The following is a 56,753-nucleotide window of genomic DNA, read 5'->3' as shown; positions in this document are numbered from 1 at the left end:
TGCACGACGTCCTTGCCGAGGACGCCACCTGCGGCGTTGATGTCCTTGACGGCGAGGTCGACGCCCGCGAACTCCGGCGGGCCGAGGAAGGCGAGGTCACCCGTCGAGGGCAACAGGGTGCCCACCGTCAGGGTGCCGTCACCCTTGGCGACCTTGTCGCCACCATCTCCACCCTTGTCGCCACCGTCGCTGTCGCTGCCACAGGCGGCGAGCACAAGTGCACCTGCTGCGGCTACGGCAGCGAGGCGCAAGGTCTTGGTACTGCGCTTCATCTGTCCTCCGGATGTTCGGTCGATCGGCCCAGGCCGGGCCGAGGAACAATAGGTTTGAACGTAGTCTTTCCAGGGGTCAGATGGGGCACGCTCGCCAGCATCATCGGCTTCGTAGCCGATTTGTAACCAAGCCCGTCAGGCGAGGTTCGGGCCCTCCTCGAGGACCTTCCTGGCGACCTGGTGCATGGAGATCCGCAGGTCCATCGCGGTGCGCTGGATCCAGCCGAACGCGTCGGGCTCGGACAGCCCGAGCGACTCCTGCAGGACGGTCTTGGCCCGCTCGATCGCCTTGCGCGCCTCCAGCCGCTCGGTGAGGTCGCCGACCTCCTGCTCGAGCGCCGCGATCTCCCGGAAGCGGCTCATCGCCATCTCGATGGCGGGCACGAGGTCATCGATCGTGAACGGCTTCACCAGGTAGGCCATCGCGCCGGAGTCGCGTGCCCGCTCGACGAGCTCCCGCTGGCTGAACGCGGTCAGCATCACGACCGGCGCGATCCGTTCCCGCGCGATCTGCGAGGCGGCCTCGATCCCGTCGAGGCGCGGCATCTTCACGTCCATCACGACGAGGTCAGGCCGGTGCTCGGTGGTGAGCGCCACGGCCTGTTCGCCGTCGCCCGCCTGCGCCACGACGTCGTACCCCGCCTCGACCAGCATCTCGGCCAGGTCCAGCCGGATCAGCGCCTCGTCCTCGGCGATCACGACGCGGGGTCGGACTGCTGCGCTGGACGGTTCGCTCACGTGAGAAGGTTATCGGCGACGCATCCAGGCCGGGATGGCGGAATCGGCAGACGCGATGGTCTCAAAAACCATTGTCCGAAAGGGCGTGCGGGTTCAAGTCCCGCTCCCGGCACCCTCGAGCGCAATCTGTGACGCCCCGGGCGTCATGAGCGCGGTTTGACGCCTTGGGCGTCACATTTCGCGTCGAACCGGGCGGCAGAGTCAGGACCGCGGGATGGCGTTGCCGAGCATGTCGTCCTCGTCCAGCTCGGGGTCGTGGTACGCCGGCGCGACCTTGTTGATCGCGTCGCCCATGTTGTGGATGCGCAGCGCGTTCGTGGAGCCGCGGATGCCGGGAGGGCTGCCGGCGACGATGACGACCTGCTGACCCTCGTCGCACCGGCCGATCTGCAGCAGAGCCTTGTCGACCTGCAGCACCATGTCGTCGGTGTGCTTGACGTACGGCACGTGGAACGCCTCGACGCCCCAGCTCAGCGCCATCTGCGAGCGGACGACCGGGTCGGGCGTGAACGCGATGACCGGGATGTGCGAGCGGTAGCGCGTCATGCGTCGGGCGGAGTCGCCGGACGTCGTGAACGCCACCAGGAAGCGCGCGTCGATCGCCTCCGCGACGTCGGCCGCGGCCCGGCAGATGACGCCGCTCTTGGTCTTGGGCTTCCAGGTGAACGCCGCCATGCGGGGCAGGCCGTGGTCCTCGGTGGACTCGATGATCCGGGCCATCGTGCGGGCCGTGACGATCGGGTACGCTCCCACGCTCGTCTCGCCGGAGAGCATGACGGCGTCGGCCCCGTCGAGGACCGCGTTGGCGACGTCGGACGCCTCGGCGCGCGTGGGCCGGGGCGCGGAGATCATCGACTCGAGCATCTGCGTGGCCACGATGACCGGCTTGGCGTTGCGCCGCGCCTTCTCGATGATCAGCTTCTGGACGATCGGCACCTCTTCGAGCGGCAGCTCCACGCCGAGGTCGCCGCGCGCGACCATGACGCCGTCGAAGGCGTCCATGATCTCGTCGAGGTTCTCCACCGCCTGCGGCTTCTCGATCTTGGCGATCACGGGTCGGAGGACGTCCAGCTCGCGCATGATGTCGCGGACGTCCTCGACGTCGGCGGCCGACCGCACGAACGACAGCGCGACGAAGTCGACGCCCTGGCGCAGGGCCCAGCGGAGGTCCTCGCCGTCCTTCTCGGTCATCGCGGGAACGCTGACGTGGACGCCGGGCAGGTTGAGGCCCTTGTGGTTGCTCACCGTGCCGCCGACCTCGACCTTGGTGGTGACGTCGGGGCCGTCGACGGAGACGGTGCGCAGGCGGACCCGGCCGTCGTCGATGAGGATCTCGTCGCCGGGCCCGACGTCGCCGGGCAGGCCCGAGTACGTGGTGGAGCAGCGGTGGACGTCGCCGGGTGCGTCGTCGGTGGTGATGACGAACGTCGCACCCTCGACCAGCTCGACGGGACCGTCGGCGAACGTGCCGAGCCGGATCTTGGGGCCCTGAAGGTCGGCGAGGATCGCGATGGCCTTGCCGGAGACCTCGGACGCCCGCCGGACGTTGGCGTAGGACTTCTCGTGATCGGCGTGCGTGCCGTGGCTCAGGTTGAGCCGCGCGCAGTTCATCCCGGCTTCGGCCAGCTCCCTGATCCGTTCGAAGGTGTCAGTGGCCGGCCCCAGGGTGCAGACGATCTTGGCTCTACGCACTACTCAACCCTAGCGACGCACACCAGTTACCAGCGAGTCACGGAGTCGTCTGCCGCCCAGGGCCCGGCCCCCCTGCCGCCGTCCCGTCATACCGCGAGCGGTCGCGCGGTGGGCGGGATCGGTGCCGGCAGGTTCGTGGAGCCCGACAGGTACGCGTCGACGCCCGCCGCCGCGGACCGCCCCTCGGCGATCGCCCACACGATGAGCGACTGGCCACGCCCCGCGTCACCGGCGACGAAGACGCCGTCGACACTGGACATGTAGCTCTTGTCGCGCACGATGTTGCCGCGCTCGTCGAGCTCGACGCCGAGCTGCTCGACCAGGCCCTCCTGCTCCGGGCCGGTGAAGCCCATCGCGAAGAGCACCAGCTGGGCCGGGATGACCCGCTCGCTGCCGGGGACGTCGACGAACGAGCCGTCCTTCTGCTCCACCTCGACGATGCGCAGCCCGGAGACGTGGCCGTCCTCGCCGACGAACTCCTTCGTGGAGACGGCGTACACGCGGTCGCCGCCCTCCTCGTGGGCCGACGCGGTGCGGAAGATCATCGGGTAGGTGGGCCATGGCTGCGCCTCGGGCCGGTCCTCGCCGGGCTGCGGCATGATCTCCAGGCTGGTGATCGACCGGGCGCCCTGGCGGATGGCGGTGCCGAGGCAGTCCGCACCCGTGTCGCCGCCGCCGATGATGACGACGTCCTTGTCGGTGGCGAGGATCTGGTCCTCCACTTCCTCGCCGAGCGCGGCACGGTTGGCCTGGGGCAGGTAGTCCATGGCTTGGTGGATGCCGGCGAGCTCGCGGCCCGGGGCGGGCAGGTCGCGACGGACCGTGGCGCCGATGGCGAGCACGACGGCGTCGTAGCGGTCGCGCAGCTGCGGGCCGGTGATGGACTCGCCGACCTGCACGCCGGTGCGGAACACCGTGCCCTCGCGACGCATCTGGTCGATGCGGCGGTCGACCTGGATCTTCTCCATCTTGAACTCGGGGATGCCGTAGCGGAGCAGGCCGCCCGCCTTGTCGTCGCGCTCGTAGACCGCGACGGTGTGGCCGGCGCGGGTCAGCTGCTGCGCGGCGGCGAGGCCGGCCGGGCCGGACCCGACGACCGCGACGGTGCGCCCGGTGAGCCACTCCGGCGGCTCCGGCTTCACGTTGTGCCGCTCCCAGGCCATGTCAATGATCGAGACCTCGACGTTCTTGATGGTGACGGCGTCGCGGTTGATGCTCACGACGCAGGCGGGCTCGCACGGCGCCGGGCACAGCCGTCCGGTGAACTCCGGGAAGTTGTTGGTGGCGTGCAGGCGCTCGATCGCCTCGTCCCAGTCGTCGCGCCAGACCAGGTCGTTCCACTCCGGGATCAGGTTGCCCAGCGGGCAGCCCTGGTGGCAGAACGGGATGCCGCAGTCCATGCAGCGGCCGGCCTGCTCGTTGATGATCGGGAGCAGGGCCTTGCCCAGCCCGCCCGGGTAGACCTCGTTCCAGTCGTGGATGCGCTCCTCGACGGGACGGCGAGGCGCGACCTCGCGGGGGGTGGTGATGAATCCACGGGGATCAGCCACGAGCGGCCACCTCCATCATGCGTGCGGTCGTGTCGTCCTCGGACAACCCCTCGGCCTCGGCCTCAGCCTGCGCCTCGAGGATCTTGCGGTAGTTGACCGGCATGATCTCGGTGAAGCGGCCGAGGGCGCGCTCCCAGTCGCCGAGCAGCTGCTCGGCCACCGTCGATCCGGTCTCCTGGTGGTGCTTCTGCACGAGCTCGTGCAGCGCGGCGCGGGCCTCGTCGGTGACGTCGGGGCCGTCCACGGGTCGCAGCTCCACCATGTCGGGGTTCACCAGCGACGCGTCGAGGTCGAGCACGTACGCCGTGCCGCCGCTCATGCCGGCGGCGACGTTGCGGCCGGTGGGGCCGAGGATGACGACGCGGCCACCGGTCATGTACTCGCAGGCGTGGTCGCCCACACCCTCCGCGACGGCGTGGACGCCGGAGTTGCGGACGCAGAAGCGCTCGCCGACGCGACCGCGCAGGAAGATCTCCCCGCTCGTCGCACCGAAGCCGATGACGTTGCCGGCAACGATCTGCGCCTCGGGGGTGAACTGGGCCTCGCGCGGCGGCCGGACGATGACCCGTCCGCCGGACAGGCCCTTGCCGACGTAGTCGTTGCCGTCGCCCTCCAGCCGCAGCGTGATGCCGCGCGGGACGAACGCGCCGAACGACTGACCGGCCGAGCCGAGGAACGTCAAGTCGATCGTGTTCTCCGGCAGGCCCTCGCCGCGGTAGCGCTTGGTGACCTCGTGGCCGAGCATCGTGCCGACCGTGCGGTTGACGTTGCGGATCTCCAGCTGGGCCCGCACCGGCTCGCCGCGCTCGAGGGCGTCCTCGGACAGCGCGATGAGCTCGACGTCGAGCGCCTTGTCGAGCGCGTGGTCCTGCGTGGTGGTGCAGTGCCGCGGCGCGTCCCCGACGATCTCGGGCACGTAGAAGATCGGCGACAGGTCGAGCCCGTCGGCCTTCCAGTGGTCGACGGCCTTGCGGGTGTCGAGCATCTCGGCGTGGCCGATGGCCTCGTCGAGGCTGCGGAACCCGAGGGCCGCCAGGTGCTCACGGACCTCCTCGGCGATGAACTGGAAGAAGTTCACGACGTACTCGGCCTTGCCGGAGTACTTCTCGCGCAGCGCCTTGTTCTGCGTGGCGACGCCCACCGGGCACGTGTCGAGGTGGCAGACCCGCATCATGATGCAGCCGGACACCACCAGCGGCGCCGTGGCGAAGCCGTACTCGTCCGCACCGAGGAGCGCGGCGATGACGACGTCGCGGCCGGTCTTCAGCTGGCCGTCGGTCTGCACGACGATGCGGTCGCGCAGGCCGTTGAGCAGCAGCGTCTGCTGGGTCTCGGCGAGGCCGAGCTCCCACGGACCGCCGGCGTGCTTGAGCGACGTCAGCGGCGAGGCGCCGGTGCCGCCGTCATGACCGGAGATCAGGACGACGTCGGCCTTGGCCTTGGACACGCCCGCCGCGACCGTGCCGACGCCGATCTCGGCGACGAGCTTCACGTGAACGCGCGCCGACGGGTTGGCGTTCTTCAGGTCGTGGATGAGCTGCTTGAGGTCCTCGATCGAGTAGATGTCGTGGTGCGGCGGCGGCGAGATGAGGCCGACGCCGGGCGTGGAGTGCCGCGTCTTCGCGATCCACGGGTACACCTTGGGCCCGGGCAGCTGGCCGCCCTCGCCGGGCTTCGCGCCCTGCGCCATCTTGATCTGCAGGTCGTCGGCGTTGGTGAGGTACTCGCTGGTGACGCCGAAGCGTCCCGACGCGACCTGCTTGATCGCCGAGCGGCGCTCGGGGTCGTACAGGCGCTCGGGGTCCTCGCCACCCTCACCGGTGTTGGACTTGCCGCCCAGCCGGTTCATGGCGATGGCCAGGGTCTCGTGCGCCTCCTGGCTGATGGAGCCGTAGGACATCGCGCCGGTGGAGAACCGCTTGACGATCTCCGAGACCGGCTCGACCTCCTCGATCGGCACCGGCGGCCGCACGCCGTCCTTGAAGGCGAACAGGCCGCGCAGCGTCATCAGCCGCTCCGACTGCTCGTCGACGCGCTGCGTGTACTGCTTGAAGATGTCGTAGCGGCCCGAGCGGGTGGAGTGCTGCAGGCGGAAGACCGTCTCGGGGTCGAACAGGTGCTCCGGGCCCTGACGACGCCACTGGTACTCGCCGCCCACCTCGAGGTGGCGGCGGTCGCCGACGATGCCGTGCGTGGGGTACGCCTTGGCGTGGCGCGACGCGACCTCCTGGGCGATGACGTCGAGGCCGACGCCGCCGAGCTTGCTCGACGTGCCGGTGAAGTACGCGTCGATGAGCTCCTGGGACAGGCCGACGGCCTCGAAGATCTGCGCGCCGGTGTAGGACGCGACCGTGGACACGCCGATCTTGCTCATCACCTTGAGGACGCCCTTGCCGAGGCCGTACGCGAGGTTGCGCAGCGCCTGGCCCGGCTCGACGCCCTGCACGAAGTTGCCCTCGCGCGCGAGGTCCTCGGCGGACTCCAGCGCCAGGTACGGGTTGACCGCCGTGGCGCCGTAGCCGATGAGCAGCGCGACGTGGTGCACCTCGCGGACGTCACCAGCCTCGACGAGCAGGCCGGCCTGCGAGCGCAGCTTCTCACGCACCATGTGGTGGTGCACCGCGCCCGTCAGCAGCAGCGACGGGATGGGCGCGAGGTCGGCGTCGGAGTGCCGGTCGGACAGCACGATGATGCGCGCGCCGTCGGCGACGGCTCGCGACACGTCGGCGCAGATCTCGTCGATCTTCGCCTTCAGGGCCGCTCCCCCGCCGTGCACGTCGTACAGGCCGCGCACCACGTGGACCGCGAAGCCCGGCATGTCGCCGTCGCGGTTCATGTGCCGGATCTTGGCCAGCTCGTCGTTGGAGATGACCGGGAACGGCAGCTGGAGCATGCGGCACGACGCCGGGCTCGGGGCCAGCAGGTTGGTCTCCGGGCCCATCGTGCCGGCGAGCGACGTGACGACCTCCTCACGGATGGCGTCGAGCGGCGGGTTGGTGACCTGCGCGAACAGCTGGCTGAAGTAGTCGAACAGCAGGCGCGGCCGGTCCGAGAGCGCGGCAATGGGCGTGTCGGTGCCCATGGAGCCGATGGCCTCGGCGCCGGTGCGGGCGATCGGCGCGATGAGGATGCGCAGCTCCTCCTCGGTGTAGCCGAACACCTGCTGGCGCCGGGTGACCGAGGCGTGCGTGTGGACGATGTGCTCGAGGTCGGGCAGGTCCTCGAACCGGACGAGACCGGAGTACAGCCACTCGTCGTACGGGTGCTCCGCGGCGAGCTTGGCCTTGATCTCGGCGTCCTCGATGACGCGGTGCTCCGCGAGGTCGAGCAGGAACATCTTGCCCGGCTCCAGACGGCCCTTGCGGGTGATCGTCTTCGGGTCGATGTCGAGCACGCCGGCTTCCGACGCGAGCACGACGAGGCCGTCCTCGGTGATCCAGAACCGGCCCGGGCGCAGGCCGTTGCGGTCGAGGACCGCGCCGATCTGCGTGCCGTCGGTGAACGAGACGCACGCCGGGCCGTCCCACGGCTCCATCACGTTGGAGTGGAACTCGTAGAACGCCCGCTGCGCGGGGTCCATCGTCTCGTTGTTCTCCCACGCCTCCGGGATCATCATCATCACGGCGTGTGGGAGGTCGCGGCCGCCGAGGTGCAGCAGCTCCAGCACCTCGTCGAAGGACGCGGTGTCGCTGCCCTCCGGGTCGCAGATCGGGAACAGGCGCGTGAGGTCGCCCGGGATGAGGTCACTCTCGAGCGTCGCCTCGCGGGCGCGCATCCAGTTGCGGTTGCCCATCGCCGTGTTGATCTCGCCGTTGTGCGCGATGAACCGGAACGGGTGGGCCAGCGGCCAGTTGGGGAACGTGTTGGTGGAGAACCGGCTGTGCACGATCGCCAGCGCCGACTCCAGGCGCTCGTCGCGCAGGTCGGGGAAGAACGTGTCGAGCTGCTCGGGCGTGAGCATGCCCTTGTAGACGAGGGTGCGCGACGACAGCGACGGGAAGTACACGCCGGCCTCGTGCTCGGCGCGCTTGCGCATGCAGAACGCGAGGCGGTCCAACGCGATGCCGGAGCGCTCCTCCCCCGCAGCCGTGACGAAGAGCAGGGAGAACGACGGCATCGCACCACGCGACATGGAGCCGAGGATGTCCGGCTCGGTGGGGACCTCGCGCCAGCCGAGGATCCTCAGACCCTCCTCGCCGGCGATCCGCTCCACCGTGGTGCGGGCCTCGAGCGCCTCGTCGGGGTCGAGCGGCAGGAACGCCATGCCCGCCGCGTAGGTGCCGAGCTCGGGCAGCTCGACCGGCGAGACGCCGCGCAGGAACCGGTCCGGGACCTGCATGAGGATGCCGGCGCCGTCACCGCTGTTGGGCTCGCTGCCGACGGCACCGCGGTGGTCGAGGTTCCGTAGGGCGGCGAGGCCCTGCGTGATGATGTCGTTGCTCGGGACGCCGGTCAGGGTGGCGACCATCGCCACGCCGCACGAGTCGTGCTCGTGGCGCGGGTCGTACAGGCCCTGGGCGGGCGGCAAGGCGTTGAACTTGCGGGCTGAAGTCTGCACGCTGGCCCCTCACGGTGATGTCGGTGGAACGGAAACATCGAAACCGGGGACGTCGTTGGCCCTAGTCAGCTGCTCCAGACTACACGGCCGTGCCGACGACCTCGCCGATCAGGTAGGTCAGGCCGGCCGCGACGCCGCCGAGCAGGAGCTGGCGCGTCCCGCCGAACCACCAGGTGCGGCTCGTCAGGTTGGTGACCACGGCGCCGCACGCGAACAGCGCCGCGAGCGAGAGCACGACGGTCGGCCAGGGCGACTCGAAGCCGAGCAGCAGCGGGAGGAGCGGGACGAGAGCCCCCAGCGCGAACGCGACGAACGACGACACGGCGGCCAGCATCGGCGACGCCAGGTCGGTGCTGTCCACGCCGAACTCCTCGCGGGCGTGGACGTCGACGGCGTTGTCGACGTCGCGGTGGATCTGGGCGGCCACCTCGCGCGCGGTGTGCTCCTCGACGCCCTTCTCGACGTACATGGCGGCGAGCTCGGCCTGCTCGGCCGCACCGTTGCGGATGATCTCGCGGCGCTCGATCTCGATCTGGGCCAGTGCGAACTCCGACTGGCTGGCGACGGACGTGTACTCCCCCGCCGCCATGGAGAAGGCGCCGGCCGCGAGACCGGCGAGCCCGGCGATCAGGACGGGCTTGGTGTCGTCGCTGCCGCCGGTGACGCCCATGATGAGCGCGAAGTTCGAGACGAGCCCGTCCATGGCACCGAAGACGGCCGGGCGCAGCCAGCCGCCCGTGACGTCCGGGTGCTCGTGCTCGATCGTGCCTGTGTCGGGCAGGGGTTCGTCCATACCTCGAAAGTACTGGGGCGGTCCGGCCCCGTCATCGAAGGATTGGCTGCCCTACCCGCCGGGACAGTCGTTGCTCCCGCTGTAGCAGGGCGTGTACCCCGGATCGATCGGATACGTCGGCTCGTCCCGCGTGAAGCGGTCGTCCGGCACGGCGAACAGCACGCCCGCCACGACGGCGAGGACCAACCCGGCCACCGACCACCAGAACAGGCGCCGGCTCCGCACCAGCACCGCGGCCGCCCCGGCGACGAGCGGGCAGGCCAGGCAGATCGAGGCGGTGACGAGGTACCGCCGACCGTCGCCCGGCTCCGCCTCCCGGGTGTCGCCGAAGAACGACAGGTACACGTCGAGGAACTGCCACCAGAGCAGCAGGATCACCAACGGCTCCAGCACCAGGAGGCCGATGCCCGCGCCGCGTGCCAGCAAGACCCCCCGACCCCCGATCATCCGCCGAGGGTAGCCGAGGGTCAGTCGACCTCCGTCGGTTCCACGGGGTGCTCGTCGCCCAGCGTGTCGTCGGCCGACGACCGCCGTCGGGCACGCACGAAGTACGCGGTGGCCAGGGCGAACACCAGGAGGGAGGTCCAGACGTTCAGCCGGAACGGACCGATGTCGTTCGCCTCGTCGATGCGCAGCTGCTCGATCCAGAACCGGCCCGCGGTGTAGAGCATCGCGTAGAGCGCGAACGCCCGGCCGTTGGTGAGCTTGACCCGCCGGTCGATGGCCATCAGGAGGGCCGCCGCCGCGAGGTTCCAGAGGAGCTCGTACAGGAACGTGGGGTGGAACGTCTCGAACTGAAGGTAGCCGGCAGGCCGGTGCGACGGGTCGATCTCCAGGCCCCACGGCAGGTCGGTGGGCTTGCCGAACAGCTCCTGGTTGGCGTAGTTGCCGAGCCGGCCGACCGCCTGGGCGACGAGCAGGCCGGGCGCGAGCGCGTCGGCCACGGCGGAGAACTTCACGTCGTACCGGCGACAGGCGATGAGCGCGCCGACGGCTCCGCCGGCGATGGCGCCCCAGATGCCGAGTCCGCCCTTCCAGATCAGGAAGGCGTCCAGCGCGTTCTTGCCCTCGCCGAAGTAGAGCTCCGGGTCGGTGACCACGTGGTAGACGCGGGCGCCGACGATGCCGAACGGGATGGCCCAGACGGCCACGTCGCCGATCAGACCCGGCCGGCCGCCGCGCGCCCGGAAGCGGCGCTCGCCGATCCAGATCGCCAGCAGGGCGCCGATGATGATGCCGAACGCGTAGGCACGGATCGGGAACGGCCCGAGGTGCCAGACGCCCTCCGCGGGACTCGGGATGGACGTGATCAAGGTGTTCATCTCTCGACTCCCGCTCGAAGCTCGGCGGCCAGGGTGGCGACGCCGTCGATGCCGCCAGTGTGCAGAGCCTTCACCAACGCGGAGCCGACGATCACGGCGTCCGCGAAGGTGGCGACCTCGTGCGCCTGCTCGCCGTTGCTCACGCCGAGGCCCACGCCGACGGGCGTGCTGGTGACGGCGCGGACCCGCTCGACGAGCGTGGGCGCGAGGCTGCTGGTCTGCTCCCGGGCACCGGTGACGCCCATGACGGCCGCGGCGTAGATGAATCCGCTCGACGCGTCGGCGGTGAGGGCCAGGCGCGCGTCGGTGGAGGACGGCGCGACCAGAAAGACGCGGTCGAGACCGTGCTGCTCGGAGGCGGCGATCCACTCGGCGGCCTCGTCCGGGACGAGGTCGGGGGTGATGAGGCCCGCTCCCCCGGCGGCGGCGAGCTCGGCGGCGAACCGCTCCACCCCGAACCGCTCGACCGGGTTCCAGTAGGTCATCACGACGGTGGGGGCGCCGGTCGCTGCCGACGCGCGAGCGACCTCGAGCACGTCGGTGGTCCGGATGCCGTTGGACAGCGCCTGGTCCGCGGCCGCCTGGATGACCGGGCCGTCCATCACCGGGTCGCTGTACGGCAGGCCCACCTCGACCAGGTCGACGCCCGCGGAGACCATCGCCTCGATCGCGGCGATCGACGTCTTCACGTCGGGGAACCCGGCGGGCAGGTAGCCGACGAGCACCGCCCGGTTCTCGGCGCGGGTCTTCTCGAAGAGCTCGTCGATGGCGCTCATTCGGGTCATCACTCCTCCACGCCTTCGTCCAGGACGACCGGGCCGTCGATCAGGCCGAACCACTCGGCGGCGGTGTGGACGTCCTTGTCGCCGCGGCCGGACAGGTTGACCAGGATCGTGGCGTCCGGGCCGAGCTCCTTGGCCAGCGCCTGGGCGCCGGCGAGGGCGTGGGCGGACTCGATCGCCGGGATGATGCCCTCGGTCTTGCACAGCAGGTCGAACGCGGCCATCGCGTCGGCGTCGGTGGCCGGCACGTAGCGCGCCCGGCCGGTGGCGGCCAGGTGCGCGTGCTCGGGACCGACACCCGGGTAGTCGAGCCCAGCGGAGATGGAGTGCGACTCGATGGTCTGGCCGTCTTGGTCCTGCAGCAGGTACGAGCGGGCGCCGTGCAGGACGCCGACGTCGCCGGCCGTGATCGTGGCGGCGTGGCGGCCGGTGTCGAACCCGTCGCCGCCGGCCTCGACGCCCAGCAGCTGCACGTCGGCGTCGTCGACGAACGCGGTGAACAGGCCGATCGCGTTGGACCCGCCGCCGACGCACGCGACGGCGGCGTCGGGCAGAGACCCAGTGAGCTCGAGGACCTGGGCGCGGGCCTCGTCGCCGATGCCACGGGTCAGGTCGCGCACCATCGACGGGAACGGGTGCGGACCCGCCGCCGTGCCGAACAGGTACGACGTGTGGTCGACGCTGGCGACCCAGTCGCGCAGCGCCTCGTTGATGGCGTCCTTCAGGGTGCGGCTTCCCGTGGTGACGGGCACGACCTCGGCGCCGAGCATCCGCATGCGCGCGACGTTCAGGGCCTGCCGCTCGGTGTCCACCTCGCCCATGTAGACGGTGCACTCGAGGTCGAGGTACGCGCACGCGGTGGCCGACGCGACGCCGTGCTGGCCGGCACCGGTCTCCGCGATCGCCCGCGGCTTGCCGATCCGCTTGGCCAGCAGGGCCTGGCCGAGGACGTTGCGGATCTTGTGGGCGCCGGTGTGGTTGAGGTCCTCCCGCTTGAGCAGGATGCGCGCACCCACCGCCTCGGAGAACCGGGTCGCCTCGTACAGCGGGCTCGGGACGTTCGCGTATTCACGCAGCATGCGGTCGAGCTCGGCCGTGAAGACGGGGTCGGCCTTGGCCTCGGTCCACGCGCGATCGAGCTCGTCGAGCGGGGCGATCAGGGCCTCGGGCATGAAGCGGCCGCCGAAGCGGCCGAAGTGGCCGGTGGCGTCGGGCTGTTCGTAGGGCATCGCGGATCCTGCAGGGTCGGAAGGGAGGAGGGAGGAGGAAGGGCTTCCTACCATCGGTGCTGCAGGGCCGGGTGGACTCCGGCCGCCACGAGGTCGGCCACGCTGGCGCGCGGGTCGTCGCCCTTGACGAGGGACTCGCCCACCAGCACGACGTGCGCACCGGCCTTGGCGTACTCGATCACGTCGTGCGGACCGCGCACGCCGGACTCGGCGACCTTCACGACACCGTCCGGGATGAGCGGGGACAGCCGGCTGAACGTGCTGCGCTCGACCTCGAGCGTCTTGAGGTTCCGGGCGTTGACGCCGACGAGGTCGGCGCCGGCCTCGACGGCCCGCTCGACCTCCTCCTCGTCGTGCACCTCGACCAGCGGCGTGAGGCCGATGGACCGGGCACGCTCGACCAGGCTCTCCAGAGCGTTCTGCTCGAGCGCGGCGACGATGAGCAGGGCCATGTCGGCACCGGCCGCTCGGGCCTCCCAGAGCTGGTATGACGTGGTGATGAAGTCCTTGCGCAGCACGGGGACGTCGACCTGGCCGCGCACGGCACGCAGGTCGTCGAGGGTGCCACCGAAGCGCCGCTCCTCGGTGAGCACGCTGATGGCCGCGGCGCCACCGGCCGCGTAATCGGCGGCGAGGCCGGCCGGGTCCTTGATGGGCGCGAGGTCACCGCGGCTCGGGCTGGCGCGCTTGACCTCCGCGATCACCGACACGCCGTCGGCGCGGAACGCCGGCATCGGGTCCAGCGCGGGGTTCTGCCGGTCGGCCTGGGCCTTGAGGTCGTCGAGCGACGTGCGCGCCATGCGCTGCTCGAGATCGGCGGCCACGCCGGCGAGGATCTCGTCCAAGACGCTCATGTTCCCTCCTCCGACGGCCTCCGGGTATGCAGTCCAGCGTAGACCCGGCCGAGGCGGGCGATTCGCGGGGCTGTCCGAGCGGTGCTAGTCGTTGCGGATGACCGCGGTGCCGAGCACCTGGTCGTGCAGCGTCGGCCGCTCCTTGTCCCAGAGCGGGAGCAGGAGGTTCACGCCGAGCGTGACGACGGTCAGCACGACGAGCAGCACGAGGCGGGAGAAGCCGACCCAGAACCCCATGACCGCCCCGCTCGACCCGTGCACCGCGCGGAGCCCGAAGGCGGCCTTGCCCAAGGTGTAGCCGCGCAGGCCTTGCAGCACGACCGCGTTCAGCAGGACGGCCACGACCGGCACGACGTACGCCGCGATGAGGAAGACGTTGGCGAACGGGGACGGGTCGTCACCGAGGCAGACGAGGTTGTTGGCGTCGACCGTGCCTTCGCACGACGACAGGAAGATCGCCCAGCCGATGCCGGTCATGATGCCCGAGACCACGCCGTAGATGAGCAGGTCGACGAGAGCGGCACCGGCGCGTCGCGCCCAGCGTGCGTGTCGAGGCGCCGCCGGACCCGTGACGCCAGGAATCACCCGGCGGGGCCTCGCGGCCTTCTCGACCGGACGCGGCTCGACGCTCACGGCCATGCTCCCCTCCGAGAATCAGGAATCGATGCGCTGCACCCCGAGGCCCGCTGCCGCCATGACGCGGCCGATGAGGCCGGACGCCAGCGTGATCACGCAGCCCACGGTGAACAGCACCCAGTGCGGATCGGGGATCAGGGCGACCCCGGCCAGCGTGATGCCACCCAGGCAGACGAGCACTGCGGTCCAGGCGGCGGGCGACGATCCGTGCGACATGCGGTTTCTCCTCGGGACGAGTGGTGACGCCTCAGACTACTCGGTCGGATCGCGGCCCTCGTCCATAACCGTCCAGAGATCCGCCGGGGACTCCGGCGTCGAGGCCGGCGCCTGCGGTGCCTCGAAGCGGCGGCCCATCGTCGGCCATCGCCCGGCGAACCGCAGGACCAGGACGCCGCACGCCGCGGCGAGGGCGAACGCGACCCCGGCGACGAGGGGCCAGACGACCGCACGGTCGCCGGACGGCTCGTTGCTGCCGGTGAACGCGGTGGAGCTGCGCACCGCGTCGGCCAGGGCGTCGTCGAGCGCGCCGCCAGACACCGCGACGAGGACGGCCCCGCCGACGCCGAGGGCGACGAGCAGCACACCGACCACGCGGCGCACCCGGTGCGACGCGGCGAGCACGGCCAGGGCGGCCGTCACGACGACGAGCGCGAGCGCGGGCACGATCGGGTCGGCGTCGGTGCCGCTGACCGAGACCGGGTCGCTCGGCAGGCCCTGGACCCGGACGGTGGCGTGGATCCACGTGCGGGACGCGGCGAAGAACGCGACGCCGCCGAGCGCGAGCGTGGCCAGGACGATCGGGGCGTACAGGCGCTGAGGGTTCACAGCAGGCGGTCGGCGTCGAAGCACGTGCGGTCGCCGGTGTGGCAGGCCGGGCCGGTCTGGTCGACCACGACGAGCAGGGTGTCGCCGTCGCAGTCGAGGCGCACCTCGCGGACCTCCTGGATGTTGCCGGACGTCTCGCCCTTCACCCAGTAGTCCTGGCGGCTGCGGCTCCAGAACGTGGAGCGGCCGCTCGTGAGCGTGCGGTGCAGGGCCTCGTCGTCCATCCAGCCGACCATGAGGACGTCGCGGCTGTCGGCGTCCTGGACGACGGCGGCCACCAGGCCGTCGGCGTCGCGCTTGAGCCGTGCGGCGACGGCGGGATCGAGGGAGGTCACGGGTCCATCTTCTCTCAGTGATCCAGGCGGGACTGGGCCACCCAGCTGGCGTGGAGGCGGGCGTAGACCCCGCCGGCGTCGACCAGCTCGGCGTGCGTGCCGTCCTCGACCAGGCGGCCGGCGTCGAACACGAGCACGCGGTCGGAGTTCTCGGCCGTGGACAGCCGGTGCGCGATGGTGACGCTGGTGCGTCCCTCGAGCAGCCGCTCGAGAGCGCGGGTGGCGCGCAGCTCGGTCTGCGGGTCGACGGCGCTGGTGGCCTCGTCGAGCACCAGGAAGTCGGGATCGGCGAGTGCCGAGCGGAGCAGGGCGACGAGTTGGCGCTCCCCCGCCGACAGGGACTCGCCGCGCTGTCCCACGCGGGTGTCGAGGCCGCGCGGGAGCGTGGCGAACCAGTCGGAGAGCCCGAGACCGTCGACGACGGCGAGCAGGGCGGCGTCGTCGGCATCCGCCTTTCCGTACAGGAGGTTCTCGCGCAGCGTGGCGTCGAACAGGAAGCCCTCCTGCGGCACCATCAGCACGTGCCGGCGGAGCTCGTCGAACGACACCGTGGAGATGTCGGACCCGCCGAGCGAGACCGTGCCGGTGACGGGGTCCATCAACCGGGTGAGCAGCTTGGCGAACGTGGTCTTGCCGGACCCGGTCTCGCCGACCACCGCGACCCGCTGGCGCGGGGCGATCTCGACGTCGACGTCGCGGAGCACGTCCGGTCCGCCCGGGTAGGCGAACGTGACGTGGTCGAACCGGGCGCCGAGCACGCCGTCGGGCAGCGGCGGCGCCGACGAGCCGGGGTCGACGACGTCGGCCGGCGTGTCGAGCAGGTCGATCACGCGGCGCCACGACGCGATGGCGTTCTGCGCCTCGGTGAGCACCTGGGTGGCGATCTGGACCGGACCGACGAACAGGCCGACGAGGAATGCGAAGGCGATGACCGTGCCCATGGACAGGCCGCCGGCCACGCCGAGCGCGACGCCGGCGATGACGACGCCCGCGTTGGCGAGGCCGCCCGCGACGCCCGCGGACGCGAACGTGACGGCGACCAGCCGCTGGGCGCTGACGTTGGCCTGCAGGTTGGCGTCGATGCCGTGGTCGACCCGGCGCTGGGTGCGAGCCTCGATCGCGTGGGAGCGGACGACCGAGGCCCCGACGACCGGCTCGGCGATGACCGCCAGCATCTCGCCGACGGTGCGGCGGACGGTGTCGTAGGCCTGGCTCAGGCGCTCGGCGAACCACTTCATGCTGACCGCGAGCGGGAGGAAGCACACGAGCACGACGATCGTGAGCTGCCAGGAGTAGTACGCCATCACGATCGTGGCGACGATCATCTGCCCGACGCTGACGACGATCATGATCCCGGTGAACTGCAGGAACAGGGAGACCTGGTCGATGTCGGACGTCACGCGCGAGACGAGCACCCCACGACGCTCGGCGTTCTGCGTCAGCATCGAGAGGTCGTGGACGTGCCGGAACGCCTGGACGCGCATCTGGGTGAGCCCACGCTCGCTGGCGACGAACAGCCGCACGCGCATCGCGTAGGCGCACACCGCGGTGACGGCGATGAGCGCGAGCGCGATGCCGACCCAGAGGTGCACCTCGCCGCGGTCGGTGTGACCGCCCTCCCCCAGGCCGGCGTCGATGGCCACCTGGATGACGATCGGCACGACCGTGCCGCCCACGGTGCTCAGCATGGCGAGGAGCAGCGTGACGCCGATGCCGTCCTTGATGGCCGGCGACAGCGCCAGGCCGCGCTTGATGATCTCGAGGCCGGTGAGCCGTGCCGAGCGGGCCTCCTGCGCGTCGAGTGGATCGACGACTCGCTCCTCGGTCTTCGTCGTCACGCCAGGTCACCCGCTTCCCGAGCCTGGTCGTACGCGTCCACCAAGAGGCGATAGTCCGCCGAGCGGCCGATCAGCTCGGCGTGCGTGCCGCGGTCGGCGATCCGGCCGTCGTCCAGGAACACCACCTCGTCGGCCAGCGCGATGGTGGCCTTGCGGTACGCCACGACGAGCACGGACGGGCCGTCCTCGTCGGCCGTGTGCTCGGCGAGCGCGGCGAGGATGCGCTGCTCGACCTCGGGATCGACCGCGCTGGTGGCGTCGTCCATGACGAGCAGCCGTGGCCGACGGACCAGCGCACGCGCCAGGGCGAGGCGCTGCCGCTGGCCGCCGGACAGCGTGGTGCCGCGCTCCCCCAGCTGCGTGTCGAGGCCGCGTGGCAGCGCGGAGACGAAGCCGTCGGCCTGCACGGCGCGGAGGGCGGCCCAGACGCCGTCGTCGGGGACGTCGGCACCGAGCGTGACGTTCTCGCGCACGGAGTCGTCGAACAGGAACGTGGACTGCGGCACCACGGCGACGTGCTCGGCGAGCGAGCCGTGCGTGAGGTCGCGGACGTCGACCTCGTCGACCAGCACGCGCCCGGAGACCGGATCGACGAGCCGGGTCAGCAGCGAGGTCAGCGTGCTCTTGCCGGCTCCGGTGGCGCCGACGACGGCGACGACACGGCCCGGCTCGAGGTCGAGGTCGACGCCGCTGAGCACCTCCGTGCCCGCCTCGTACTCGAACCGGACGTCCTCGAGGCGCAGCCGCGCCGGACCGGCGCCGTCGAGCTCGCGCGAGCCGTACGGCATCTCACCGGTGGCGTCGAGGACGGTGCGCACGCGGTCCCAGCCGACGACGCTCCGTGGCAGCTCGCCGAGCACCCAGCCGATGGCCCGGACCGGGAACGCGACGACGGTGAAGAGGTAGGCCACCTGCACGACGTCGCCGGGTGCTGCGGCGCCGGACGCGACGCGGTCGATGCCGATCAGGATCACGGCCAGCACGGCGAGGTTGGGCAGGGCTTCCAGCAGCGGGTCGAAGATGCTGCGGATCCGGCCGACGGCGATGTTCGCGTCGCGCAGCGCCTCAGCGTGACGGGCGAAGCGCGCCGTCTCGTCGGCCTCGCGGCCGAGCGACTTGATGACCAGGGCGCCGTCGAACGACTCGTGCGCGACCGCGCTGACGTCGCCGCGCAGCGACTGCGCGTGCGAGACCTTGGGCGACAACCAGCGCTGGTAGAAGACGTTGATCCCGAACAGGGCCGGGAACACCACGAGGCCGACCACGGTGAGCACCACGTCGGCGAGCAGCATCGCGACCACGGCGGCGACGAGCATCGCGATGACGCCGATGGCCATCGGCAGCGGCATGAAGACCGCCCAGGCGGCCTCGACGTCGGCGTTGGCGTTGGACAGCAGCTGGCCGGTGGGGTGCTTGTGGTGCCACGACATCGGCAGCGCGAGGTAGCGGCGGGTGACGCGGCGTCGGTAGTCGGCGACGAGCCGGTAGTAGACGATGCCGCCGATGAGGCGTCGGGCGATGACGCCGAGCGCCCGCAGGATCGCCACCGTCATGAACAGCAGGACGGACACGGCGAGTGCGCCCTTGACCATCTCGCCCTTCTCGAAGGACGGCCGGATGACGTGGTCGGTGGCCCAGCCCAGCACCCAGGCGTCGGCCACGGTCATGGCGCCGTAGACGACGCTGCCGACGACCGAGATGGTGAACAAGAACCGCTGCTCGGACATGCCACGGCCGAGCAGGCGGAAGCCGCGCCCCATCACCTGGTCGGTGGAGGCGCTCAGGTTGTCGGTGGTGGCCGACGGGCTATCTGACATCGTGTCCGGCTGCGCGCAAGGTGTTCTTCACGTCTCCGATGGTCAGCTCGCCGAAGTGGAACACGCTCGCGGCGAGCACGGCATCGGCCCCGGCCTCCACGGCCTCGACGAAGTGCTCGGGCCGGCCGGCGCCGCCGCTCGCGACGAGCGGTACCTGGGTAACGTCGCGGACCGCCCGGATCATTTCCAGGTCGAAGCCGTTCTTCGTGCCGTCGGCGTCCATGGAGTTGAGCAGGACCTCGCCGACGCCGCGCTCGACGGCCTCCTTGACCCACGCGACGGCGTCGAGCCCAACCGACTGCCGCCCGCCGTGCGTGGTGACCTCGAAGCCGCTCGGCTGCTCGCTGCTGCGCCGTGCGTCGACGCTCAGCACGAGCACCTGGTTCCCGAACCGGTGGGTGATCTCGCTCAGCACCTCGGGGCGCCCGATGGCGGCGGTGTTGATGCCGACCTTGTCGGCGCCTGCGCGCAGCAGCCGGTCGACGTCGTCGGCCGTGCGCACGCCGCCGCCGACCGTGAGCGGGATGAAGACCTGCTCGGCCGTGCGGCTGACGACGTCGTACGTGGTGTCGCGTGCCGCGCTGGACGCGGTGATGTCGAGGAACGTGAGCTCGTCGGCGCCCTCGGCGTCGTAGACCGTGGCCATCTCGACGGGGTCGCCGGCGTCGCGGAGGTCGACGAAGTTGACGCCCTTGACCACCCGGCCGGCGTCGACGTCGAGGCACGGGATGACACGGACGGCGAGGCTCACGCAGTGACCCTATCCGCGCCGGCCGACACGACGGCCCGCACTACCGGACGGCGGCGAGGGCCTCGGGCAGCGTGAACGCCCCGGCGTAGAGCGCCTTGCCGACGATCGCGCCCTCGACCCCGACGTCCGTCAGCGTGGCGATGGCGCGGAGGTCGTCGAGGCTGGAGACGCCGCCGGAGGCCACGACCGGCTTGTCGGTGACCTCGCAGACCTGGCGCAGGAGGTCGAGGTTGGGGCCCTGGAGGGTGCCGTCCTTCGTGACGTCGGTGACGACGTAGCGGGCGCAGCCGTCGCGCTCGAGGCGCTCGAGCACCTCGAACAGGTCTCCACCCTCCTGGGTCCAGCCGCGGGCGGCCAGCGTGCGGCCGCGGACGTCGAGTCCGACCGCGATCTGGTCGCCGTGCTCGGCGACGACCTTGGCGCACCACTCCGGGTTCTCCAACGCGGCAGTGCCGAGGTTGACCCGGGTGCAGCCGGTGGCGAGGGCGGCCGCGAGCGAGGCGTCGTCGCGGATGCCGCCGGACAGCTCGACCTTCACGTCGAGACGCCCGACGACGTCAGCGAGCAGCTCGCGGTTGGAGCCCTTGCCGAAGGCGGCGTCGAGGTCGACGAGGTGGATCCACTCCGCGCCGTCGGCCTGCCACTGCAGCGCGGCGTCGAGCGGGGAGCCGTAGGCGGTCTCGCTGCCCAGCTCCCCCTGGACCAGGCGGACGGCCTGGCCATCGGCGACGTCGACGGCGGGCAGGAGCTCGAGAGTCACCGGGCGATCGTATCCGTCGGCGGTGATGGCTAGGTTCGGTGCATGGCCTCGTTCGTGCTGGTCCCCGGCTTCTGGCTCGACGCGTCGTCGTGGGACGAGGTGGTCCCGCTGCTCGAGGCGGCCGGCCACGACGTCACCGCGCTCACGCTGCCGGGCACGCAGTCGCGCGACGCCGACCGCTCCCAGGTGACGCTCTCCGACCACGTGGAGGCGGTCCTCGGCGCGATCGACGCCGCCGGCGGACCGGTCGTGCTGGTGGGCAGCAGCTTCGCCGGCACGCTCGTGACCATCGCCAGCGAGGAGCGCGCCGACCAGGTGACGCTCGCCGTCTACGTCGACGCCCTGCCCAAGGCCGTCACCGCGTCGGACCAGCCGGCGGGGGCAGACGTCGAGCTCACGTGGGACGAGCTGACGGAGACCGAGCAGCGCGACCTCTCGCCCGAGCTCCGCGCGCACATCGAGTCGGTCGCCGTGCCCTACCCCGCCCGCGTGGTCCGGGAGGGCTGGGACCTCTCGGGCGAGCGCCGGTTCGGGGTGCGCAGCCTCGTCGTCGCCACCGGCTTCGACCAGGCCCAGCTCGACGAGTGGCGGCGCGACTACCCCGACGACCTCGCCGACCTCGATCGGTTCACGGATCTCACTGTCGTCGAGCTGCCCACCAGCCACTGGCCCCAGCTCAGCAAGCCCGATGACCTGGTACGCATCATCCTCGACGTCCTTTCGACAAGCTCAAGGACCGGTGGTTGAGCCTGTCGAAACCACTCAAAGAGTGTCGAGCCAGTTCCGGAGCAGCGCGGCGCCGGCGTCGCCGGACTTCTCCGGGTGGAACTGCGTGGCCCACAGCGGGCCGTGCTCGACGGCGGACACGAACCGCTCCGGGCCGTACTCGGTCCAGGTGACGGCCGGCTGAGGGAACGGCGGCTCGCTGCGCATCACCCAGTCGCGCACGCCGTAGGAGTGCACGAAGTAGAACCGCTGGTCCTCGATGCCCGCGAACATCCGCGAGCTCTCGCCGGGCTCGACGGTGTTCCAGCCCATGTGCGGCACGATCGGCGCCTGCAGGCGCTCGACGATCCCGGGCCATTCACCGCAGCCCTGCGACCGCACGCCGTGCTCGATGCCCTCGGCGAACAGCACCTGCATGCCCACGCAGATGCCGAGCACCGGGCGCGACGCGATCAGCCGCCGCTCCACGACGCGCTCACCGCCGACGCCGAGCAGGCCCTCCATGCACGCCGCGAACGCCCCGACGCCGGGCACGACGAGGCCCGTCGCCTCCTCGGCCACCGACGGATCGGCCGTCAGGGTCACCTCCGCGCCGGCGCGCTCGACGGCGCGCACCACCGACCGGAGGTTGCCTGACCCGTAGTCGAGGACCGCGACGCGCGGTCCGCTCACAGGGCACCCTTCGTGCTCGGGATGCCCGACTCGCGCGGATCGATCGCCACGGCGTCGCGCAGCGCCCGGGCGACCGCCTTGTACTGGGCCTCGGCGATGTGGTGCGGGTCGCGGCCGTCGAGCAGGCGCACGTGCAGCGTGATGGCGGCGTGGTGCGCGATCGACTCCAGGACGTGCGACGTCAGCGAGCCTGAGTATTGGCCGCCGATGATCGCGGTGATCTGGCGGTCGGGCTCGCCGGTGTGCACGAAGTACGGACGCCCGGAGACGTCGACCACGGCCTGCGCGATGGCCTCGTCCAGCGGCACCAGGGCGTCGCCGTAGCGGCGGATGCCGACCTTGTCGCCGAGCGCCTCGCGCAGCGCCTCGCCGATGCAGATGGCGGTGTCCTCGACGGTGTGGTGGGCGTCGATGTGCAGGTCGCCCTCGGACTTCACGGTGAGGTCGATGAGCGAGTGCCGCGAGAACGCGGTGAGCATGTGGTCGTAGAAGCCGACGCCGGTGGAGATGTCGTGCTGCCCCGTGCCGTCGAGGTCGAGCTCGACGACGACGTGGGACTCCGACGTCTTTCGTTCGATGCGTGACGTGCGGGTCATCGTGGGTCAACCTCCTTCAGAGCGGTGCGGAACGTGGACATCTCGGCGGGCGTGCCGATCGACACGCGCAGCCATCCGTCGGGTCCAGTCTCCCGTATCAGCACGCCCCGGTCGACCAGGGCCTGCCAGACGGCGTGCCGGTCGGCGAAGCGGCCGAACAGGACGAAGTTCGCGTCGGACGCCGCGACCTCGTATCCCTGACCCGTCAACCAGGTGGCCGTCTCGTCGCGGGTGGCGCGCAGGTCGTCGACGCGCGCGAGCAGCTCGTCGGCGTGGCGCAGCGCCGCCAGCGCAGCCGCCTGGCTCACCGACGACAGGTGGTACGGCAGCCGGACGATGCGCAGCGCGTCGACGATCGCGGCATCGGCTGCGACGTAGCCGAGCCGTCCGCCGGCGAACGCGAACGCCTTGCTCATCGTGCGCGTGACGAGGAGTCGCGGGTGGTCAGGCAGCAGCTCCAGCGCCGTGGGCGTGCCGGCGCGGCGGAACTCCGCGTAGGCCTCGTCGACCACGACGACGCCGGGCGCGACGTCCAGCACCGCGCGCACCTGCTCCAGCGGCAGGGCCGTCCCGGTCGGGTTGTTCGGCGAGGTGAGGATGACGACCTCGGGCTGCTCCTGCGCGACGAGCGCGGTGGCGGCATCGAGGTCCAGCTCGAAGTCGTCGCGGCGCCGGCCGGTGACCCAGCGAGTGTGGGTGTTCCGGGCGTACTCCGGATACATCGAGTACGTCGGCGCGAACGAGACCGCGGTGCGACCTGGCCCGCCGAACGCCTGCAGCACCTGCTGCATCACCTCGTTGGAGCCGTTGGCCGCCCACACCTGGTCGGCGGTCAGCCCGTGCCCGAGGTACGCGGCGAGACCCTCGCGGAGCTCGCGCGCCTCCCGGTCCGGGTAGCGGTTCAGGTCGACGGCCGCCTCTCCCACCGCGCGGGCGATGTCGTCCGCAGTCTCGGCACTCGGGCCGTACGGGTTCTCGTTGGTGTTGAGCCGCACCGGCACGTCGATCTGCGGCGCGCCGTACGGCTCGGCGTCCCGCAGCTCGTCGCGCAGCGGGACCCAGTCCGGCCGGCTCACCGGTCGAGCCTCACCGAGACCGCAGCGCCGTGCGACGGGAGGTCCTCGGCTTCCGCGAGGGTCACGACCTTCGGCCCGACGTCCCGCAGCGCCTGGTCGGTGTACGTGACGAGGTGCATGTTCTTGCAGAACGCCCGGACGGACAGGCCGGACGAGTGGCACGCACACCCGGCGGTGGGCAGCACGTGGTTGGAGCCGGCGGCGTAGTCGCCGAGCGACACCGGCGTGTGGGGGCCGACGAAGATCGCGCCGGCGTTGACGATGCGGTCGGCGACCGATCCGGCGTCGGCCGTCTGGATCTCGAGGTGCTCTGCGGCGTACGCGTTGGCCACGTCGACCGCCTGGTCGACGTCACGGACCAGGGCGATCGCGGACTGCTGCCCGTCGAGCGCCGTGGTGATGCGCTCGGCGTGCTTGGCGGCCGGTACCTGGCGCTCCAGCTCCGCCTCCACGGCCTCAGCGAGGGCCTCGCTGTCGGTGATCAGCACGGCTGCGGCCATCGGGTCGTGCTCGGCCTGGCTGACCAGGTCGGCGGCGACGAACGCCGCGTCCGCGGTGTCGTCGGCGATGATCGCGATCTCCGTGGGGCCGGCCTCGCTGTCGATGGCGACCGTGCCCTGGAGGTACCGCTTCGCGGCGGCCACGTAGATGTTGCCGGGCCCGGTGATCAGGTCCACGGGCGCGACGGACCCGCCGGTGGAGGTGGTGCCGTAGGCGAGCATCGCGAGCGCCTGCGCTCCCCCGGCGGCGTAGACCTCGTCGATGCCGAGCAGGGCGCACGCGGCCAGGATCGTGGGGTGCGGCAGCCCGTCGTGGTCGGCCTGCGGCGGCGACGCCAGTGCGATCGACCCGACGCCGGCCACCTGGGCGGGCACGGCGTTCATCACGACCGTGCTGACCAGCGGCGCGAGGCCTCCGGGCACGTACAGGCCGACGCGGGACATCGGCACGATGCGGCGCTCGACGGTCGCGCCGTCGGCGACCTGCGTGACGACGGTGCTCTCCAGCTCGGCCTCGCAGGTGGCGCGCAGGCGAGTGATCGACTCGGTCAGACCCTCACGGACGGCGGGATCCAGCCCGTCGAGGGCGGCCGTGATCCGCGCGGGATCGACCCGCAGCGACGCGGGCCGCACACCGTCGAAGCGCTCGCCGTACTCGAGCACGGCGGCCTCGCCACGCTCACGCACGTCGTCGCACAGCGGCCCGACGACCTCCAGCGCGTGCTCCACGTCGAGCTGGGCGCGCGGCAGCACCACCTCGTCGGTGGAACGGAGGTCGAGTCGTCGGATCACCGGTCAAGTCTAGGGATGACCTGCACGCCCTACTCTGTGCCCATGCCGACGTGGACAGCGGACGTACCCGGGGTGGTCGTCCTGCCGGGCGGCACGGCGGTCCGGGGTCACGGGCGTCGGCACGGCGCACCGACGGGTCCGGCGGCTGACATCACGGTCCACCTGCTCACACGACGCCCCGAAGGGTCACGGACGTCGGACCTCTGGGTGGACTGGCCGGACTTCCGCGCGCCCAGGTCGACCCAGGACGCCGTCCAGACCCTGCGCGACGTGCTTGAACGCTCCGCAACCGAGCGCGTGCTGCTGCAGTGCCACGGCGGCGTCGGCCGCACCGGCACGGCGATCGCGGCCCTGGCCCTGCTCGACGGGCTCGACGAGGACCCGGTCCGCTGGGTGCGCTCGGCGTACCACCCGCGGGCGGTCGAGACCGTGTTCCAGCGCCGTTGGCTGAGGAAGGTCCGATGAGCAAGGCAGCGACGCCGGCGTTCGTGGCGCTCGACCGGGCCGGGGTCGCCTACGCCCCGCGCGCGTACGACCACGACCCGCGCGCGGAGTCCTACGGAGAGGAGGCGGCGCGTGAGCTCGGGGTCGACCCGGCCCGGGTGCTCAAGACGCTCCTCGCCGACGTGGACGGCGAGCTGTGCGTCGGCGTCGTCCCCGTCACCGGTCAGCTCGACCTCAAGGCGCTGGCCGCGGCCCTCGGCGGAAAGAAGGCCACGATGGCCGACCCCGCCCGGGCCGAGCGCGCCACCGGCTACGTCGTGGGCGGCATCTCGCCGCTCGGCCAGAAGCGCGCCCACCGCACCGTGGTCGACGTCAGCGCGGAGTCGTTCGACACCGTCCTGGTGTCGGCCGGCCGGCGTGGCCTCGACGTCGAGCTGGCACCGGCGGACCTGCTGGCGGTCACCCGCGGTGTGACGGCTCCGATTGCTCGCTGACCTCGGTGTCGGCGTCGTCGGGTCGCTGCAGCCAGCTGTCCCAGAGCAGCCCCAGCAGGGCGAAGACGGGCCATGCCAGGAACGGCGTCACGGCGTCGATCTTGAGCTGCGACGCCAGGTGGTCGCCGATCGCCGGGTCGGTTGCGTGCTCGGGTCCGGACGGACCGAGCCAGACGCCGAGCCGCCACGCGACCAGGGCGGCGAGGGCGGCGGCCACGGCGAAGGCCGGCACGCGGACCCACCCGACGTCGCGCATGGCGTGCGCGGCGGCCCACGCCCAGAGAAAGCTCAGCGCGGCGCCGACCAGCATGAACGTGACGACGACGGAGAACTGACCACGCACGGCGTCCTCGGACAGCAGGATGCCGTCCTTGGTGACGCTCCACTCCGCCGGATCGGCCTGCCAGACCCAGAGCAGCCCGCCGACCACGCCGAGGACGAGCATGCCCCCGGACCAGCGGATCAGCCGCGGCACGACGTCACGCCATGCATTGCGGCCCCAGGAGCTCCTTGAGGTCGGCGATCAGGGCCGACGACGGCTTGACCCGCAGGGAGTCGTCGAGCCGCATGACCTTGGTGCCGTCGTTGCCGATCAGCCGCAGGTGGACCTCCGTGACGCCTGGGTGCGTGCCGAGGACCTGCTTGAAGGCGTTGACCGTGTCGCTCGTGCACCGGGCGACGGGCAGGCTCACGACGACGGGCGCCTCGGCCGCGCCGGTACTCATGGACGGGACGGTGACCTCGAGGGCGGTGACCTCGAGTCCCTCGTCCGAACGGCGCACGCGGCCCTTGACGACCACCACGGTGTCGGGCACCAGGGCCGGCGCCGCCAGCTGGTACGCGGCCGGGAACACCATGACGTCGACGGATCCCTCGAGGTCCTCCAGCGTGATGGTGGCCCAGGTGTCGCCCTTGCGGCTGAGCTTGCGCTGCACGCCGGTGACCAGGCCGCACAGCCGCACGGTGCTGCCGTCACCCCGCTCGAGGTCGGCGACCAGCTCGCCGATCGTGCAGTCGCTGCTCGCCTTGAGCACGTGCTCGAGGCCGAGGAGCGGGTGGTCGGAGACGTAGAGGCCGAGCATGTCGCGCTCGAACGCCAGGAGCTGGGTCTTCTCCCACTCCGGCATGGTCGGGACGGTGATGGTGACGCCGTTGTAGCCGTCGTCGAGCCCGCCGAACAGCGAGTCCTGGCCGATGGCGGCGTTGCGCTTGAGGTCGCTGTACTGGTCGACGGCGTCCTCGGCGATCGTGGTGAGGGCCCGCCTCTGGTGGCCGAGCGAGTCGAACGCACCAGCCTTGATCAAGGAGTCGAGCACGCGCTTGTTGCACACGTGCACCGGCACCTTGTCCAGGAAGTCGGCGAAGTCGGTGAACGCGCCCTTCTCGTCGCGGCCCGCCACGATGCCCGCCACGACCGAGTCGCCGACGTTGCGGATGGCCGAGAGACCGAAGCGGATGTCCTCGCCGACGGCGGTGAAGTTGGACGACGACTCGTTGACGTCCGGCGGGAGCACCTGGATGCCGAGCCGGCGGCACTCGTTGAGGTAGATCGCCGACTTGTCCTTGTCGCTCTTGGTGCTGGTGAGCAGCGCGGCCATGTACTCGGCCGGGTAGTTGGCCTTGAGGTAGGCCGTCCAGTACGAGATGACGCCGTACGCGGCCGAGTGCGCCTTGTTGAACGCGTAGTCGGAGAACGGGACGAGGATCTCCCACAGCGTGCTGATGGCGTCCGGGGAGTAGCCGCGCTCGCGCATGCCGGCCTCGAAGCCGGCGTACTGCTTGTCGAGCTCGGACTTCTTCTTCTTGCCCATCGCGCGGCGCAGGTTGTCCGCTTGTCCGAGGCTGAAGCCGGCCAGGACCTGGGCGATCTCCATCACCTGCTCCTGGTAGACGATCAGGCCGTACGTCTCCCCGAGCACGTCCTTGAGCGGCTCCTCCAGCTCCGGGTGGATGGGCTCGATCGGCTCGCGGCCGGTCTTGCGGCGCGCGTACTTGTTGTGCGAGTCCGCGCCCATGGGCCCGGGCCGGTACAGCGCGATGAGTGCGGAGATGTCCGCGAACTTGTCCGGCTTCATGCTGCGCAGCAGCGCGCGCATGGGACCGCCGTCGAGCTGGAAGACGCCGAGCGTGTCGCCGCGGGACAGCAGGTCGTAGGCCGCCTGGTCGTCGAACCCGAGCTCCTCGAGCACGACCTCCTCGCCGCGGTTGGCGCGGATGTTGTCGAGCGTGTCGTCGAGCACCGTGAGGTTGCGCAGGCCGAGGAAGTCCATCTTGACCAGCCCGAGCGCCTCGCACATCGGGTAGTCGAACTGCGTGATGATGGCGCCGTCCTGCTCGCGCTTCATGATCGGCACGATGTCGATGAGCGGCTCGCTGCTCATGATCACGCCGGCCGCGTGCACGCCCCACTGGCGGATCTGGCCCTCGAGGCCGACCGCGGTGTCGTAGATCTTGCGGACCTCGGCGTCGGACTCGTGCAGCTCGCGGAACTCCTTGCCGTCGGAGTAGCGGTCGTGGTCGCGGTTGAACAGGTCCTTGAGCGACACGCCCTTGCCCATGACGTCGTCCGGCAGCGCCTTGGAGATCTTCTCGCCCATGGCGAACGGGTAGTCGAGCACGCGGTTGGCGTCCTTGATGGCGGCCTTGCTCTTGAGGCGGCCGAACGTAGCGATCATCGCGACGCGCTCGGAGCCGTACTTCTCGCTGACGTAGCGGATGACCTCGCTGCGCCGGCGCTCGTCAAAGTCGATGTCGAAGTCGGGCATCGACGGGCGCTCGGGGTTCAGGAAGCGCTCGAAGATCAGTCCGTGCTCGAGCGGCTCGACGTCGGTGATGCGCAAGGCGTAGGCCGCGATGGAGCCCGCGCCGGAGCCGCGGCCCGGGCCGACGCGGATGCCGTGGTCCTTGGCCCAGTTGATGAAGTCGGCGACCACCAGGTAGTAGCCGCAGTAGCCCTTGTTCCGGATGACCTCGAGCTCCATCTCGACCCGGTCGCGGACCTCCTGGGTGAGCCGCTCGCCCGGGTACCGCGACTCGATGCCGCGCCACACCTCCTCGACGAACCAGCTCTCCTCGGTGTGGCCGGCCGGGACGTCGGCGCGCGCCATGTAGCCGCCGTTGGACTCGGTGAACTCGACCTCGCAGCGCTCGGCGATGAGCAGGGTGTTGTCGCACGCCTCCTTGAGGTCGTGCTTGTCCTCCCACAGCGAGCGCATCTCCGCGGCGGACTTGATGTAGTAGCCGCCGCCGTCGAACTTCAGGCGCTTGGTGTCGGAGATCCGCTTGCCCGACGCGACGCAGATGAGGGCGTCGTGGGCGTCGGCGTCGTCGGGGTGGTTGTAGTGCGAGTCGTTGGTGGCGACGGGCGGGATGCCGAGCTCACGGCCCAGCTTCAGGAGGTCGTCGCGGGTGCGCTTCTCGACCGCGATGTCGTGGTCCATCAGCTCGAGGAAGAAGTTCTCCTTGCCGAAGATCTCCTGCAGCTCCGCGGCTTCCCGGCGGGCCTCGTCGTACTGGCCGAGGCGCAGCCGGGTCTGGATGGCACCCGACGGGCAGCCGGTGGTGGCGATGAGCCCGCCGGAGTACTGCTCGAGCAGCTCCCGGTCGGCGCGGGGCTTGTAATACGTGCCCTCCAGGCTCGAGAGCGACGCCAGCCGGAACAGGTTGTGCATGCCCTCGGTGGACGACGCCCACATGGTCATGTGCGTGTACGCACCGCCGCCGGCGACGTCGTCACCGCCCTCCTCCTCGGCGTCACCCTTGCCCCAGCGGACCTTGCGGCGCTCGCTGCGATGGGTGCCGGGCGTCAGGTACGACTCGATGCCGATGATCGGCTTGACGCCGTGCGCGCGGGCCTTGGACCAGAAGTCGTAGGCGCCGTGGACGTTGCCGTGGTCGGTCATCGCGATGGCGCTCATGCCGAGCTCGGAGGTGCGGGCGAAGAGCCCGTCGAGGAGCGACGCGCCGTCGAGCATCGAGTACTCGGTGTGGACGTGCAGGTGCACGAACGACGACTCGCTCGACATCGACGCGGGGCCTCCTCAGGCGATCGTGGGGGAAGAACTTCAGAGTAGTGGAGCCCCCCGACCGGATGGGGGCGGCGCGCCCTTGCGGACCCGCCTCGGACTGGTTCACTGGACCTCAGGAAGGAGGGAACCATGACCGAGCCCACGATCGAGGACGCCGACCTTCCCGAGGAGGAGCCGCGGCCCGAGGAGTACACCGCCGACGGGGAGTCCGTGGTGTCCGACGAGACCGGAACGCGCTACGACTCCCTCGGCCAGGCGGACGCGACGCCGGAGGACGAGGCGGCCTGGACGGCCGAGGACGAGGACTGAACCTCAGGTCCGCTGCTGGTACGTCGACAGGAACGTGCCGATCCGCTGGATCGCCTCGGAGAGGTCGCGCGCCCACGGCAGCGTGACGATGCGCAGGTGGTCCGGGTCCGGCCAGTTGAAGCCGGTGCCCTGGGTGATGAGGATCTTCTCCGACTCGAGCAGGTCGAGGGCGAGCTGCTGGTCGTCGTGGATGGGGTACACGTCGGGGTCCAGCCGCGGGAACACGTAGAGCGCGCCCTTCGGCTCGACGACGCTCACGCCCGGGATCTTCCGCAGCTCGCCGACGGCGGTGTCGCGCTGCTCCAGCAGCCGCCCGCCGGGCAGGATCAGCTCCTTGATGCTCTGGTAGCCACCGAGCGCCACCTGGATCGCGTTCTGGGCCGGCACGTTGGGGCACAGCCGCATGGAGGCCAGCAGCGTGATGCCCTCGAGGTAGTCGCGGGCGTTCTCCTTCGGACCGGTGACGACCAGCCAGCCCGCGCGGTAGCCGCACACCCGGTACGCCTTGGACAGGCCGTTGAACGTCAGCGTCAGGACGTCGGGCGCGACGCTCGCCATCGGCACGTGCGCGGCGTCGTCGTAGAGGATCTTGTCGTAGATCTCGTCGGCCATCAGGACGAGGCCGTGCTTGCGCGCGAGCTCGGCGATGCCGGTCAGGGTCTTGCGGGCGTAGACCGCGCCGGTGGGGTTGTTCGGGTTGATCACCACGATGACCTTCGTGCGGTCGGTGATCTTGGACTCCAGGTCCTCGAGGTCCGGGTTCCAGCCGTTGGACTCGTCGCAGCGGTAGTGCACCGGCACGCCGCCGGCCAGGTTGGTCACCGCCGTCCAGAGCGGGTAGTCCGGGATGGGGATCAGCACCTCGTCTCCGTTGTCGAGCAGCGCCTGGAGCGCGAGCGAGATGAGCTCGGAGACACCGTTGCCGAGCCAGACGTCGTCGATGTCGATGGCCGGGAAGCCGCCCTGCAGCTGGTAGTGGTGCACGACCGCACGGCGCGCGGGCTGGATGCCGCGCGAGTCGGAGTAGCCCTGCGCGGTGGGCAGGCCGGCGATGACGTCCTGCAGGATCTCCGCCGGCGCGTCGAAGCCGAACGGCGCCGGGTTGCCGATGTTGAGCTTCAGGATCCGGTGGCCCTCGGCCTCGAGGGCGGCCGCGCGCGCACTGACGGGTCCGCGGATGTCGTACAGGACATCGCGCAGCTTTCCGGACTGGCGCACGGGGGTGGTCATGCCCCCATTCTCCCAGACGAGCCTTACCGTCCGAGACCCTCCACGATCTCCGCCGACGGGAGTGTCGCGAGGACCTCCCCCGGAAGCAGCAGCTTGGAGCGTCGCACGCCGGAGCCGATGACGAGCACGGGCTGGGTCGCGACGGCGGCGTCGACGAGCACGCGCCAGTCGGCGGGCAGCCCGACGGGGTTGATGCCGCCGTACTCCATCCCGGTGCGCTCGACCGCCTCCTCGCGCGGCAGGAACGTGGCCTTGCGGACGTCGAGGCGCTTGCGGACGACGGTGTTCACGTCGGCCCGCGTGGACGCCAGCACCATGCACGCCGCGACGCGCTCCTGGCCCTCCCGCTTGCCGGCCACGATCACGCAGTTGGCCAGCGACTCGATCGGGAGGTCGTACGCCTCCTGGGTGAGCGCGGTGTCGGACAGCTCCGGGTCCACCTCCACGACGCCCACGACGTCGGTGAGCCCGAGCCGGTCGAGCGCCGCGAGCGTCGGCTCGCCCACCAGGTCGGGACGCGAGGACGCGGGCACCGAGTGCATCCGGCCGACGACGTACGCCATCAGTGGGCCTCCCGGACGACGTCGAGCGCGCGCCTCAGGTCGTCGGGGTAGGTGGACTCGAAGTCGACCCACTCCCCCGTGCGCGGGTGCTCGAACCCGAGGTGCACGGCGTGCAGCCACTGCCGGTCCAGCCCGACGCGCTTCGCGAGCGTGGGGTCGGCGCCGTACTGGAGGTCGCCGACGCACGGGTGCTTGAGCGCGCTCATGTGCACGCGGATCTGGTGCGTGCGCCCGGTCTCGAGCTTGATGGTGAGCAGCGACGCGAACCGGTGCGCCTCGAGCGTGTCGTAGTGCGTGACGCTGGCCCGGCCGTCGGCCCGGACGGTGAACTTGAAGTCGTGCTTGGGGTGCCGGGCGATCGGCGCGTCGATGGTGCCGGTGTGCGGATCGGGGTGGCCCTGGACGAGCGCGTGGTACGTCTTGTCGACCGAGCGCGTGCGGAACGCCTGCTTCAGCACGGAGTACGCCGCCTCGGACTTCGCCACCGTCATCAGCCCGCTCGTCCCGACGTCGAGCCGCTGGACGATGCCCTGACGCTCCGGGGCGCCCGACGTCGAGATCCGGACACCCGCGCCGGCGAGGTGGCCGACGACCGTGGGCCCGGACCAGCCGACGCTGGGGTGCGCCGCGACGCCGACCGGCTTGTCGACGACCACGATGTCGTCGTCCTGGAAGACGATCCGCATGCCCTCGACCTGCTCCGCCACCACGGTGGCGGTGCGCGGGGCCGGGATCGACGCCTCGAGGATCGAGCCCGGCTCGACCCGCTCGGACTTCTGCGGGGCGTGGCCGTCGAGCAGCACGTGCCCCTCGGTGACGAGCTCCGTGGCCCGCGTGCGGGACAGGCCGAGCAGCCGGGCGAGGGCGGTGTCGACGCGCTCGCCGGCGAGCCCCTCGGGCACGGCGAGGACCTTGTGCTCGAGGTCGGTCATCCGGATCGCGTCCCGTCCAGCCCGACGCCGCGCCAGGTGCGCCAGATGATGACGATCGCCGCGAACGTCAGCCCGATGTCGGCGACGTTGAAGACCGGCCAGTGGTTCAGGTGCAGGAAGTCCACGACGTGACCACGCATGAACCCCGGCTCGCGGACGATGCGGTCGGTGAGGTTGCCCAGGGCGCCGCCGAGCAGCAGGCCGAGCCCGGCGGCCCAGCCCGGGTCGCGAAGCTGCGCGGACATGCGGATGACGACGACGCACACCACGACCGCGATCGCGCTCAGCACCACCGTGAACCCGGTGCCGGTGCTGAACGCCGCGCCGGCGTTGCGCGTGAGCGTGAACGAGAAGACGCTCGGCACCACGGTCACCGACTCACCGCGGTCGAGCGTCGCGACGGCGACCAGCTTGGTCGCCTGGTCGAGGGCCCAGACAGCAGCAGCGAACGCCGCGAAGATCGCGATCGTGCGCGAGGAGGTCAGCGACGCTCCTCGCGCTGCTTGCACGTCATGCACAGGGTGGCCCGGGGGAACGCCATCAGACGGCCCTTGCCGATCGGTTCGCCGCACATCTCACATTGTCCGTACGTGCCGTTGTCGAGCCGACCCAGGGCCTTCTCGGTCTGCAGCAGCAGCTCGCGCTGGTTGGCCGCCAGCGACATCTCGGCGTCGCGCTCCAGGCTCGTGGACCCCACGTCGGCCTGGTCGTTGCCGGCCCCGTCGACGCCGTCACGCAGCAGGTCCTGCAGCTCCTTGGCGGACAGGTCGAGCTCCTTGCGGAGCCGGACGAGGTCGTCCTCCAGCTCGCTGCGCACAGCCTTCTTCTCGGCGGCGGTCCAGGGCTTCTCGTCCGCGCGCACGGCCAGCTTGGTGTTCGGCATGCCCGGAGAGTAGACCGGGGTACCAAGAATGGCAATTCACCCCGCCGAGGGCCTGTCACCCCCCGCCGTAGACTTTCGCGCGTGACCTCGCCCGACGCGACGCGCTCCGCGTACCGCCCTGTCCCGGCCCACGTCGATCTCCCCCGTCTGGAGCGGGAGATCATGGACCTGTGGGCCGAGCAAGGCACGTTCGAGGCCACGCTGAAGGCCACCGAGGACGCGCCGCGATGGACGTTCTACGAGGGACCGCCCACCGCGAACGGCACGCCGGGCACGCACCACGTCGAGGCGCGCGTCTTCAAGGACGTCTTCCCGCGGTTCAAGACCATGCAGGGGCACCACGTCGAGCGGAAGGCCGGCTGGGACTGCCACGGCCTGCCGGTCGAGATCGCGGTCGAGAAGGAGCTCGGGTTCAACGGCAAGCCCGACATCGAGGCGTTCGGCATCGCCGAGTTCAACGCCCGCTGCCGCGAGGCCGTGCTGCGGAACGTCGACCTCTTCGAGGAGATGACCGACCGCATGGGCTACTGGGTCGACATGTCCGACCCGTACCGGACCATGGACGCGCCGTACGTCGAGAGCGTGTGGTGGGCCCTGGCGCAGATCTTCGACAAGGGCCTCCTCGTCGAGGACTTCCGCGTGGCGCCGTACTGCCCGCGCTGCGGCACCACGCTGTCCGACCACGAGCTCGCGCAGGGCTACGAGACCATCACCGACCCGTCGGTCTACGTCCGGTTCCCGCTGACGTCCGGCCCTTACGCCGGCACGGCGTCGCTCCTGGTCTGGACCACCACGCCGTGGACGCTCGTCTCCAACGCGCTGGTCGCGGTCAAGGACGACGTCAGCTACGTGACGGCCACCAACGGCACCGAGACGGTCGTCGTCGCCGAGCCGCTCGTCGAGCACGCGCTCGGTGAGGGCTGGACGGTCCAGGACACCTTCGCCGGCGCGGACATGGTCGGCTGGACGTATCAGCGGCCGTTCGACCTGATCGAGTGGCCGGACGACCACGCGCACTTCGTCGTCGCCGAGGAGTACGTCACCACCACCGACGGCACGGGCCTGGTGCACCAGTCCCCCGCGTTCGGCGAGGACGACTTCGCGTCCGTGCGTCGCAACGGTGTCGCGATGGTCAACCCGATCGGCGAGGACGGGCACTTCCTGGCCGACGTCGGGCTGGTCGGCGGCCAGTTCTTCCGCGAGGCCAACGACGCCCTGCTCACGGACCTCACGCACCGCGACCTGCTGTTCCACCAGGTGCCGTACGAGCACTCCTACCCGCACTGCTGGCGCTGCCACACGCCGCTCATGTACTACGCGCTCCCGGCCTGGTACATCCGCACCACCGCGATCAAGGACGAGCTGATCGCCCAGAACGAGAACACCGCCTGGTACCCCAACACCATCAAGCACGGCCGCTACGGCGACTGGCTGAACAACAACATCGACTGGGCCCTGTCGCGCAACCGGTTCTGGGGCACGCCGCTGCCGATCTGGCGGAGCGAGGCCGACCCCACGAAGCTCGTCTGCGTCGACTCGCTCGCCCGGCTCTCCGAGCTCACCGGGCGCGACCTGTCCGACCTCGACCCGCACCGCCCGTTCATCGACGAGGTGACGTTCGAGCTCGACGGCGACACCTACCGCCGCGTGCCGGAGGTCATCGACGCGTGGTTCGACTCCGGCTCCATGCCGTTCGCCCAGTGGGGCTATCCGCACGTCGAGGGGTCCGAGGAGAAGTTCCAGCGCGCCTACCCGGCCCAGTACATCTGCGAGGCCATCGACCAGACCCGCGGCTGGTTCTACTCGCTGATGGCGGTCGGCACCCTCGTCTTCGACAAGAGCTCGTACGAGTCCGTCGTCTGCCTCGGCCACATCTTGGCCGAGGACGGTCGCAAGATGAGCAAGCACCTCGGCAACATCCTGCTGCCGATGCCGCTCATGGACGAGCACGGCGCCGACGCGCTCCGCTGGTTCATGGCGTGCTCCGGCTCCCCGTGGTCGGCCCGGCGCATCGGGCACACGGCGCTCTCGGAGATCGTCCGCAAGGTGCTGCTGACCTACTGGAACACCGCCGCGTTCCAGGCCCTGTACGCCAACGCCAACGACTGGACCCCCGGCAGCCCGGCCCCGACCGTCGCCGAGCGACCGGCCATGGACCGCTGGGTCCTCGGCGAGGCACACCGGCTCACGCAGCAGGTCACGGACGCCTTCGAGCAGTTCGACACCCAGCGCGCCGGCGCGCAGATCGCCGCCTACGTCGACCTGCTGTCCAACTGGTACGTGCGCCGCTCACGCCGTCGCTTCTGGGCCGGCGACCCGGCGGCACTCGCCACGCTGCACGAGACGCTCTACCTGGTCACCCTCCTCATGGCCCCGCTCACCCCGTTCGTCACCGAGCGCGTGTGGCAGGACCTGTTCGCCTCCACCTCCGACGAGCTGCCCCCGTCGGTGCACCTCGCCACGTGGCCGACGGTCGACGGGTCCCTCGTCGACGACGACCTCGACGCGCAGATGCGGCTGGCCCGCCGGATCGTCGAGCTGGGCCGGTCGGCCCGTGCGGAGGCCAAGGCGAAGACCCGTCAGCCGCTGCGCCGGGCCGTGGTCGCCACGTCGGCGTGGAACCAGCTCGGTGAGGAGCTCCGGGCCCAGATCGCCGAGGAGCTGAACGTCGGCGCGCTCGAGTCGTTCGCCACCACCGGCGACCTCGTCGACCACACCGCCAAGGGCAACTTCCGCGCGCTGGGCAAGAGGTTCGCGAAGGACACCCCGAAGGTCGCGGCGGCCATCGCCGCCGCGGACGCCGCCGAGCTCGCCGCGTCGCTCTCCGCCTCCGGCGCGGCCACGGTCTCCGTCGACGGTGCCGAGGTCGAGGTGGGCCCGGACGACGTCATCGTCTCCGAGCGGCCGCGCGAGGGCTGGTCCGTCGTGAACGACCAGGGCGAGACCGTGGCCCTCGACCTCGAGCTCGACGACGCCCTGCGCCGCGCCGGCGTCGCCCGCGAGGTGGTCCGTGCCGTGCAGGAGGCGCGCAAGGCCTCCGGCCTGGAGGTCACCGACCGCATCACGCTGCGCTGGACCGGCGGCGACGCCGTGACCGACGCCCTGGCCGTCCACGGCCAGGAGGTCGCCGACGAGGTGCTCGCCGTCGAGCTCACCCAGGACGCGAGCGCCGCCGACCACGGCGACCACGAGCTGGACCTGCGCTTCTCCCTCGCCAAGGCATGACGAAGGGCCGCTGTCCCCAGCGGCCCTTCGATCTGGTTGCTACCTAAATTCCGTCGTCGTCGCCCAGCAGCGACCGGAGGCGCCGGGGAGACGCGTCGGCCGCGGTCTGCACGGGGGCAGCGCTGGTGCTCTCGTTGGCGGCGAGCTGGTCGAGCTGGCTCTGGAAGTAGTTCTTGAGCCGGGCCCGGTACTCACGCTCGTACGCCCGCAGGTGCTCGACCTCGCGCTGGATCTCGTAGCGCTCGCGCTCGATCGTGGCGACGGCCTGCTGACGACGCTCGTTGGTCTCGTCGTCGAGCTTCTGCGCGCGGATGCGGGCGTCGGTCTCGAGACGGTCGGCCTTGCCGCGGGCCTCGTTGGTGAGGCGCTCCGCCTTGGCGCGGGCCTCGCCGACGATGCGGTCGGCCTCCTCCTTGGCGTTCTCGAGCAGCTCGTCCGCGTTGTCGGTGGCGATCTGCAGGAGGCGAGCGGCCGCCGTCGACGCCTCACCGATGGTGGGCGCGGTGGACGGGTCGGGCACCGCGGCGAGGGCCGGCTTGGGCTCCTCGACCTTCACGGGCTCCGGCTCCGGCTCGGGCTCGGGCTCGGGCTCCTTGACCTGCTCCTGCACCGCGGGCTGCGGGGCGGTGTCCTGGATCGCGGGGATGATGCCGGTGGGCTCTCCGGTGGATGCGGCGGCGACCTTCGCGCGAAGCTCTTCGTTCTCGACGGTCAGTCGCTCGAGCTCGGCCTCGACCTCGTCGAGGAACTGGTCGACCTCGCCCATGTCGTAACCCTCGCGGAGACGGACGGGCGTGAAACGCTTGTTACGCACGTCCTCGGGCGTCAGCGGCATGAGTTCACCTCGTGATTCGGGGTAGTGGGGGACTCTGTCCGGACCACGGTACTCCGTGGCTGATCACTTCTGCCACAGACGTCTCCGGCCGATCGCCGTCCCGGTGGTCGAGTGCCCGGCGAGCGCCAGCGATGAGACGGACCGACGAGCGCAAGCGAGGAGCGCCCGGCCAGGTCGAGCGACTGCGGCGCAGCCGCCTGCTTGACGAGACCACCAAGCGGTCTGAGGCTCGCCCGACGTCAGCGAGCCTGACAACCTACGAGGTCTCGATACGCCGGGCGGCTTCGCCGCAACGCACTCGACCTGGCCGCACGTTCGCGCGCTGCGCGCGCTCAGTGCGTCTCAGAACATCGTGCGTTCGACGATGATCTGCACGATGTAGATGCCGATCAGCAGGATCATCGGCGACAGGTCGAGCGCGGCCCCGCCCAGCCGGATCGGCGGGATGATGCCGCGGACCGCCCGCAGCGGCGGGTCGGTGGCCGTGTAGATGGCCTCGCACAGGGCGGCGACGGGCCCGGACGGACGCCAGGACCGGGCCAACAGCTGGACCCACTCGAGGACGAAACGGGCGAGGAGCAGCACGATGGCCACCCACAGGACGAACAGGATGATGCTGCCGACTGTGGCCATGTATCAACTCTGGTCGTAGAAGCCGCCCGCGGCAATGCGCTGCTTGTCCTCGTCCGTGACCTCCACGTTCGACGGCGACAGCAGGAAGACCTTGGCGGTGACGCGGTTGATCGAGCCGTGCGCGGCGAACACGAGTCCGGCGGCGAAGTCGACCAGGCGCTTGGCGTCGTCGTCGTCGATCTCGGACAGGTTCATGATCACGGGCACGCCGACGCGGTAGTGCTCACCGACGGTGCGCGCGTCGTTGTACGTGCGCGGGGTGACGGTCTCGATCCGCGAGAGGTCCGACGTCGGCACGGACACCGGACGCGACGGACGACGGTGCTCCTCGAGGTTCGCGACCGTGCCGGACCGGACGACGGCGGGACGACGCTCAGGCTCGCGCTCGCGCGGCATGGGCTCGTCGTCGTACTCCTCGTCGAACTCGGCCTGCTCGACCAGGCCGAGGTACTCGCCTACTTTTCGCATTGCGCCAGCCATGGGGATCTCCGTACGTCGCTGTGCCCTAAGTGACACGATTGACATTACCGGGCGGGAGGGCGCTCCCCGAGCACTGAACGCCCGACACGCAGGTGTGTCGCGCCGGCCGCGACGGCGTGCTCGAAGTCGTCGCTCATGCCCGCGGACACCACGGTGGCGCCGGGATGCTGCCGACGCAGGTCGGCGGACAGCTCCATCAGCCGGTCGAAGACGGGCCGCGGGTCGGCACCGAGCGGCGCGACGGTCATCAGCCCGCGGAGCGTGAGGGCCCCGAGGGAGGCGATCTCGTCGGCCAGCGCGAGGATCCCGTCGGGCGCCACGCCGGCGCGCCCGGCGTCCGCACCCTCCTGGAAGTCGACCTGCACGAGGCACTCGACCTCGCGGCCCGCGGCCTCGGCCCCGCGCGACAGCGAGCGGGCCAGCTTGGGCCGGTCGACGCTCTGCACGACGTCGGCGTACCGGGTGACCGCACCGGCCTTGTTGGTCTGCAAGCCCCCGACGAAGTGCAGGCGCAGCCCGTCGGTGACCTTGGACTCCGCCTCGGGGTGCCGGTTCTCGCCGATGTCGGTGACGCCGAGGTCGCGCAGCAGCTCCGCGTCGGAGTGCGGGTAGGTCTTGGTGACGACGATCAGCGTGATCTCGTCGCGCTGCCGGCCGGCGTCGGCGCAGGCGGACGCGATGCGCTCCTCGACGGCCGCCAGGTTCGCGGCCAGCTCGTCGCGGCGGGTCACCGGATCACCGCCACCGCTCCGAACCGACCCGTGTCGCCGCGCCGGTGGGAGAAGAACCGCTCGTCCTCCAGCGTGCAGACGTCGACGCGGTGCACGACGACGTCGCGCTGCTCCAGCTGGGACTGGACGCCGGCGCCGAGGTCGGCGGCCGGGGTGCCCTGACGAGTGGTGGAACGGGCCTCGGGCATGTGGTCGGCGACGTCCTCGGCCATCTCGGCCGGCAGCTCGTAGCAGAGCCCGCAGATGTGCGGGCCGACCCACGCCTCGAGCGAGGTGGCCCCGCGCGAGCGGAGAGCGTCGACGGCGGCCGGGACGACGCCCGCGACCAGCCCGTTCCGGCCGCTGTGCACCACGCCGACCAGGCCGTCGTCCGGCGCCGCGAGCACGATGGGGACGCAATCAGCGACGCGCACCAGCAGGCCGAGCCCTGGCGTGCCGGTCACGAGGGCGTCGGCGTCCGGGTGTCCACCGGCGGCGTCCACCCAGGCGACGTCGGCGCCGTGGACCTGGTGCATCGTGGCGACCGTCTCGACCCCGGCCGCGCGGGCCAGCTGGTCGCGCGAGCCGTCGATCGCCGCGGTGCTCAGGTCCAGCGAGCGGTCGGTGAACCCGAGCTCGATCGGCCCGGACGTGCCACGCCAGAAGAACACACCGGCGAGGCTACCGGCCGGCTCCAGCGACGAGGTCAGCGCAGGAAGTCGGGGATGTCGAGGTCGTCGCCGTACTCGGCCGGCGGCGGGTCGGCCGGGACGGTGACCCGCTCGGCCTCGCCGTCGAGGACCGGGTCCGCGGCGATCTGCTCGGCCGTGGGCGGCGTGACGGGGGCGTCCTTGAGCAGCGCGGGCTGCGACGCGTCGCGCACCTTGGGCTCGCCACCGTCGAACCCGGCGGCGATGACGGTGACCCGCACCTCGTCGCCGAGCGCGTCGTCGATGACCGCGCCGAAGATGATGTTGGCGTCCTGGTGCACCGCGTCGGCGACCAGTCCGGCGGCCTCGTTGATCTCGAACAGGCCGAGGTCGGACCCGCCGGCGATCGACAGGAGCACGCCGCGCGCGCCCTCGATGCTCGCCTCGAGCAGCGGGCTCGACACCGCCATCTCCGCGGCCACGGCCGCGCGGTGCTCGCCGCGTGCCGAGCCGATGCCCATGAGGGCCGAGCCGGCGTCGGACATCACGGACTTCACGTCGGCGAAGTCGAGGTTGATCAGGCCCGGCGTGGTGATGAGGTCGGTGATGCCGGAGACGCCCTGGTGGAGCACCTGGTCGGCCTGGCGGAACGAGTCGAGCAGGCTGACGTTCGGGTCGCTGATGGACAGCAGGCGGTCGTTGGGGATGACGATGAGGGTGTCGACCTCCTCGCGCAGCGACTGGATGCCGGTGTCGGCCTGCAGCGAGCGGTTGCGTCCCTCGAACGTGAACGGGCGCGTGACGACGCCGATGGTCAGGGCACCCAGGGACCGGGCGATGCGGGCCACGACGGGAGCGCCGCCGGTGCCGGTGCCGCCGCCCTCGCCTGCGGTGACGAAGACCATGTCGGCGCCCTTGATGGCGGCCTCGATCTCCTCGGCGTGGTCCTCGGCGGCCCGCTTGCCGATCTCAGGGTTCGCGCCGGCCCCGAGACCGCGCGTGGAGTCGCGTCCGACGTCGAGCTTGACGTCGGCGTCGCTCATGAGCAGAGCCTGCGCGTCGGTGTTGATCGCGATGAACTCGACGCCCTTCAGCCCGACCTCGATCATCCGGTTCACGGCGTTGACGCCGCCGCCACCGATGCCGACGACCTTGATCACGGCGAGGTAGTTCTGAACCGCCATGGTGCGTCCCTTCTCTGCCACTGGAAAATCCGGTGAACTCTAACCCTGAGGTGGAGGTTTATAGTTATGTCAACCTGCTGACACTGATGACGCTACGGGCGTTCCCGGCCTCCCCCCGGACGACACGCCGCGCCCCACCGCTGATTTGTCCTCAGGGCTTGGTGGTGGGCTGCTCCGGGGCGCTGACGTCGTAGCCGCGCGCCTTGATCTTGAGCAGCGGCCGCAGCACGCGGATCTTCTGCTCGCCCTTGGCCGCGCTCCCCCAGACCACCGTGCGGCCCTTGGTCAGGTTCAGCTCCACGGAGTCCTTCGTGTCGGCGGAGACGGCCTGAACCTGCTTGTACAGCGCGGGGTCGGACGTGCGGATCAGCTCGATGACGGTGGCGGCGGCCTCCAGCGACTGCTGGCGCTCGCGCGCCTCGAACGCCGTCACGTCGATCTCCATGAGCGACTTGGGCTGCTTGTCCAGGGTGCGGAAGTCGATGCCGTACTTGTCGATCAGCCGGACCTGCAGCCCGTCGCGGACCCACGCCACGGCCTTGCGCTCCTGGACCCGGATGACGAGCGTGTGCGGCCACTTCCGCGACACCACGGCCTTCTGCACCCGCGGGATGCCGGCCACCCGCGACTCGATCTGGGCGGTGTCGACCCGCACGAGCGGCTCCCCCAGGCGGACTGCGGCCTGCGACCGCACCTGGGCGGCCTTCAGCGTGGTGACGCCCTCGACCTTCACGGTCTGCACCGCGAGGACCTGCGAGAACCAGACGACCCACACAAGGGTGGCCGCGACGACGATGGACAGCACCACGAGGCCCGTCCGGCGGAGCCGGCGCCGCTTGTCGTCGCGCACCTTCTCCGCGAAGCGCTCCTCACTCATTGCTGATCGTCCGCCCACGGCCCGGAACCCCCGCCGGGCGAAAGACGTTCCAAGACGACCGGGCCGACCGTGGTGATGTCACCGGCTCCCAGGGTGAGCAGGAGGTCGCCCTCGTGCAGCAGCGGGACAAGGACGTCGGCGAGGTCGGCGACCGGTCCACCGGCCGTGGCCTCCGGCCTGTCGACGGTCTCGAGCACCGTGGCCGCCGTGACGTCGGGGTCGGGGTCCTCGCGGGCGAGGTAGAGGTCGGCCACCACGACGCGGTCGGCGGCAGACAGCTCCCGACCCATCTGCGCGCCGAAGATGCGGGTGCGGCTGACGAGGTGCGGCTGGAACGCGACGACCAGGCGGCCGCTGCCGGCCAGGGCCCGCGCCGCCGCGAGGTCGGCGCGGATCTCGGTCGGGTGGTGGGCGTAGGAGTCGTACACGCGGACTCCCCCGGCGTCGCCGAGGTGCTCCATCCGGCGGTGTGCGCCGGCGTAGCGGGAAAGCCCGTCGGCGAGCTGCTCGGCGTCGTGGCCCAGCACGAGCCCCGCGCCGAGCGCGAGGAGCGCGTCCTGCGCGTAGTGCTCCCCCGGGACGGCGAGCCGGACGTCGACGACGTGGCGACCGTCGCGCTCCACGCCGAACGTGGTGCCGCTCGGCTCCACGACCACGTCGACCGCCCGCAGGTCCGCGCCCGGGTCCGTGCCCGCCGTGACGACCGTCAGGCCGCGGGACCGTGCGCGCTCGGCCAGGCGAGCGGCACCGGGGTCGTCGGCCGCGAGGACGACGAAGCGGCCCACCGTGTCGACGAAGTCGGCGAACGCCGCGGCGTAGGCCTCCTCGGTGCCCCAGGTGTCGAGGTGGTCGGCGTCGACGTTCGTGATGATGGCGCCCTCCGGCTCGTAGACCAGGAAGGCGCCGTCGCTCTCGTCGGCCTCCGCGACGAGCACGTCCCCCGATCCGACCCGGGCGTTGGTGCCCAGGCCGGCGACCTCGGCGCCGATCGCGAACGACGGCTCGGCCCCGGCGGCGGTGAGCGCGAACGTCAGCATCGCGGTGGTGGTGGTCTTGCCGTGGGTCCCGGCCACTGCGACGGTGCGCCGGCCGGCCATGACCGAGCGGAGCCCGGCCGACCGCGGCCACAACCGGAGGCCGCGCTGCTGGGCCTCGACGACCTCGGGGTTGTCCTCCCGCACCGCCGTGGACGCCACCACGGTGTCCGCACCGGCCAGGTGCTCAGCGGCGTGCCCGACGAAGCAGGTGACGCCCTCCGACCGGAGCGCCTCGAGGACCGGTGAGTCCACGGCGTCGCTCCCGCTCACCGGGACGCCCTGCTGCACCATCAGCCGCGCGATGGCTGAGAGCCCGGCGCCACCGACGCCGATGAAGTGGACGTGGCCGAGACGGTCGACGGGCGGGATCTCGGTCGGGACCGGGATCCTCATCCGGCGGCCGCCACGATCATCTGGGCCAGGCGCTCGTCGGCGTCGCGCGGCACCAGACCCGTGGCGGCGCTCGACATCCGCTCAAGGCGGGCCGGATCGGTGACCAGCGGCACCAGCACCCGGTCGACCCAGGTGGGCGTGAGGGCCTCGTCGTCGATCATCAGCGCTCCCCCGGCCTTGACCACCGGGTGCGCGTTGTGGGCCTGCTCGCCGTTGCCGATGGGCAGCGGGACGAACGCCGCCGGCAGCCCGACGGCCGCGACCTCGGTGACCGTGTTGGCGCCGGCGCGGCAGACGATCAGGTCGGCGGCGGCGTAGGCGAGGTCGATCCGGTCGATGAAGCCGGCGACGACGTACGGCGGGTCACCGGCGCGCGGGTCGAGGGTGACCTCCTCGGGCCGCCCGGCCGCGTGCAGCACCTGCACCCCGGCGTCGGCGAGGTCGTGAGCAGCGCCCGAGACGGCGAGGTTGATGCGCCGGGCCCCCTGGGAGCCGCCGGTGACGAGCAGCGTCGGCCGGTCCGGGTCGAGGCCGAAGTGGGCGCGCGCCTCGGCCCGCAGGGCCGCGCGGTCCAGCTGCGAGATCTGCCGGCGGATCGGCAGCCCGAGGTAGGTGGCGTGCGGGAGGTCCGTGTCCGGGAAGCTGGTGGCGACGTGCTCGGTGAACCGCGCCCCCAGCTTGTTCGCGATGCCCGGGACGGCGTTGCCCTCGTGCACCACGAGCGGGAGGTGCCGCTTGCGGGCGACCAGGTACGCCGGCACCGAGACGTATCCGCCGAACCCGACGACGACGTCAGGCTTCACGCGGTCGAACACGTCGCCGGTGGCCTTCGCGGCCTGCCGGAGACGTTGCGGCACCTGCAGCAAGGCCTTGTTGGGCTTGCGGGGCAGCGGGACGGGCGGCACGAGCTCGAGCGGGTAGCCGGCCTCGGGCACGAGGGTGACCTCGAGGCCGCGTGGCGTGCCCAGACAGGTGATCTCCGCGCCCTCGTCGCGCAGCACCGCGGCGGTGGCGAGCAGCGGGGACGTGTGACCGGCGGTGCCTCCGCCAGCGAGCAGGACCCGCACGGCTCAGCGCCCCTTGGCGGCGCGGTGACCGCGCTTGCGCTTGCGGCGCTCCTTGCTCGCCGCGAGCGCGCGCTGGGCGCCGGGCTCGGTGGTGGCGCACTTGAGCAGGATGCCGCAGGCGACGACGGTCACGAGCAGGCTGGAGCCGCCGTACGACACCAGCGGGAGCGGGATGCCGATCACCGGCAGGAGGCCGAGCACCATGCCGATGTTGATGATCGCCTGGGACAGGATCCAGATGACGATGCCGGCGGCGGTGTAGCGGACGAACGGGTCGGGCGTCCGCGTGGCGGTGCGGATGCCCGCGACCGCGAGCATCACGAACAGCCCGAGCACGACGAAGCTGCCGATGAGGCCGAGCTCCTCGCCGATCACGGCGAGGATGAAGTCGGTGTGCGCCTCCGGCAGGGCGCCCCACTTCTGCCGGCTGCCGCCGAGCCCGACCCCCCAGAAGCCGCCGCGGGCGAAGCCCATCATCCCGTGGATGGCCTGGTAGCCGGCCTTGTCGGGGTCGGACATCGGGTCGAAGAAGTTGAGCAGGCGCGCGACGCGGTGCGGGGCGGTGGCGACGAAGAAGACGCAGATGACGCCGAGGCCCGCGACCACGGCCCCCATCTGCCGCGCCGGCAGGCCGACGACGAACAGCATCCCGACGATCACGGCGAACAGGACCAGCGCGGTGCCGAGGTCGTGCTGGCCGACGACGAGCGCCGCGACGCCGCCGGCGACCGGGATCATCGGCATCAGGATCATCCGCGTGGAGGAGAGCTTGCGGCCGCGGCGCGCGTAGAGGTCGGCGATCCACAGCACGACCGCGAGCTTGGCGAACTCCGACGGCTGCAGCTGGAACCCGCCGAACAACGGCAGCCAGTTGCGGTTGCCGTTGACGGAGATGCCGACGCCGGGCACGAACGTGGCGAAGATCAGCAGCACCGAGACGATCAGGAACGGCGTGATGAGGCGGCGCAGCAGCGTCAGCGGCATCTGGGCGACGATGATCGCCCCGATCACGCCGCCGATCGCGAAGATGGCCTGCCGCGCGACGATGGCGAACGAGCTGCCGTAGACGTTGAAGGCGAGCACCGAGCTCGCGCTGAGCACCATGATCAGCCCGAGGCCGAGCAGGAGCGCGGACGAGCCGAGCACGAGCTGGTAGGACGCCAGGGGGCGCTCGAGGACGCGATGAGCGGCGTCGACGACGGCGGGGGCGCGTCGGTCGGCAGTCGTGCTCATGCCGGTCCTCTCAGGCTCGGCCGTCGAGGCGTCTGACCGCCTCGACGAAGGCGTCTCCGCGAGCTGCGTAGTCGCGGAACTGGTCCATGGACGCGCATCCCGGGGCCAGCAGCACGGTGTCCCCCGCGCGTGCCATCCGTGTCGCGGACTCCACGACGCGGTCCATGAGGTCATCCTCCCTGCTCACGACCTCCACGACCGGCACATCCGGTGCGTGTCGCCGGAGCGCGTCGGCGATGACGTCCCGGTCCGTCCCGATGAGCACGACGCCGCGCAGGCGGTCCCGCGCGGCCTGGACGAGCTCGTCGAAGGTGGCGCCCTTGGCCAGTCCCCCGGCGATCCAGACGACGGAGTCGACGCTGGTCAGCGACGCGAGCGCGGCGTGCGGATTGGTGGCCTTGGAGTCGTCGACGTAACGGACCCCGTCGATCTCGGCGACCAGCGCGATGCGGTGCGGGCCGGCACGGAAGCTCCGGAGACCGTCGCGCACGGCCCTCGGCTCCACGCCGTGGGCGCGGGCGAGCGCGGCGGCGGCGAGCGCATTGGCCACCGTGTGCGGCGCGGCGTCGGGCAGGTCGGCCAGGGTGGCGAGCTCCTGGGCGCTGGAGTGCCGATCATCGATGAAGGCGCGGTCGGCCAGGACGTCGTCGACGACGCCGAGCATGCTCGGCCCCGGCACGCCGAGCGTGAACCCGATGGCCCGGGCGCCCTCGGCGACGTCGGCGTCGCGGACCATCTGCTCGGTGGCCGGGTCCTGGACGTTGTAGACGCACGCCACCTGGACGCCCTCGTAGACCCGGGCCTTGTCCGCGCCGTACGCCTCGAGCGAGCCGTGCCAGTCGAGGTGGTCGGGCGCCAGGTTGAGCACGGCCGCGCTCTCCGCGGCGATCGACGAGCTCCAGTGCAGCTGGTAGCTGGAGAGCTCCACGGCGAGCACGTCGAACCCTTCGGGGTCCATCACGGCCTGCAGCACCGGGGTGCCGACGTTGCCGACCGCGAGCCCGCGGAGCCCGGCGGCCTGCAGCATCGCCTCGAGCATCTGCACCACCGTGGTCTTGCCGTTGGTGCCGGTGACGCACAGCCAGGGCGCGGCGTCCTCCCCGCGGAGCCGCCAGGCGAGCTCGACCTCGCCCCACACCGGGACGCCCTTCGCCGCCGCCTCCACGAGCAGCGGCACGGTGGGCCGCCAGCCCGGCGACGTCACGACCAGGTCCGCCCGCGGCAGCCGTTCCGTGGAGCCCGGACCGAGCCGGAGGTCGGCCCCCAGGAACTCCAGAAGCCGAGCCTTCTCTGCATCACTCTCCGCCCACGGTCCGGAACCCCCGCCGGGGTCGTCCGGCTCCCGCTCGTCGAGCACGATCACCGACGCCCCGAGGTGCAGCAGCGTGTCCGCGGCGGCGAAGCCACTCACGCCGAAGCCGCACACCACCGCCGTGACCTGGTTCCACGGGGGCAGCGGGGTGCTCATACGCCGGTGACCCACTCCCAGTAGAAGATGCCGAGCCCGGTGATCACGCACAGACCGCTGATGATCCAGAAGCGGACCACGATCGTGATCTCCGCCCACCCCAGCAGCTCGAAGTGGTGCTGCAGGGGGGCCATCCGGAAGATCCGTTTGCCCTTCGTCAGCTTGAAGTAGGCCACCTGGAGGATCACCGATGCGGTGATGGCGACGAACAGGCCGCCGACGACGACCAGCAGCAGCTCGGTGCGGGTCATCAGCGCGAACCCGGCCATCGCGCCGCCGAGGCTCAGCGAGCCGGTGTCGCCCATGAAGATCTTGGCGGGCGACGCGTTCCACCACAGGAAGCCGAAGCACGCGCCCGTGAGCGCGGAGGCGACGACGGCGAGGTCGAGCGGGTCGCGCACCTCGTAGCACTTGAGCCCCGGGTTGTACTGACAGTTCTGGTTGCTCTGCCAGATGTTGATGAAGACGTAGGCGCCGAAGACCATCGTGGCGGCGCCGGTGGCGAGGCCGTCGAGGCCGTCGGTGAGGTTCACGCCGTTGCTGGTGCCGGCGATCATCAGCAGCACCCAGACGACGAGCAGGACGGTGGGCAGCTCCCAGCCGTCGAAGTCGCGCGTGAACGAGACGGCGTGCGTGATGACCGTGCGACCGGTGTTGTCCTCCCAGCCGATCGCGGCGATCGCGAAGACCAGGCCGACGACGATCTGGCCGATCATCTTCGCCTTGCTGCGCAGGCCGAGGCTGCGCTGCTTGGAGATCTTGATGTAGTCGTCCAGGAACCCGATGGCGCCGAGGCCGACGAACAGGAACAGCAGCAGGAGCGCCGACGCGCTGGGCCGGAAACCGGTGGCGAGCTTCGCGATCGCGTAGGAGACGACGACCGCGATGATGATCACCAGGCCGCCCATCGTGGGCGTGCCGCGCTTCGTGTGGTGCGACGTCGGGCCGTCGTCGCGGATCAGCTGGCCGTACCCCTTCTTGACCAGCACGCTGATCGCGAACCGCGTGCCGATGAGCGTCCCGAGGAGCGCGAACGCGCCGGCGATCAGGATGGCCTTCATCGCGTCGGGGTTCCTTCCAGCAGAGCCTCGGTCACACGCTCGAGTCGAGCGCCCCTCGATGCTTTCACGAGCACCACGTCGTCCGGCGCGAGCCACGCGGAGAGCGCCGAGACGGCCTCGGAGACGTCCGCCACGGCCCGGCCGCGCTCGCCTGCTCCCTCGGCGATCCCCGCGGCCCCGGGGCCGACGGCGAGGACCAGGTCGATCCCGAGGTCGGCGGCGAGGCGTCCGACGGCACGGTGCTGGTCGGCGCTGTCGGGCCCGAGCTCGAGCATCTCACCCAGCACCGCGATAGTGCGATGGCCGCCCAGCGACGGCAGGGTCTGCAGCGCGGCGGCCATCGACTCGGGGTTCGCGTTGTAGGCGTCGTCGATGACGACGAGCCCGTCCGAGCGGACGTGACGCGCCATCCGCATCGGTGACTGCGCACCGGCTCGTCCGAGCCGTTCGGAGATCGTGGGGAGGTCGAGCCCGAGCGCGATGCCTGCGGCTGCCGCAGCGGCGGCGTTCGCGGCGTGGTGCGCCCCGATCTGCGGGACGTGGACGTCGACCGTCTCGCCCCGGTACGTGAGGGAGAAGTGCGGCTCGCCGGCGGCGTCCAGCTCGACGTCGCCGAGGGTCACGTCGCCGGCCCGGCCGAAGGTCAGCACCCGTCCTGCGACCCGGTCGGCCATCGCTGCGACCCGGTGGTCGTCGGCGTTCAGCACGGCGGTGCCGTCGGCCGAGAGCGCGTCGACGATCTCGCCCTTCGCCTGGGCGGTGACGTTGGGCGAGCCGAACTCGCCGACGTGGGCGTGGCCGACGTTGAGGACGAGCGACACGTCCGGCGGCGCGATGCGGCAGAGAGCGGCGATGTGCCCGATGCCGCGGGCGCCCATCTCGACGACCAGGAATCTCGTGTCCTCGTCGATGCGCAGGACGGTCAGCGGCACCCCGAGGTCGTTGTTGAACGAGCCGCGCGGCGCCACGGTGGGACCGGTCGGCTCCAGCACCTGCGCCAGCAGGTCCTTGACGCTCGTCTTGCCCTGCGAGCCGGTCACGGCGACCACCGTGGTGCCGAGCCGCCGCAGGACCTCGGTGGCGAGCGTCGCCAGCGCCACCGTGACGTCGTCGACGACGACGCACGGCGCCTCGACCACGCGGGACGCGAGCACGGCTGCCGCACCTGCCGCCACGGCTTCCGTGGCGTAGTCGTGGCCGTCGACGTGCTCCCCGGCGAGTGCGACGAACAGGGCGCCGGGGCGGACGTCACGGGAGTCGAGCGTCGGGTCGCCGGAGACCACCGTGCCGGCGTCGCCGTGCTCGACGCCGCCGACGATCTCGGCGATCTCCCCGAGGCCGAGCCGGATCACGCGTGCTCCTCGATCAGCTCGCGGAGCACCGCCTTGTCGTCGAACGGGTGCACGACGCCGTCGACCTCCTGGCCCTGCTCGTGGCCCTTGCCCGCGACCACGACGGTGTCGCCGCGGTGCGCGAGCGCGACGGCGTGGGCGATGGCCTCGCGCCGCCCGGCCACCTCGATCGCTGCACCCGGTCCGTCGGCCGCACCGCGCAGCACCTCGGCCCGGATCAGGGCCGCGTCCTCCGTGCGCGGGTTGTCGTCGGTGACGACGACGAGGTCGGCGTGCTCCGCCGCGGCGGCACCCATGATCGGCCGCTTGCCCTGGTCGCGGTCGCCGCCGGCGCCGATCACGATCACCAGCCGGCCGGGCGTGACCGGGCGCAAGGCGCTGAGGACGGCCACGACGGCGTCGGGCTTGTGGGCGTAGTCGACGATCGCGGTGAACTCCTGGCCCGCCTCGACCCGCTCCATCCGGCCAGGCACGCCGGTGCTGCCCGCGATGCCGGCGGCCAGGGCCGTGGCGTCGAAGCCGGCCGTCGCGAGGCCTGCCACCACCGCGAGCGCGTTGGAGACGTTGAAGACGCCCGGGAGCGGCACCGAGAGCTCCAGCTCCAGCCCGTTCGGTCCCAAGACCTCCAGCTCGGTCCCCAGCCGGTGCGGCCGCACGTTCGCGGCCCGCCAGTCGGCGGCTGCGCCCTCCGACGAGAACGTGACGACGTCGAGCGGGGTGAGGTCGAGCAGGCGGCGGCCATAGGGGTCGTCGACGTTCACGACGCCCCGACGGGCGTGCTCGGGGGTGAACAGCGCCGCCTTGGCGAGGAAGTACTCCTCCATGTCGCCGTGGAAGTCGAGGTGGTCGCGGCCGAGGTTGAGGAACGCGGCCACGTCGAACACGACTCCGTCGACGCGCCCCTGCACCATTGCGTGACTGGACACCTCCATGGCGCAGGCCTCGACCCGCTCCTCGCGCATCACGGCGAACAGGGCCTGCAGCGCGGGCGCCTCCGGTGTGGTGAGGGCGGAGTCCGCAGGCACCCCGGCGATCCGGGTGCCGATCGTGCCGACGACCGCGGACCGGTGACCGGCGAGCGCCGCCTCGGCGAGGTAGGTGCTGGTGGTCTTGCCCTGCGTGCCCGTGATCCCGAACGTCGTCATCGACGTCGCGGGGTGGTCGTAGAACCAGGCGCTCAGCTCGGCCAGCCGGGATCGCGGCTCGTCGACGACCAGCACAGGCAGGTCGGTATCAACTCGCTGGGCACCGTCGGCGTCGGTGAGCACCGCCACGGCTCCGGCCTCGACGGCCGCGGCCACGTGGTCGGCACCGTGCGACCGGGCCCCGGGCAGTGCGGCGTACAGGTCGCCGGGGACCACGAGGCCGGTGTTCAGGGCGATGCCCGTCACCTCTGCCGCGCCCGACGGGCTGATGCCGAGGTGATCGGCCACGTCGGCCAGGGCGCGTCGCGGGGGTGCCTCCGGACGGACCCGCATCACCTCGACCACGTGAGCGACACTACTCATTCGCCGCCCACGGCCCGGCACCCCCGCCGGGCGATCACGACCGGCCGCGCGGGTCACCAGTCCTGGCGGACCTTGGGCGGCTTGGAGCCCGTCGGCGCGACGCCGAAGCGCTCCAGCGCCATCGACATGATGTCGTGGAAGACCGGGCCGGCGGTCGAGCCGCCGCCTGCCGCCGAGTACGGCTTGTCGAGCACGATGTAGGTCAGGAAGCGCGGCTTGTCGGCCGGGGCGAAGCCCATGAAGGACACCGTGTTCTGGCCACGCACGTACTTGCCGGTGACCGGGTTGACCCGCCAGGCGGTACCCGTCTTGCCGGCGACCCGGTAGCCCGGGATCGCGGCGGCGGGAGCGGTGCCGTCCTTCGCTGTGACGGCCTCCATCATGCGGGTGACGATCGCGGCCGCCTTCTTGGACACCACGCGTCGCGAGGCGGTCGGCTCGGCGTCGGTGCGCTTGCCGTCCGGCGAGATGAATCCCTCCACGACGGTGGGGTCGACCATGACGCCGCCGTTGGCGATGGCACCCACGGCGCGAACCATCTGCATCGCCGTCACCGAGACGCCCTGGCCGAACGCGATGGTCGCGTGGTTCGCCTTCGTCCACTCCTTGCCCGGCTTGAGGATGCCCTGGGACTCGCCGGGCAGCTCGACGCCGGACTTCGTGCCGAAGCCGAACTTGTGGAAGTAGCGGTACATCGTCTCGTCGCTCATCTGCTGCGACGCCACGATCGTGCCGAGGTTCGACGACTTCGCGATGACGCCGGCGGCTGTGAGGTGGATCGTGCCGTGCTTCCAGTAGTCACCGATGTGGAACTTGTCGATCGTCATGCCGCCCGGCACCACGATGGGGGTGTCCGGCGCGATCTTGCCCTGGTCGGCGAGCGAGGCCATCGTGACCGTCTTCATGACCGAGCCCGGCTCGTAGACGTTCTGCACGGCCCGCGACACCGTGTTGTAGTCCTGCATCCCGGTCTGGTTGTCGGGGTCGAACGTCGGCACCTGCGACATCTGGACGATCTGCCCGGTCCGGACGTCCATCGTGATGGCCAGGCCCCAGTCGGAACTGGACGCGCGGACCGCGTCGGCCAGCCGCTGGTCGGCGTACCACTGGAGGTCGCGGTCGATGGTGGAGACGACGTCGCCGCCGGGCACCATCTTCTTGACGGTGCTGTCGGCCATCGGGATCCGCTGGCCGGTCGGCGACACCTCGTAGGTGCTCGAGCCGTCCGTGCCGGTCAGCTGCTTGTCGTACTGGCGCTCGATGCCCTGCACGCCCTTGCCGCTGCCGTCGACGTAGCCGATCAGGTTGGCCGCGAGCCGGCCGCCCGGGTACGTGCGCAGCGACTCCTTCTCCGAGAACACCCCGGTGAAGCCGGCCTTCTGGACGGCGGCGACCGCCTTCTTCGCGGTCCAGGCCGGGACACCCTTCACGAGGTACACGAACCGCGAGTCGGGCTTGCGCAGCTTGTCGATGGTGTCGAAGTAGTCGATGTGGTCCTCGCCGATCTTCTGCACCAGGATGCGGGCGATCCGCGGGGCGTTGTCCGACGTCATGCTCGGGTCGGCCGTGATGGTCAAGCCGTCGACGCTGGTGGCCAGATCCTTGCCGTTGCGGTCGAGGATGTCGCCGCGCGGCGCGGGAACCGTGGTGCGGGCCGTGCCCGCCTCGACCGCCCGGGCCGCGTACGCCTGCGTGTCGAGGCCCTGGATCTGGAACAGCCGGAGACCGAAGATCGTGAACACCAGGACGACGACGACCAGGAAGCCGCGCAGCCGACGCCGCGACAGGCTGTGCCGGTTTCTGGGGCGCGTCACTGGGTCACCCGCCGGATGGAGCCCTTGGCCGGAGCCGGGACAGCCTTGCCGATGACCTCACCGTCGGTGATCCGCAGGAAGATCGGGTTCGCGCTCGGCACCATGCCGAGCTGGAGCGCGCGCTGGGCGATGTTCGACGGGCTCTGCATCCGGTCGACCTCACGGCTGAGCGCCTGCTGCTGGGTCTGGAGCGCGTCGGCCTCGTCGGAGAGCCGGGCGGCCTCGAACGACTGGGCCTGGAGCACCGTGCTGATCAGGATCAGCCCGACCAGGCCGGCGCCGAGCAGTGTGAGGACCACGACGACGAACGGCGCCTTGCGGGCCCGGCTGCTGACCGGGGCCACGAGGCGGAGCGCACGGCTGCGCGTCTGCGGCTTCTGCGGGCGCAGGCGCGGCGCGGCGAGGTGCGCGCTCATGCCGCGACCCGCTCGACGGCGCGCAGCCGGACCGACTTCGCGCGTGGGTTCTGGAGGATCTCGACCTCGCTCGCCTTCTCCGCACCGCGGGTCAGCAGGCGGAACGCGGGCTGATGGTCGACGGGCACGACCGGGAGGTCGCGCGGGACGTCGGACGTGGTGACCTTCGCGAACGTGCGCTTGGTGAACCGGTCCTCGAGCGAGTGGTAGGCGAGGACGACCACGCGACCGCCGGGGGCCATGACGTCGAGGGCGGCCGGCAGCGCCCGCTCGTACGCCCCGAGCTCGTCGTTGACCTCGATGCGCAGCGCCTGGAACGTGCGCTTGGCCGGGTTGCCGCCGGTGCGGCGTGCCGCGGCCGGGATGGAGTCGCGGATCAGCTCGACGAGCCGCGCGCTGGTGCTGAACGGCTCCTCGGCCCGGGCCGCCACCACCGCCGCGGCGATGCGGCCGGCGAACTTCTCCTCGCCGTACACGCGCAGCACGCGGGCCAGGTCGGCGGTCTCGTAGGTGTTGAGGACGTCCGCGGCGGTCATCCCCTCGTCGGGGTTCATCCGCATGTCGAGCGGAGCGTCCTGCGCGTAGGCGAAGCCCCGCGTCGCGAGGTCGAGCTGCATCGAGGAGACCCCGAGGTCGAAGAGGATCCCGTTCACGGCGTCGAACCCGGCGTCCCGCACCACGTCGGCCACCTCGTCGTAGACGGCGTGCGCGAGCGTCACCCGGTCACCGAACGGGGCGAGCCTCTCCCCCGCACGCGCCAGGGCCTGCGGGTCGCGGTCGATGCCGATGACGTGGAGGTCCTCGAAGCGGGTGAGCATGGCCTCGGTGTGACCACCCAGGCCGAGCGTGGCGTCGACGACGACGGGACGGTCCCCGGTCACCGATGGCGCCAGGAGCTCGAGCACCCGCTCGAGCAGGACCGGGACGTGCTTGGGGTCGTTCATCCGAGCCTCGCGAGGAACGCGATGCCGACGGCCGCCGTGACGGACGCCCCGAGGGAGAAGCCCATGAGCAGCACGGCGTCGGCGACCTCGTGCCGCACTCGCCTCGTGGTCTGCATCGGATCTCCTGGGTCTCGCGTCGTGGTGCTGGTCGGGGGCTGGGTCGTGGGGCCGGAACCCCGCCCGTAGGGCTCTGGCACCGGGGAAGTGGTGTCAGATCCACACGGCCGAGGATCGGGCCACGCGACTGGGTCGTCGGGACGGGAGCTCAGAAGACGCCGGGCATCACCTCGTCCGACATGTCCGCGAACGGCTGCTCCTGGCTGTCGCTGAACTCGGTCCAGCGGCTGGAGTCCCAGATCTCGATGCGGTCCATCGCCCCGACCACGGTCACGTCGCGGTCGAGCGAGGCCCACTCGCGCAGCACCGGCGGGATGGAGATCCGCCCCTGCTTGTCCGGCACCTCCGACGAGGCGCCGGAGTAGAGCATGCGGATGAAGTTGCGGGCGTCCTTGTTGGTGAACGGCGTCTCGCGGATCCGGTCGGTGAAGGAGCTGAACGACTCCGGCGTCCAGCCGTAGACGCACTTCTCCTGGCCGCGGGTCAGCACGATGCCGTGCTCCAGCCTCGGGCGGAACTTGGCCGGCAGGAACAGCCGGGACTTGTCGTCCAGGCGCGGCGTGTAGGTGCCGAAGAAGTTGTTGACATCCAGGCTCACCCCGCTCCTCCTTGCTCGACCAGCTCTCTGCCTGTTCCTCCATTTCGCCCCACCGTACTCCACCTTCCCCCACCGTCAAACACCTTCACGCCAATTCGCGCCACATTTTCGGCGCGCCTCAGCGACCCGTGGAGCGGGCGATCAGGCCTGGAGGCGCAACGAAAAGACCGCCCTGGTGAGGGCGGTCAGTCGGAAGTGGAGGGAAGTGGAGCGCTCAGGCCGTGCGAGCTAGAAGCCGTCGCCGTCCTGGCGGCGGTGGAAGCGCTCCTCGAAGCGGTCGATGATCGAGCCGGTGGGCTTGCTCGGGGCGGACTCCGCCCGTCGCTCCTCGCTCGTGCCGATGCCACGCTTCCAGGCCGTCACGAAGAGATAGGCCGAGCCGAGCATCACCACGAAGCCGAGCACGCCCAGCCACGTCATGGCCGAGACCGCGCCGCCGAGCAGCAGGGCCATGCCGGCCACGAACCCGAGCACCGCGAGGACAGCCACCCGGCGGTTGTGCGCCAGGAACTTGGAACCGCGGAGCGTCGACGCGAAGTCGGGGTCCTCGGCGGCGAGGGACTGCTCCAGCTGGTGCAGCAGTCGGGCCTCTTCCTCAGACAGTGGCACGGGGAACTCCTCGATCGGACGGTGCTGTGGTCAAGTCTAGGCGCGCGACGGACTGCAGACCAGCGGAAAGCGCAGCCATGTCGGGCGACGTCCTCACCAGCCTTTCCAGGGCGAACAGCGCGTCCCGCGCGCCCGGCTCGATGTCCACGAGGGCGCTCGGGACCAGGTCCGCGAACACGCGCAGGGCGTTCGTCTGCACGGGCGTGAAGCCGTGGGCGGCCAGGAGGGCGTCGATCTCCGCGACGACGAACCGCCGCGGGCCGTCGGTCCGCAGGTCCCAGGTGTCGGCCCGGGCGGAGAACAGCGTCTCGGCGCCGGCGAAGTCGCCGGCCAGCGCGCGAGCCACGACACCGGCCAGCCGGCCCGCGACCACGATGCTCACGTGGCCGCCGTCCCGCAGCACCTTCGCGGTGGACGCGAGGGCCTGCCCCGGGTCGTCGACGTGCTCCAGCACGCCGTGGCACACGACGAGGTCGAACGACCCGGCGTCGACGTGCTCGACGAGGTCCTCCGTGTCACCCAAGATCCCGGTGACCGCGGTGCCG

At 71.3% G+C, this 56,753-nt stretch carries 55 protein-coding genes, 1 tRNA gene and 1 pseudogene (2 of these 57 only partly in view); 6 read left to right on the top strand and 51 right to left on the bottom strand.

The genetic code is table 11. The annotated features are described in order from the left end of the window. Positions 1-272 carry the start of an ABC transporter substrate-binding protein gene (locus tag FHP06_RS01130; RefSeq protein ID WP_147682979.1) on the bottom strand. It extends 994 nt beyond the left edge of the window, so only the first 272 of its 1,266 coding nucleotides appear in the window; it begins with the start codon at positions 270-272; its stop codon lies beyond the left edge, outside the window. Between the two features lie 135 nt (positions 273-407). Beyond that, on the bottom strand, positions 408-1,010 hold the full coding sequence (locus tag FHP06_RS01125) for an ANTAR domain-containing response regulator (RefSeq protein ID WP_147682977.1): 603 nt from the start codon (positions 1,008-1,010) through the stop codon (positions 408-410). A 28-nt stretch (positions 1,011-1,038) separates the two neighbouring features. Between FHP06_RS01125 and FHP06_RS01120 the strand changes: the two genes are divergently transcribed. After that, positions 1,039-1,122 (top strand) — tRNA-Leu (locus tag FHP06_RS01120). A gap of 89 nt (positions 1,123-1,211) precedes the next feature. On the opposite strand, the gene pyk is transcribed toward FHP06_RS01120, so the two are convergent. The 18 genes and pseudogenes from pyk to priA form a co-directional block, all read right to left on the bottom strand. Beyond that, positions 1,212-2,702 carry a pyruvate kinase gene (gene pyk / locus FHP06_RS01115; protein WP_147682975.1) on the bottom strand — a complete coding sequence of 497 codons (1,491 nt, stop codon included), beginning with the start codon at positions 2,700-2,702 and terminating at the stop codon, positions 1,212-1,214. Positions 2,703-2,788: 86 nt separating this feature from the next. Beyond that, complete coding sequence (locus FHP06_RS01110) at positions 2,789-4,252, bottom strand: glutamate synthase subunit beta (RefSeq protein WP_147682973.1); 1,464 nt, start codon at positions 4,250-4,252, stop codon at positions 2,789-2,791. Next, positions 4,245-8,720 carry a glutamate synthase large subunit gene (gene gltB / locus FHP06_RS01105; RefSeq protein WP_230973390.1) on the bottom strand — a complete coding sequence of 1,492 codons (4,476 nt, stop codon included), beginning with the start codon at positions 8,718-8,720 and terminating at the stop codon, positions 4,245-4,247. The genes FHP06_RS01110 and gltB overlap by 8 nt, the downstream gene beginning before the upstream one ends. 169 nt (positions 8,721-8,889) lie before the next feature. Beyond that, entirely contained in the window at positions 8,890-9,603 is a 714-nt protein-coding gene (locus tag FHP06_RS01100; protein WP_147682971.1) for a VIT1/CCC1 transporter family protein, read from the bottom strand. A gap of 51 nt (positions 9,604-9,654) precedes the next feature. Further along, on the bottom strand, positions 9,655-10,050 hold the full coding sequence (locus tag FHP06_RS01095; RefSeq protein WP_147682970.1) for a DUF6234 family protein: 396 nt from the start codon (positions 10,048-10,050) through the stop codon (positions 9,655-9,657). A gap of 20 nt (positions 10,051-10,070) precedes the next feature. After that, positions 10,071-10,925, bottom strand: a complete 855-nt coding sequence (gene lgt, locus FHP06_RS01090) for a prolipoprotein diacylglyceryl transferase (RefSeq protein WP_147682968.1) — start codon at positions 10,923-10,925, stop codon at positions 10,071-10,073. Continuing rightward, entirely contained in the window at positions 10,922-11,701 is a 780-nt protein-coding gene (gene trpA, locus FHP06_RS01085) for a tryptophan synthase subunit alpha (RefSeq protein ID WP_147682966.1), read from the bottom strand. The genes lgt and trpA overlap by 4 nt, the downstream gene beginning before the upstream one ends. A gap of 8 nt (positions 11,702-11,709) precedes the next feature. Continuing rightward, positions 11,710-12,936: a tryptophan synthase subunit beta gene (trpB, locus tag FHP06_RS01080; protein WP_147682964.1), complete on the bottom strand. Its 1,227-nt coding sequence runs from the start codon at positions 12,934-12,936 to the stop codon at positions 11,710-11,712. Between the two features lie 47 nt (positions 12,937-12,983). Beyond that, a complete protein-coding gene (gene trpC, locus FHP06_RS01075; RefSeq protein WP_147682962.1) occupies positions 12,984-13,790 on the bottom strand; it encodes an indole-3-glycerol phosphate synthase TrpC in 807 nt (268 codons plus the stop codon). Between the two features lie 84 nt (positions 13,791-13,874). After that, entirely contained in the window at positions 13,875-14,429 is a 555-nt protein-coding gene (locus FHP06_RS01070; RefSeq protein ID WP_147682960.1) for an RDD family protein, read from the bottom strand. Between the two features lie 15 nt (positions 14,430-14,444). Continuing rightward, on the bottom strand, positions 14,445-14,642 hold the full coding sequence (locus tag FHP06_RS01065; RefSeq protein ID WP_147682958.1) for an HGxxPAAW family protein: 198 nt from the start codon (positions 14,640-14,642) through the stop codon (positions 14,445-14,447). A 36-nt stretch (positions 14,643-14,678) separates the two neighbouring features. Then, the gene (locus tag FHP06_RS01060) at positions 14,679-15,251 is read right to left on the bottom strand and encodes a Trp biosynthesis-associated membrane protein (protein WP_187271729.1); all 573 of its coding nucleotides are present in this window, start codon (positions 15,249-15,251) and stop codon (positions 14,679-14,681) included. Beyond that, entirely contained in the window at positions 15,248-15,586 is a 339-nt protein-coding gene (hisI, locus tag FHP06_RS01055; RefSeq protein ID WP_222706316.1) for a phosphoribosyl-AMP cyclohydrolase, read from the bottom strand. Before hisI ends, FHP06_RS01060 begins: the two co-directional genes overlap by 4 nt. Positions 15,587-15,600: 14 nt before the next feature. Then, the gene (locus tag FHP06_RS01050) at positions 15,601-17,424 is read right to left on the bottom strand and encodes an ABC transporter ATP-binding protein (RefSeq protein WP_147682957.1); all 1,824 of its coding nucleotides are present in this window, start codon (positions 17,422-17,424) and stop codon (positions 15,601-15,603) included. After that, positions 17,421-18,212: an ABC transporter ATP-binding protein gene (locus FHP06_RS16315; RefSeq protein WP_407921270.1), complete on the bottom strand. Its 792-nt coding sequence runs from the start codon at positions 18,210-18,212 to the stop codon at positions 17,421-17,423. Before FHP06_RS16315 ends, FHP06_RS01050 begins: the two co-directional genes overlap by 4 nt. Positions 18,213-18,362: 150 nt before the next feature. Further along, positions 18,363-19,091: pseudogene (locus tag FHP06_RS16310) on the bottom strand (ABC transporter transmembrane domain-containing protein); the annotation flags it as partial. A gap of 139 nt (positions 19,092-19,230) precedes the next feature. Further along, the gene (gene hisF, locus FHP06_RS01040) at positions 19,231-19,992 is read right to left on the bottom strand and encodes an imidazole glycerol phosphate synthase subunit HisF (RefSeq protein WP_147682953.1); all 762 of its coding nucleotides are present in this window, start codon (positions 19,990-19,992) and stop codon (positions 19,231-19,233) included. 40 nt (positions 19,993-20,032) lie between these two features. Beyond that, positions 20,033-20,752, bottom strand: a complete 720-nt coding sequence (priA, locus tag FHP06_RS01035; RefSeq protein WP_147682951.1) for a bifunctional 1-(5-phosphoribosyl)-5-((5-phosphoribosylamino)methylideneamino)imidazole-4-carboxamide isomerase/phosphoribosylanthranilate isomerase PriA — start codon at positions 20,750-20,752, stop codon at positions 20,033-20,035. A gap of 42 nt (positions 20,753-20,794) precedes the next feature. Between priA and FHP06_RS01030 the strand changes: the two genes are divergently transcribed. After that, positions 20,795-21,499, top strand: coding sequence for an alpha/beta fold hydrolase (locus FHP06_RS01030; RefSeq protein ID WP_147682949.1), 705 nt, complete (start codon positions 20,795-20,797; stop codon positions 21,497-21,499). A 15-nt stretch (positions 21,500-21,514) separates the two neighbouring features. Here FHP06_RS01030 and hisH read toward each other — a convergent pair whose 3' ends face one another. The 4 genes from hisH to hisD are packed head-to-tail and all read right to left on the bottom strand — an operon-like array spanning position 21,515 to position 25,114. Continuing rightward, the gene (gene hisH / locus FHP06_RS01025) at positions 21,515-22,150 is read right to left on the bottom strand and encodes an imidazole glycerol phosphate synthase subunit HisH (RefSeq protein ID WP_147682947.1); all 636 of its coding nucleotides are present in this window, start codon (positions 22,148-22,150) and stop codon (positions 21,515-21,517) included. Further along, positions 22,147-22,746: an imidazoleglycerol-phosphate dehydratase HisB gene (gene hisB, locus FHP06_RS01020; protein WP_147682945.1), complete on the bottom strand. Its 600-nt coding sequence runs from the start codon at positions 22,744-22,746 to the stop codon at positions 22,147-22,149. Before hisB ends, hisH begins: the two co-directional genes overlap by 4 nt. Next, on the bottom strand, positions 22,743-23,822 hold the full coding sequence (locus tag FHP06_RS01015; RefSeq protein WP_147682943.1) for a histidinol-phosphate transaminase: 1,080 nt from the start codon (positions 23,820-23,822) through the stop codon (positions 22,743-22,745). The genes hisB and FHP06_RS01015 overlap by 4 nt, the downstream gene beginning before the upstream one ends. Continuing rightward, positions 23,819-25,114, bottom strand: a complete 1,296-nt coding sequence (gene hisD / locus FHP06_RS01010) for a histidinol dehydrogenase (RefSeq protein ID WP_187271728.1) — start codon at positions 25,112-25,114, stop codon at positions 23,819-23,821. Before hisD ends, FHP06_RS01015 begins: the two co-directional genes overlap by 4 nt. A gap of 42 nt (positions 25,115-25,156) precedes the next feature. On the opposite strand from hisD, the gene FHP06_RS01005 reads away from it, so the two are divergent. Next, a complete protein-coding gene (locus FHP06_RS01005; protein ID WP_147682941.1) occupies positions 25,157-25,579 on the top strand; it encodes a protein-tyrosine phosphatase family protein in 423 nt (140 codons plus the stop codon). Further along, positions 25,576-26,052 carry a Cys-tRNA(Pro) deacylase gene (gene ybaK, locus FHP06_RS01000; protein ID WP_147682939.1) on the top strand — a complete coding sequence of 159 codons (477 nt, stop codon included), beginning with the start codon at positions 25,576-25,578 and terminating at the stop codon, positions 26,050-26,052. Before FHP06_RS01005 ends, ybaK begins: the two co-directional genes overlap by 4 nt. Here the strand turns inward: ybaK and FHP06_RS00995 are convergent. Together FHP06_RS00995 and dnaE are read right to left on the bottom strand one after the other, a co-directional pair. Continuing rightward, entirely contained in the window at positions 26,018-26,527 is a 510-nt protein-coding gene (locus FHP06_RS00995) for a hypothetical protein (protein ID WP_147682938.1), read from the bottom strand. The genes ybaK and FHP06_RS00995 overlap by 35 nt on opposite strands. A gap of 4 nt (positions 26,528-26,531) precedes the next feature. Then, complete coding sequence (gene dnaE / locus FHP06_RS00990; protein WP_147682936.1) at positions 26,532-30,077, bottom strand: DNA polymerase III subunit alpha; 3,546 nt, start codon at positions 30,075-30,077, stop codon at positions 26,532-26,534. A 132-nt stretch (positions 30,078-30,209) separates the two neighbouring features. On the opposite strand from dnaE, the gene FHP06_RS00985 reads away from it, so the two are divergent. After that, positions 30,210-30,389 (top strand): hypothetical protein, encoded by a 180-nt coding sequence (locus tag FHP06_RS00985; RefSeq protein ID WP_147682934.1) that lies wholly within the window; start codon positions 30,210-30,212, stop codon positions 30,387-30,389. A gap of 3 nt (positions 30,390-30,392) precedes the next feature. Here the strand turns inward: FHP06_RS00985 and FHP06_RS00980 are convergent, their stop codons facing one another. From FHP06_RS00980 to FHP06_RS00960, 5 genes are read right to left on the bottom strand one after another with little or no spacing between them, the layout of a single operon-like run. Beyond that, positions 30,393-31,619, bottom strand: a complete 1,227-nt coding sequence (locus tag FHP06_RS00980; protein ID WP_147682932.1) for a pyridoxal phosphate-dependent aminotransferase — start codon at positions 31,617-31,619, stop codon at positions 30,393-30,395. A gap of 23 nt (positions 31,620-31,642) precedes the next feature. After that, the gene (locus FHP06_RS00975; protein ID WP_147682931.1) at positions 31,643-32,182 is read right to left on the bottom strand and encodes a YbaK/EbsC family protein; all 540 of its coding nucleotides are present in this window, start codon (positions 32,180-32,182) and stop codon (positions 31,643-31,645) included. After that, positions 32,182-33,114: an RluA family pseudouridine synthase gene (locus FHP06_RS00970; RefSeq protein WP_147682930.1), complete on the bottom strand. Its 933-nt coding sequence runs from the start codon at positions 33,112-33,114 to the stop codon at positions 32,182-32,184. The genes FHP06_RS00975 and FHP06_RS00970 overlap by 1 nt, the downstream gene beginning before the upstream one ends. After that, the gene (gene lspA / locus FHP06_RS00965) at positions 33,111-33,623 is read right to left on the bottom strand and encodes a signal peptidase II (RefSeq protein WP_230973361.1); all 513 of its coding nucleotides are present in this window, start codon (positions 33,621-33,623) and stop codon (positions 33,111-33,113) included. Before lspA ends, FHP06_RS00970 begins: the two co-directional genes overlap by 4 nt. Continuing rightward, entirely contained in the window at positions 33,596-33,997 is a 402-nt protein-coding gene (locus FHP06_RS00960) for a TraR/DksA family transcriptional regulator (protein WP_147682928.1), read from the bottom strand. Before FHP06_RS00960 ends, lspA begins: the two co-directional genes overlap by 28 nt. 81 nt (positions 33,998-34,078) lie before the next feature. Here FHP06_RS00960 and ileS point away from each other — a divergent pair, with 81 nt between their 5' ends. Continuing rightward, positions 34,079-37,222 (top strand): isoleucine--tRNA ligase, encoded by a 3,144-nt coding sequence (gene ileS, locus FHP06_RS00955; protein ID WP_269140115.1) that lies wholly within the window; start codon positions 34,079-34,081, stop codon positions 37,220-37,222. A 43-nt stretch (positions 37,223-37,265) separates the two neighbouring features. On the opposite strand, the gene FHP06_RS00950 is transcribed toward ileS, so the two are convergent. The 20 genes from FHP06_RS00950 to FHP06_RS00855 all read right to left on the bottom strand — a co-directional run. Next, a complete protein-coding gene (locus FHP06_RS00950; RefSeq protein ID WP_147682926.1) occupies positions 37,266-38,057 on the bottom strand; it encodes a DivIVA domain-containing protein in 792 nt (263 codons plus the stop codon). A 342-nt stretch (positions 38,058-38,399) separates the two neighbouring features. Next, positions 38,400-38,690 (bottom strand): YggT family protein, encoded by a 291-nt coding sequence (locus FHP06_RS00945; protein ID WP_147682924.1) that lies wholly within the window; start codon positions 38,688-38,690, stop codon positions 38,400-38,402. A 3-nt stretch (positions 38,691-38,693) separates the two neighbouring features. Beyond that, positions 38,694-39,170 carry a cell division protein SepF gene (locus tag FHP06_RS00940; protein WP_147682922.1) on the bottom strand — a complete coding sequence of 159 codons (477 nt, stop codon included), beginning with the start codon at positions 39,168-39,170 and terminating at the stop codon, positions 38,694-38,696. A 44-nt stretch (positions 39,171-39,214) separates the two neighbouring features. Further along, entirely contained in the window at positions 39,215-39,901 is a 687-nt protein-coding gene (locus FHP06_RS00935; RefSeq protein ID WP_147682920.1) for a YggS family pyridoxal phosphate-dependent enzyme, read from the bottom strand. After that, positions 39,898-40,551, bottom strand: a complete 654-nt coding sequence (locus FHP06_RS00930) for a polyphenol oxidase family protein (protein ID WP_230973360.1) — start codon at positions 40,549-40,551, stop codon at positions 39,898-39,900. Before FHP06_RS00930 ends, FHP06_RS00935 begins: the two co-directional genes overlap by 4 nt. Positions 40,552-40,586: 35 nt before the next feature. Then, entirely contained in the window at positions 40,587-41,714 is a 1,128-nt protein-coding gene (gene ftsZ / locus FHP06_RS00925; RefSeq protein WP_147682916.1) for a cell division protein FtsZ, read from the bottom strand. Between the two features lie 151 nt (positions 41,715-41,865). Further along, positions 41,866-42,591: a cell division protein FtsQ/DivIB gene (locus FHP06_RS00920; protein WP_147682915.1), complete on the bottom strand. Its 726-nt coding sequence runs from the start codon at positions 42,589-42,591 to the stop codon at positions 41,866-41,868. Beyond that, on the bottom strand, positions 42,588-44,021 hold the full coding sequence (gene murC, locus FHP06_RS00915; RefSeq protein WP_147682913.1) for a UDP-N-acetylmuramate--L-alanine ligase: 1,434 nt from the start codon (positions 44,019-44,021) through the stop codon (positions 42,588-42,590). Before murC ends, FHP06_RS00920 begins: the two co-directional genes overlap by 4 nt. Then, positions 44,018-45,088: an undecaprenyldiphospho-muramoylpentapeptide beta-N-acetylglucosaminyltransferase gene (gene murG / locus FHP06_RS00910; RefSeq protein ID WP_147682911.1), complete on the bottom strand. Its 1,071-nt coding sequence runs from the start codon at positions 45,086-45,088 to the stop codon at positions 44,018-44,020. The genes murC and murG overlap by 4 nt, the downstream gene beginning before the upstream one ends. Before the next feature lie 3 nt (positions 45,089-45,091). After that, a complete protein-coding gene (ftsW, locus tag FHP06_RS00905; protein ID WP_147682909.1) occupies positions 45,092-46,321 on the bottom strand; it encodes a putative lipid II flippase FtsW in 1,230 nt (409 codons plus the stop codon). Between the two features lie 10 nt (positions 46,322-46,331). After that, a complete protein-coding gene (gene murD, locus FHP06_RS00900; protein WP_147682907.1) occupies positions 46,332-47,789 on the bottom strand; it encodes a UDP-N-acetylmuramoyl-L-alanine--D-glutamate ligase in 1,458 nt (485 codons plus the stop codon). Continuing rightward, positions 47,786-48,850, bottom strand: coding sequence for a phospho-N-acetylmuramoyl-pentapeptide-transferase (mraY, locus tag FHP06_RS00895; protein WP_147682905.1), 1,065 nt, complete (start codon positions 48,848-48,850; stop codon positions 47,786-47,788). The genes murD and mraY overlap by 4 nt, the downstream gene beginning before the upstream one ends. After that, entirely contained in the window at positions 48,847-50,202 is a 1,356-nt protein-coding gene (locus tag FHP06_RS00890; protein ID WP_147682903.1) for a UDP-N-acetylmuramoyl-tripeptide--D-alanyl-D-alanine ligase, read from the bottom strand. The genes mraY and FHP06_RS00890 overlap by 4 nt, the downstream gene beginning before the upstream one ends. After that, positions 50,199-51,692 carry a UDP-N-acetylmuramoyl-L-alanyl-D-glutamate--2,6-diaminopimelate ligase gene (locus FHP06_RS00885; protein WP_222706315.1) on the bottom strand — a complete coding sequence of 498 codons (1,494 nt, stop codon included), beginning with the start codon at positions 51,690-51,692 and terminating at the stop codon, positions 50,199-50,201. Before FHP06_RS00885 ends, FHP06_RS00890 begins: the two co-directional genes overlap by 4 nt. 71 nt (positions 51,693-51,763) lie before the next feature. Next, entirely contained in the window at positions 51,764-53,524 is a 1,761-nt protein-coding gene (locus FHP06_RS00880; RefSeq protein ID WP_147682899.1) for a peptidoglycan D,D-transpeptidase FtsI family protein, read from the bottom strand. Continuing rightward, positions 53,521-53,940, bottom strand: coding sequence for a septum formation initiator family protein (locus FHP06_RS00875; protein WP_147682897.1), 420 nt, complete (start codon positions 53,938-53,940; stop codon positions 53,521-53,523). Before FHP06_RS00875 ends, FHP06_RS00880 begins: the two co-directional genes overlap by 4 nt. Next, on the bottom strand, positions 53,937-54,884 hold the full coding sequence (rsmH, locus tag FHP06_RS00870) for a 16S rRNA (cytosine(1402)-N(4))-methyltransferase RsmH (protein ID WP_147682895.1): 948 nt from the start codon (positions 54,882-54,884) through the stop codon (positions 53,937-53,939). The genes FHP06_RS00875 and rsmH overlap by 4 nt, the downstream gene beginning before the upstream one ends. A gap of 265 nt (positions 54,885-55,149) precedes the next feature. Beyond that, positions 55,150-55,599: a division/cell wall cluster transcriptional repressor MraZ gene (gene mraZ / locus FHP06_RS00865; protein WP_269140114.1), complete on the bottom strand. Its 450-nt coding sequence runs from the start codon at positions 55,597-55,599 to the stop codon at positions 55,150-55,152. Positions 55,600-55,827: 228 nt separating this feature from the next. Then, the gene (locus FHP06_RS00860; RefSeq protein WP_147682891.1) at positions 55,828-56,208 is read right to left on the bottom strand and encodes a DUF3040 domain-containing protein; all 381 of its coding nucleotides are present in this window, start codon (positions 56,206-56,208) and stop codon (positions 55,828-55,830) included. Next, positions 56,195-56,753: the 3' portion of a class I SAM-dependent methyltransferase gene (locus FHP06_RS00855; protein ID WP_147682889.1), read on the bottom strand. The gene runs 206 nt beyond the window's last position; only the last 559 of its 765 coding nucleotides appear in the window; its start codon lies beyond the right edge, outside the window — the gene reads right to left on this strand; the stop codon is at positions 56,195-56,197. The genes FHP06_RS00860 and FHP06_RS00855 overlap by 14 nt, the downstream gene beginning before the upstream one ends.

The sequence above is a fragment of the Aeromicrobium terrae genome (assembly GCF_008039565.1).
Lineage (GTDB): Bacteria > Actinomycetota > Actinomycetes > Propionibacteriales > Nocardioidaceae > Aeromicrobium > Aeromicrobium terrae.
This window is presented reverse-complemented; position numbering and strand designations above follow the sequence as displayed.

Excerpts from the sequence above, each read along its gene's own strand:
- gltB (WP_230973390.1), bottom strand. The coding sequence starts at position 8,720 with ATGGTCGCCACCCTGACCGGCGTCCCGAGCAACGACATCATCACGCAG.
- FHP06_RS01100 (WP_147682971.1), bottom strand. The coding sequence starts at position 9,603 with ATGGACGAACCCCTGCCCGACACAGGCACGATCGAGCACGAGCACCCG.
- FHP06_RS01095 (WP_147682970.1), bottom strand. The coding sequence starts at position 10,050 with ATGATCGGGGGTCGGGGGGTCTTGCTGGCACGCGGCGCGGGCATCGGC.
- lgt (WP_147682968.1), bottom strand. The coding sequence starts at position 10,925 with ATGAACACCTTGATCACGTCCATCCCGAGTCCCGCGGAGGGCGTCTGG.
- trpA (WP_147682966.1), bottom strand. The coding sequence starts at position 11,701 with ATGAGCGCCATCGACGAGCTCTTCGAGAAGACCCGCGCCGAGAACCGG.
- trpB (WP_147682964.1), bottom strand. The coding sequence starts at position 12,936 with ATGCCCTACGAACAGCCCGACGCCACCGGCCACTTCGGCCGCTTCGGC.
- trpC (WP_147682962.1), bottom strand. The coding sequence starts at position 13,790 with ATGAGCGTCTTGGACGAGATCCTCGCCGGCGTGGCCGCCGATCTCGAG.
- FHP06_RS01070 (WP_147682960.1), bottom strand. The coding sequence starts at position 14,429 with ATGGCCGTGAGCGTCGAGCCGCGTCCGGTCGAGAAGGCCGCGAGGCCC.
- FHP06_RS01065 (WP_147682958.1), bottom strand. The coding sequence starts at position 14,642 with ATGTCGCACGGATCGTCGCCCGCCGCCTGGACCGCAGTGCTCGTCTGC.
- FHP06_RS16315 (WP_407921270.1), bottom strand. The coding sequence starts at position 18,212 with ATGCCGTACGGCTCGCGCGAGCTCGACGGCGCCGGTCCGGCGCGGCTG.
- FHP06_RS01030 (WP_147682949.1), top strand. The coding sequence starts at position 20,795 with ATGGCCTCGTTCGTGCTGGTCCCCGGCTTCTGGCTCGACGCGTCGTCG.
- hisB (WP_147682945.1), bottom strand. The coding sequence starts at position 22,746 with ATGACCCGCACGTCACGCATCGAACGAAAGACGTCGGAGTCCCACGTC.
- FHP06_RS01005 (WP_147682941.1), top strand. The coding sequence starts at position 25,157 with ATGCCGACGTGGACAGCGGACGTACCCGGGGTGGTCGTCCTGCCGGGC.
- ybaK (WP_147682939.1), top strand. The coding sequence starts at position 25,576 with ATGAGCAAGGCAGCGACGCCGGCGTTCGTGGCGCTCGACCGGGCCGGG.
- dnaE (WP_147682936.1), bottom strand. The coding sequence starts at position 30,077 with ATGTCGAGCGAGTCGTCGTTCGTGCACCTGCACGTCCACACCGAGTAC.
- FHP06_RS00985 (WP_147682934.1), top strand. The coding sequence starts at position 30,210 with ATGACCGAGCCCACGATCGAGGACGCCGACCTTCCCGAGGAGGAGCCG.
- FHP06_RS00980 (WP_147682932.1), bottom strand. The coding sequence starts at position 31,619 with ATGACCACCCCCGTGCGCCAGTCCGGAAAGCTGCGCGATGTCCTGTAC.
- FHP06_RS00975 (WP_147682931.1), bottom strand. The coding sequence starts at position 32,182 with ATGGCGTACGTCGTCGGCCGGATGCACTCGGTGCCCGCGTCCTCGCGT.
- FHP06_RS00970 (WP_147682930.1), bottom strand. The coding sequence starts at position 33,114 with ATGACCGACCTCGAGCACAAGGTCCTCGCCGTGCCCGAGGGGCTCGCC.
- FHP06_RS00960 (WP_147682928.1), bottom strand. The coding sequence starts at position 33,997 with ATGCCGAACACCAAGCTGGCCGTGCGCGCGGACGAGAAGCCCTGGACC.
- FHP06_RS00950 (WP_147682926.1), bottom strand. The coding sequence starts at position 38,057 with ATGCCGCTGACGCCCGAGGACGTGCGTAACAAGCGTTTCACGCCCGTC.
- FHP06_RS00945 (WP_147682924.1), bottom strand. The coding sequence starts at position 38,690 with ATGGCCACAGTCGGCAGCATCATCCTGTTCGTCCTGTGGGTGGCCATC.
- FHP06_RS00940 (WP_147682922.1), bottom strand. The coding sequence starts at position 39,170 with ATGGCTGGCGCAATGCGAAAAGTAGGCGAGTACCTCGGCCTGGTCGAG.
- ftsZ (WP_147682916.1), bottom strand. The coding sequence starts at position 41,714 with ATGGCGGTTCAGAACTACCTCGCCGTGATCAAGGTCGTCGGCATCGGT.
- FHP06_RS00920 (WP_147682915.1), bottom strand. The coding sequence starts at position 42,591 with ATGAGTGAGGAGCGCTTCGCGGAGAAGGTGCGCGACGACAAGCGGCGC.
- murC (WP_147682913.1), bottom strand. The coding sequence starts at position 44,021 with ATGAGGATCCCGGTCCCGACCGAGATCCCGCCCGTCGACCGTCTCGGC.
- ftsW (WP_147682909.1), bottom strand. The coding sequence starts at position 46,321 with ATGAGCACGACTGCCGACCGACGCGCCCCCGCCGTCGTCGACGCCGCT.
- murD (WP_147682907.1), bottom strand. The coding sequence starts at position 47,789 with ATGAGCACCCCGCTGCCCCCGTGGAACCAGGTCACGGCGGTGGTGTGC.
- mraY (WP_147682905.1), bottom strand. The coding sequence starts at position 48,850 with ATGAAGGCCATCCTGATCGCCGGCGCGTTCGCGCTCCTCGGGACGCTC.
- FHP06_RS00875 (WP_147682897.1), bottom strand. The coding sequence starts at position 53,940 with ATGAGCGCGCACCTCGCCGCGCCGCGCCTGCGCCCGCAGAAGCCGCAG.
- rsmH (WP_147682895.1), bottom strand. The coding sequence starts at position 54,884 with ATGAACGACCCCAAGCACGTCCCGGTCCTGCTCGAGCGGGTGCTCGAG.